The sequence below is a fragment of the Streptomyces sp. NPDC048416 genome (assembly GCF_043200435.1).
Lineage (GTDB): Bacteria > Actinomycetota > Actinomycetes > Streptomycetales > Streptomycetaceae > Streptomyces.
This window is the reverse complement of the sequence record NZ_JBICXU010000004.1, coordinates 115,344-172,301: the sequence shown is the minus strand read 5'-3', so window position 1 is coordinate 172,301 and position 56,958 is coordinate 115,344. Positions and strand designations below refer to the sequence as shown.

Sequence of the window (56,958 nt, the reverse complement as noted above, 5' to 3'; positions counted from 1 at the left end):
CGGTGGTGGGCCCCTCGGTCTCGATGCGGACCCGCTGGCCGGGCCTCAGCAGCCGCAGACCGCCCGCGTCGAAGGCGGGAGCCCCGAATTCCACCGGAGTGCCGTCGTCGAGCAGCACACTGCCGCTGCGGGTCTCGGGGTCGTATGTGTACGCGGTCGCCTGCATACCCGCAGCCTAATGCCCCCGTACGGGGTCCAGGGCGCCCCACAGGGCCGCGGTGGCCGGGCCGACGCCCAGGGCGAGCGCGGCGCGCAGATCCGCTCCCGTATCGACGTCCCTGCGCACCGACTCCACCCCGTCGAGCAGGATTTCGGCGGCCCCCGACGCGCCGTGGGCGGCCCGGGAGGGGCCACCGAATGCCGGGTTCAAATCGAGGGGGGCAACGGCGGAAAGGAAAGTCGTGCCGATTCCCGCGGCGTCCGCGAGAAAAGCACGCGGGAATGCGCCGGCCGCGGCGAGCACCCGGCCCAGTTCGGCGGGGCGCAGCGCCGGCAGGTCCGCGTTCAACGCGGCCACCGCGAGCGCCGCCCCGCGTGAGCGCACCCGGCGGGCCCCGTGCGCGAGCGCGGCGTTGAGGCCGGCGCCGGGGGAGTCGGGCACGATGCGCGCGCCGATCGCGGCCAGCTCCGCGCCGGCCTGCCGATCGTCCGTGACGACTGCCACATCACGTACCCGCGGGCAGGCGAGCGCAGCCGCCACGGTGTCGAGCGCGAACGCCAGGGCGAACCGCGGCCGGTGCGCGTCTCCCACCGCGGCCGTCAACCGGCTCTTGGCCAGCGCCAAGGGCTTCAGCGGGATGACGAGGGACCAGCGGGCGGCTGTGGCGGTGTTCGTGGCGTCCCCTCCGTCCGGGCAGCGCCCCGGCCCGTCCGGGCGGCGGCGGGCTTCATTGTCACCCGCCCGGAGGGTCGCTGTCCGGGCCGGGGCGTACGGTGTTCTCGACAGACCATGGGCCCGGGGCGCCACGTGCCCCCGCCGCCGAGCAGGGTCGGTTCCCCGGGTCCCACAAGGGCCCGGCAGGGCCAACAGAGGAAGGTGTCCGAGTGTCCCGCCGCAGAATCGGCTTCTGGTACCGCCTGGCGGCGGTCATCTCAAAACCGCCGCTGGTCGTTCTGTTCAAGCGGGACTGGCGGGGAATGGAGAACATTCCTTCCGACGGCGGATTCATCACCGCCATCAATCACAACTCGTATCTGGACATGTTCTCGTACGGACATTTCCAATACAACACGAGGCGTGTGCCCCGATTCCTGGCGAAGGCCGCGCTTTTCAAGGCGCCGGTCGTCGGGACCCTGCTGCGTGGCACGGGCCAGATTCCCGTCTACCGCGAGTCCACCACCGCCGTCGGCGCCTTCCGCGCCGCCGTGGATGCGGTGGAGCGCGGTGAATGCGTGGCCTTCTACCCCGAAGGCACCCTGACCCGCGACCCGCACCAGTGGCCGATGACCGCGAAGACCGGCGTCGCGCGGGCCGCCCTGATGACCCGGGCGCCCGTCATCCCGGTCGCCCAGTGGGGCGCCAACTTGGCGATGCCGCCGTACGCCAAGGAGAAGAAGGTCCGCTTCTTCCCGCGCAAGACCCTTCAGGTGAAGGCCGGTCCGCCGGTCGACCTCGACCGGTTCTACGACAAGGAGCCGACACCCGAGGTGCTCAGGGAGGTGACCGAGACCATCATGGCCGCGATCACCTCGATCCTGGAGGAGCTGCGGGGCGAGCAGGCCCCCGCGAAGCCGTACGATCTGCGCGAAGTCCGCGCGCGCCAGCGCCGCGAGGCCGCCCGGGAGGACACCAAGTGACGCACGGCACCACCAAGGCAGCGGTGTTCGGGACCGGTTCGTGGGGCACGGCGTTCGCCATGGTCCTCGCCGACGCGGGCTGCGAGGTGACCCTGTGGGCACGCCGCCCCGACCTCGTCGAAGCGGTCAACTCCACCCGCACCAACCCGGACTACCTGCCCGGCATCGAGCTGCCCGCGTCCGTACGGGCCACCACCGACCCCGCAGAGGCCGCGGCCGGCGCCGACTTCACGGTCCTCGCCGTCCCCTCGCAGACGCTGCGCGACAACCTCGCCGCGTGGGCGCCCCTGCTGGCACCCGACACCGTGCTCGTCTCCCTCATGAAGGGCGTCGAACTCGGCACCGCCAAGCGGATGAGCGAGGTCGTCGCCGAGGTCGCCAAGGTGTCCGACGACCGTGTCGCCGTGGTCACCGGGCCCAACCTGGCCAAGGAGATCGCCAAACGGATGCCGGCCGCGGCCGTCGTCGCCTGCCGCGACGAAGCCGTCGCCCAGCGCCTCCAGGCCGCCTGCCACACCCCGTACTTCCGCCCGTACACCAACACCGACGTCGTCGGCTGCGAACTGGGCGGCGCCGTCAAGAACGTCATCGGTCTCGCGGTCGGCATCGCCGACGGCATGGGCCTCGGCGACAACGCCAAGGGCTCGCTCATCACCCGCGGCCTCGCCGAAACCACCCGGCTGGGCCTCGCGATGGGCGCCGACCCGCTGACGTTCTCCGGGCTCGCCGGCCTCGGCGACCTCGTCGCCACCTGCTCCTCGCCCCTGTCGCGCAACCACACCTTCGGCACCAACCTCGGCAAGGGCATGACGCTCCAGGAGACCATCGCGGTCACCAAGCAGACCGCCGAAGGCGTCAAGTCCTGTGAATCCGTGCTGGATCTGGCCCGCAGGCACGGCGTCGACATGCCCATCACGGAGACCGTCGTCGGCATCGTCCACGAGGGCAAGCCGCCGGTCGTCGCCCTCAAGGAGCTGATGTCACGCAGCGCCAAGGCCGAGCGCCGGTGACGCACCGGGCCCCGTGGCAGTGGCCGCGGGGCTTCGAACGGGTACCCTCAACGCGATATGAGCAGCGAGAACCTCCCCCAGAGCCCTGAGAAGCAGCCCCGCAAGCCGCGGGTGGCCGTGGTGTTCGGCGGCCGCAGTTCGGAACACGGCATCTCGGTCGTGACCGCCGGCGCCGTGCTGCGCGCCATCGACCGTACGAAGTACGACGTGCTGCCCATCGGCATCACGACGGACGGCCGCTGGGCGCTCACCGCCGACGAGCCGGAGCGGATGGCCATCAGCGACCGGCGCACCCCGAGCGTCGAGGAGCTGGCCGAGTCCCCCGAGGGCGGCGTGGTCCTGCCCGTGGACCCGGGCAGCCGTGAAGTCGTCTACACCGAGCCCGGTTCGGTGCCCAAGGCGCTGGGCGAGGTCGACGTCGTCTTCCCCGTGCTGCACGGCCCCTACGGCGAGGACGGCACCCTCCAGGGTCTCCTGGAGCTGTCCGGCATCCCGTACGTCGGCGCGGGTGTCCTCGCCTCGGCCGTCGGCCAGGACAAGGAGTACATGAAGCGCGTCTTCACCTCCTTCGGGCTGCCCGTCGGGCCCTACCTGGTGGTGCGCCCGCGCGAGTGGGAGCAGGACGAGAAGGCCGCCCGCCAGCGCATCGCCGACTTCGCCGGTGAGCACGGCTGGCCGCTGTTCATCAAGCCGTCCCGGGCCGGTTCCTCGTTCGGCATCACCAAGGTCGACTCCTTCGACGGCCTGGACGAGGCCATCGCCGAGGCCCGCCGCCACGACCCCAAGTTCATCGTCGAGTCGCTGCTGCGCGGCCGCGAGATCGAGTGCGGTGTCCTGGAGTTCGAGGACGGGCCGCGGGCGAGCGTGCCCGCCGAGATCCCGCCGGTGACCGCGCACGACTTCTACGACTTCGAGGCCAAGTACATCGACTCGGCGGCCGGCATCGTGCCCGCGCCGATCGGCGACGAGGCCACCGCCGAGGTGCGGCGCCTCGCCGTCGAGGCGTTCGAGGCGGCGTCCTGCGAGGGCCTGGTCCGCGCGGACTTCTTCCTTCAGGACAACGGCGAGTTCGTCATCAACGAGATCAACACGATGCCGGGCTTCACGCCCATCTCGATGTACCCGCGCATGTGGCAGGAGAGCGGCGTCGCGTACGCGGACCTCGTCGACAAGCTCATCCAGGCGGCGCTGCGCCGCCCCACGGGCCTGCGCTGAGCGCTCTGCCGGGAGACGGGAGGGGCGCGGCGAGCGCGGGAGGTCCATGACCGGCCGCCCGCGCGCCGCGGGGCCGCGCTCCACGCGCCGGACGTTCCCGGTCCCGTCAGACGGTCTTCGGGACGGCCTTGGCCATGGGGGCGGCGAAGGCCTGGAGCAGGGACGCGTCGTTGGCGTACCGGGTCCCCGTCAGAAGCTCGACGTAGGGGTCCCGGTACTGGCTGATGAAGCGGGGACCCTGGTCACGCTTCTGCACCGTCCAGTCGATGCCGTCCACACCGATACCGGGAAGCGTCGGATCCGACATCTCGTCGGGGCGCGGGATGCCGCAGCGCAGTACGATCTCCGCGTCCCCGTCTCCCCACCGGGCCGTCAGCGGCGAGTCCGGGGTGGGATCGTGCCGCTTCTGCCCGGCCACGGTGTCGGGCAGCAGCTTGTCGAGGGCCGCGCAGGCGGCCGCCTCCTTGGCGGACGGCGAGGGAACCGCCACCGTCGCGGTGGCGTCGGACGAAGAACAGCCCGCGACCGCCAGGACGGCGACCGCGGGCAGGAAGAGAAGCGGCCGGCGGCGAGAAGAAGTCACCGGCCCAGGGTAAGCGGGGGCTACAGATGGACGACCGGGCAGGTCAGGGTTCGGGTGATGCCGTCCACTTGCTGGACCTTGGCGACCACCATGCGACCGAGTTCATCGACGGTCTCGGCCTGGGCCCGCACGATCACGTCGTACGGCCCGGTGACGTCTTCGGCCTGGATGACTCCCGCGAGCTCTGCGATGGCCTCGGCGACTGTCGACGCCTTGCCCACCTCGGTCTGAATGAGGATGTACGCCTGTACCACGGAACCTCCAGGGCGGCCACGAGGATCATGTGGGGGAGAGAAAGAGACGCCACGGTACCGCGTCGCCCCGCGCGACGGGGAGACCCGCGCGACCGGCCGCCCGCGCCGAGCCGTGAGAACGGCCACGAAGTTGACGTATGTGTTGACGGTACCCACGCCCGAGGCCGCTCGCGACCGCAAGCGCACCGGGCCGATGGGGTACGACGATGAGAGGTGGGACACGGTGAAAGGCACTGTGGGCGAGTTGGGGGAGTTCGGGCTCATCAGGGAGCTGACCTCCCGGCTCACCACCACCCCCGCGGTCAGGCTGGGGCCCGGCGACGACGCCGCGGTCGTGACCGCACCCGACCGCAGGGTGGTCGCCAGCACGGACGTCCTCCTGGAGGGACGGCACTTCCGGCGCGACTGGTCGACGGCGTACGACGTCGGGCGCAAGGCCGCCGCACAGAACTTGGCCGACATCGCCGCGATGGGCGCGGTGCCCACCGCGGTGCTGCTCGGCCTCGTCGTGCCGGCCGAACTCCCGGTCACCTGGCCCACCGAGCTGATGGACGGCATCCGCGACGAGTGCCAGGTGGCGGGCGCGGCCGTGGTCGGCGGTGACGTGGTGCGCGGCGACACCATCACCGTGGCCATCACCGCGCTGGGTGATCTGCGCAACCACGAGCCGGTGACCCGGGCCGGCGCCCAGCCGGGCGACGTCGTCGCCGTGACGGGCTGGCTCGGCTGGTCGGCCGCCGGCTACGCGGTGCTCTCGCGCGGCTTCCGCTCGCCGCGCGCCTTCGTCGAGGCACACCGGCGCCCCGAGCCCCCGTACCACGCGGGCCCCGCGGCGGCCGGGCTCGGCGCCACCGCCATGACCGACGTCAGCGACGGCCTGGTCGCCGACCTCGGGCACATCGCCGAGTCCAGCAAGGTCCGCATCGACCTGCGCTCCGGCCTCATCGACATCCCGACGCAGATGAGCGACATCGGCCAGGCCGTCGGCGTCGACCCGCTGCAATGGGTGCTCACCGGCGGCGAGGACCACGCGATCGTCGCCACGTTCCCGCCGGACGTGAAGCTGCCGGCGCGCTGGAAGGTGATCGGCGAGGTCCTGAACCCGTCCGCGCTGCCCACCGTCACCGTGGACGGCGCGCCCTGGACCAGCAAGGGCGGCTGGGACCACTTCGGGGACGATTCCGCGTGATCCCCCGCGTGATCCCCCGCGTGCTGACCGTCGCCGGATCCGACTCCGGCGGCGGCGCGGGCATCCAGGCCGACCTCAAGACGATGCTGGCGCTCGGCGTGCACGGCATGAGCGTGATCACGGCCGTCACCGCGCAGAACTCGCTGGGCGTCCAGGGCGCCTGGGAGCTGCCGGTGGAGGCGGTACGGGCCCAGTACCGGGCCGTCGTCGACGACATCGGCGTGCAGGCCGTCAAGACCGGGATGCTGTCGTCGGCGCCCCTCGTCGAGGCCGTGGCAGACCTGCTCGCCGCCACCGGGGTGCCGGTCGTCGTGGACCCGGTCGGCGTCTCCAAGCACGGCGACCCGCTGCTCGCCGCCGAAGCCCTCGACTCCGTACGCACCGCGCTGCTGCCCACCGCGACCGTCGCCACGCCCAACCTGGACGAGGTGACGCAGCTCACCGGTGTGCGGGTGGCGGACGAGGACGGGATGCGCCGGGCGGCCGATGCGGTCCTGGCGTTCGGGCCGCGGTGGGCGCTCATCAAGGGCGGACACTTCCCCGGCGACGCGCTCGACCTGCTGAGCGACGGCCACGAGGAACACTGGCTGCGCGCGCCCCGCCTGGACAACCGGCACACCCACGGCACGGGCTGCACGCTCGCGTCCGCCATCGCATCGGGCCTCGCCAGGGGGCGCACCGTCCCGGAGGCGGTGCGCGCGGCCAAGGAGTACGTCACGGGCGCCATCGGCGCGGGGTTCGCGCTCGGCGCCGGCATCGGGCCCGTCGATCACGGCTGGCGCTCGCGGTAACGGGTCCGGCCCCGGGGCACCGCGCCCCGCGGCCCGCGCAGCGCTCCCGGGTACGGCAAAAAGCCGGCCCACCGAGGTGGACCGGCTTTTCAAGGCAACCGCAGGGGCTGCGCTACGACAGACGTCGCAATTAGCGCGAGACCTTGCCGGCCTTGATGCACGAGGTGCAGACGTTGAGCCGCTTCGGCGTCCGACCGACCACGGCACGCACACGCTGGATGTTCGGGTTCCAGCGACGAGACGTACGGCGGTGCGAGTGCGAAATGTTGTTGCCGAAGCCCGGCCCCTTGCCGCAGACGTCGCAGTTGGCAGCCACGGGTCACTCCAAAAGCTTCAGATGCATTAAATGCACTTACAGTGAAAACCGGCGCACCGGAATCAGAGATCTGAAGTGGCTTGCCGGGGGAATCGGCCCGACTCTCGCCGGGCAACCGAAGCAGCATACAACGCCTGCTCCTGAGATACGAAACTACCACGGTCCCGGCCGCCCCCGCCCCGGCCCCCGGCCCGCACCGGGTCTACCCTGCGGGTTCGGCCGCGTCCCGTGCGCCGCCCCGCCACGCAAGGAGGACCACCAGGTGCCGCAGACCCTCGATGCCGTCGCGGTACGCGGCTGGTGCGCGCTGGCACTCGACGCGCTGGGCCGGGACCGCGAGGCGATCGACGCGATCAACGTGTACCCGGTCGCCGACGGGGACACCGGCACCAACCTCTATCTGACGATGGAATCCGCGGCGCAGGCCGTCGAAGCCGTCTTCGCCGCCTACCCCCAGCCCCCCGTGTACGCGGGCGTCCCGCCCACCACCGACGTCGTACGGGCCATGGCGCACGGCGCGCTGATCGGCGCCCGCGGCAACTCCGGCACGATCCTCGCCCAGCTCCTGCGGGGCATGGCCGAGGTCGTCCAGGACGACGGGGACCTGGCCGCGGCGCTGGACAGGGCCGCGGCCGCCGCCTACCTCGCGGTCGCCCACCCCGTCGAAGGCACGGTCTTGACGGTGGCGACGGCGGCCGCCACGGCGGCGCGCACCGCGAACGGCACCCCGGCCGCGGTGGCGCAGGCCGCCTACGCCGGCGCCCGTGACGCCCTGGACGCGACGCCCTCGCAGCTCGCCGCCCTCGGACGCGCGGGCGTGGTGGACGCGGGCGGGCGGGGCCTGGTCACCGTGCTGGGCGCCCTGGTCCAGGCGCTGTCGGGCGAGGCCCCGACGGCGCGCAGGGACGCACCGGTGCCGGTGCCGGTGCTGGACTGTCCGGCCGAGGCCGAGACGGCGGGCCCCGCCTTCGAGGTGATCTACCTCCTGGAGGCCGACGACGCGGCCGTCGACCGGCTGCGGGCCCGGCTCGACCGGCTCGGCGACTCCCTGGTCGTCGTGGGCGGCGACGGGCTCTGGAACGTCCATGTGCACGTCGACGACGCGGGCGCCGCCGTGGAGGCGGGGGTCGAGGCGGGCCGGCCGTACCGGATCCGCATCACGCACTTCGAGCAGCAGGCCGCCGTCGAGCCCCCCAGGGAACAGGCCCAGCGGGCCGTGGTCGCCGTCGTGCCCGGCGAGGGCCTGGCCGGGCTCTGCGCCGATGCCGGGGCCACCACCGTGCTCGCCCGGCCCGGCGAGCCCCCGGCCAGCGGCGAACTCGTCGAGGCGATCCGGCGCGCACACGCCCGCGAGGTCGTGCTGCTGCCGAACGACGCCGAGCTGCGCCACACGGCGGCCGCCGCCGTCGAACAGGCGAGGGCCGAGGGCATCAGGGTCGCGCTCATCCCCACAAGGGCCGCCGTCCAGGGCATCGCGGCGCTCGCCGTGCACGCCCCCGACCGGCGCTTCGACGAGGACGTGGTCGCGATGACCTCCGCGGCCGGCGCCACCCGCCACGCCGAACTGGCCGTCGCCGAACGGCAGTCGTGGACGATGGCCGGGGTCTGCCAGGCCGGGGACGTGCTCGGCCTCATCGACGGCGACGTGGTCGTCATCGGCCAGGATCTGGCGGACACGGCCCGTACCGTCCTCGACCGGATGCTGGCGGCGGGCGGCGAACTCGTCACCCTCGTCCTCGCCGCCGACGCCCCGCCGGAGCTGGCCGCACTGCTCGAATCCCACGTCGGCAAGGCGCACTTGGCGGTGGACACGGTCGTGTACGAGGGGGGCCGCCAAGGGGTCCCGTTGCTGATCGGCGTCGAGTAGCCGCCCGCCCGGCGCGGCCTGGCCGGCCCCGTCGTGCGGATCCCGCGACGCGGGGGTGACCCGCGGTTGTCCACAGGTTTTGGCGCACTGTCAGTGCGGTGGTGTGCAATGGATCGCGTGCCTGCGCTCGAAGAACCACTGAAGAAGCTGCTCGGCGGACCCACCGCGAAGGTGATGGCCGAGCACCTCGACCTGCACACGGTCGGCGACCTCCTGCACCACTACCCGCGGCGCTACGAGGAGCGCGGCCAGCTCACCAAGCTGGCCGAGCTGCCGCTGGACGAGGACGTGACGGTCGTCGCCCAGGTCGCCGACGCCCGGGTGCACACCTTCAACGGAGGGCGCGGCCAGCGCCTGGAGATCACCATCACCGACGGCAGCGGCCGGCTCCAATTGGTGTTCTTCGGACGCGGCATCCACAAGCCGCACAAGGAACTGCTGCCCGGCAGCCGCGCGATGTTCGCCGGCAAGGTGTCGATGTTCAACCGGCGCATGCAGCTCGCCCACCCCACATACGCGAAGCTGGGCGCGGACGCGGCCGAGGCGGACGACACGGTCGACATCGACTCGTGGGCCGGCGCCCTCATCCCGATCTACCCGGCCTGCAAGGGCCTGGAGTCCTGGAAGATCGCCAAGGCGGTCGACGCGGTCCTGCCCAGCGCCCAGGAGGCCGTCGACCCGCTGCCCGAGACCCTGCGCGAGGGGCGCGGCTTCGTCCCCCTGCCCGAAGCGCTGCTCAAGGTCCACCGGCCACATACGAAGGCCGACATCGAGGACGCGCGCCGGCGTCTGAAGTGGGACGAGGCGTTCGTCCTCCAGGTGGCGCTCGCCCGCCGACGGCACGCGGACGGCCAACTCCCCGCCGCAGCAAGGCGACCCGTGCCCGGCGGCCTGCTCGACGCCTTCGACGCCAAGCTGCCCTTCACTCTGACCGAAGGGCAGGAGAAGGTCTCCGAGGAGATCTTCGACGACCTGGCGACCGAGCATCCGATGCACCGCCTGCTCCAGGGCGAGGTCGGCTCCGGAAAGACGATGGTCGCGCTGCGCGCCATGCTCGCCGTGGTCGACGCGGGCGGCCAGGCCGCGATGCTCGCGCCCACCGAGGTCCTGGCCCAGCAGCACCACCGCTCGATCACCGAGATGATGGGGGAGCTCGCCGAGGGCGGCCTGCTCGGCGGCGCCGAGCTCGGCACCAAGGTCGTGCTGCTCACCGGGTCCATGGGGATGCCCGCCCGGCGCCAGGCCCTGCTCGACCTGGTCACCGGCGAGGCGGGCCTGGTCATCGGCACGCACGCCCTGATCGAGGACAAGGTGCAGTTCCACGACCTGGGCCTGGTGGTCGTCGACGAGCAGCACCGCTTCGGCGTCGAGCAGCGCGACGCCCTGCGCGGCAAGGGCAAACAGCCCCCGCACCTGCTCGTCATGACGGCAACACCGATCCCGCGCACGGTCGCCATGACGGTCTTCGGCGACCTGGAGACCTCCGTACTCGACCAGCTGCCCGCCGGGCGCTCGCCCATCGCCAGCCATGTCGTGCCCGCCCAGGACAAGCCGCACTTTTTGGCCCGCGCCTGGGAGCGGGTGCGCGAGGAGGTCGACAAGGGGCATCAGGCGTACGTGGTGTGCCCGCGCATCGGGGACGATGAGGAGGAGGCCAAGACCGCCAAGGGCAAGAAGAAGGCGGAGGAGGCGGAGACCGCCGACAAGCGGCCGCCGCTCGCCGTGACCGAGATCGCCGAGCAGCTGAAGAAGGGTCCGCTCCAGGGGCTGCGCACCGAGATCCTGCACGGCAGGATGCAGCCCGACGACAAGGACGACGTGATGCGCCGCTTCGGCGCCGGCGAGGTCGACGTCCTGGTCGCCACGACCGTCATCGAGGTCGGTGTGAACGTGCCGAACGCCACCGCGATGGTGATCATGGACGCGGACCGGTTCGGCGTCTCCCAGCTCCACCAGCTGCGCGGCCGCGTCGGCCGTGGCTCCGCGCCCGGCCTGTGCCTGCTCGTCACCGACATGCCTGAGGCAAGCCCGGCCAGGGCCCGCCTCAACGCCGTCGCGTCCACGCTCGACGGCTTCGAGCTCTCCCGCATCGACCTCGAACAGCGCCGCGAGGGCGATGTGCTGGGCCAGGCCCAGTCCGGAGTGCGCTCCTCACTGCGGATGCTCACCGTCATCGAGGACGAGGACGTCATCGCCGCCGCCCGCGAGGAAGCCGTCACGGTCGTCGCCGCCGACCCGGAGCTGGCGGGCCATCCCGCGCTGCGCACCGCCCTGGACGCCCTGCTCGACAAGGACCGCGAGCAGTACCTCGACAAGGGCTGAGAGACTGGGGGAGCACATCCGACGCATGAACCTCATACATTTCATGAACCTCATGAACCCCCTGGCCATGGACAAGGACTGAGATGACCCGCGTGATCGCCGGCCGGGCCGGTGGCCGCCGCCTCGCCGTACCGCCGGGCACCGGCACCCGCCCCACGTCCGACCGGGCGCGCGAGGGGCTTTTCTCCACCTGGGAGTCGCTGCTCGGCTCGCTCGACGGCATCCGGATCGCCGATCTGTACGCGGGCTCAGGAGCCGTGGGCCTGGAAGCGCTCTCCCGGGGCGCCGCCCACGCCCTGCTCGTCGAGGCCGACGCCCGCGCCGCGCGCACCGTCCGCGACAACGTGGCCGCATTGAAGCTCCCCGGCGCCGAGGTGCGTACCGGCAAAGCGGAACAGATCGTCACAGGCCCGGCGCCCGCCGACCCCTACGACGTGGTGTTCCTCGACCCTCCCTACGCCGTGACCGATGACGATCTCCGCGAGATCCTGCTCACACTCCGCCGCGGGGGCTGGCTCGAAGCGGACTGCCTCGTCACCGTGGAGCGCAGCACACGAGGCGGGGAATTCGGCTGGCCCGAAGGATTCGAAGCACTGCGGGCCCGTCGTTACGGCGAAGGAACGCTTTGGTACGGTCGCGCCGCCTCCACGTGCGAAGACGCACCGCGAGACACCCCATGACCGGACCGGAGAGCGAGGGACATCAGATGCGCCGCGCCGTCTGTCCGGGGTCCTTTGACCCCATCACCAACGGACACCTCGACATCATCGCCCGCGCCTCCCGTCTGTACGACGTCGTACATGTCGCGGTGATGATCAATCAGTCGAAGAAGGGCCTGTTCACCGTCGAGGAGCGGATCGACATGATCCGCGAGGTGACGGCCGACTTCGGCAACGTGGAGGTCGAGTCCTTCCACGGCCTGCTCGTCGACTTCTGCAAACAGCGGGACATCCCCGCGATCGTCAAGGGCCTCCGGGCCGTCAGCGACTTCGACTACGAGTTGCAGATGGCCCAGATGAACAACGGCCTCTCCGGCGTGGAGACCCTGTTCGTGCCCACCAACCCGACGTACAGCTTCCTGTCGTCCTCGCTGGTCAAGGAGGTCGCGACCTGGGGCGGAGACGTCTCTCATCTGCTACCGGCCACCGTCCACGAGGCCCTGGTCGCCCGGCTCGCCCGGACGTGAGCATCTGACAGGCCGTCACCCGGTGTCGGGCGGGCGCCGACTGGCCTTACAGTCGTCCCGTCCGTCTCCAATCCGTTAGAAGAGTGGCGATCACCGGTGGACGTGCAGAAGAAGCTCGACGAGATCGTCGAGGCGGTCGGCAGCGCCCGGTCCATGCCCATGTCGGCCTCGTGCGTGATCAACCGCGCGGAGCTCCTGGCGATGCTGGAAGAGGTGCGCCAGGCCCTGCCCGACTCGCTAGCCCAGGCCCAGGAGCTGATCGGCGGCCGCGAGCAGATGGTCGAGCAGGCCCGCCAGGAGGCCGAGCGGATCATCGAGTCCGCGCACGCCCAGCGCGGCACGCTGATCTCCGACACCGCCGTCGCCCGCCAGTCCCAGGACGAGGCGGACCGGATCCTGGACGAGGCCCGCAGGGACGCCGAGGAGATCCGCGCCGAGGCCGACGACTACGTCGACTCCAAGCTGGCGAACTTCGAGGTCGTCCTCACGAAGACCATCGGCTCGGTCGACCGGGGCCGCGAGAAGCTGCTCGGCCGCGGCCCGGGCCTGGACGAGCAGGGCCGCGCCGACGAGGACGCCCCCGAGTACAGCGCGGACCCGCAGACGCTGATCCACCGCGCGGACGAGTACGTCGACGCCAAGCTGGGCGCCTTCGAGGCGGTGCTCGCCAAGACGCTCGACGCGGTCGGCCGCGGCCGCCAGAAGCTGCACGGCCGCATCGCCACCGACGACCTCGGCGCCCACATGGCCGCGCAGGACGCCGCCGGGGATCTGCACCAGCACACCAGCGACGCGGACTACCTGGCCGGTCTCGCCGGCCCGGCCGAGCCCGCGCCCGCCGAGCCCGCACCGGTCGCCGCGCACGCCGTCGAGGCGCACATCCCGGCCCAGCAGCAGCCCCCGCTGTACGACCCCTACGGCTACCAGCAGCCGCAGCAGGACCCGTACGGCTACCCGTCGCAGGCCCAGCAGCAGGAGCAGTACGCGCAGTACGGGTACGCCCAACAGGATCCGTACGCCTACGACCAGAGCCAGCAGCACTACTCCGGCGCGGGCACCGGCTCCACCGGGGCGGCCGACGCCGGGCACTACGGCGCGCAGCCCCAGCACCAGCCTTCGCACCAGCCGCAGCAGGCCGCGCTCGACGAGACCAGCCTCTTCGACACCAGCATGATCGACCTGGACCAGCTGCGTGCCTACGAACAGGGCCACGGGCACAACCGGCCCTGACGCTCAGCGGCCCCGGGCGCCCCGCGAGCGGCGGGGCCGAGGGGCGAAGAGGGCCGGATTGGGTCTATGGCGGCCGGTCCAGTATCCTGGCTCTTCGGTCGCGCGTACGTCCGCGATCCAAGCTGCCCGATTCGCTCAGCGAAGCCGGTGGCAGCCACCCCACGATCTCGAAAGCAGGAAGAGCCCTGAGCACGCGCCTCGACCACCGCAATCCCCTCGTGTTCGACACACACGAGCTGGGACGGCGTCCCGGTGCGCTCCAGCGGCTCTCCCGCACCGTGGAGGCCCCGAAGGAACTCGGGATCCCCGAGGTCATCCACGTGCCCGAGGGCAGGCCCGTGGACATCGAGCTCCGCCTGGAGTCGGTCATGGAAGGGGTGCTTGTCACAGGCACCGCCCGTGCATCGGCCGACGGGGAGTGCGTAAGGTGTCTGGAGCCGCTTCAGCAGGATGTTGAAGTGGACTTCCAGGAAATGTTCTCGTACCCCGACACCGACGACCGGGGCCGCCACAAGGCAGCCGCGGACGACGATGCCGAGGACGACGAGGACATGATTCCGCTTGAGGACGGCATGTTCGACCTTGAGCCTTTGCTGCGTGACGCGGTGGTGCTCGCACTGCCGATGCAGCCGGTGTGCCGGGAGGACTGCCCGGGGCTGTGTTCCGAATGCGGAGCGCGCCTGGCGGACGACCCGGAACACCACCATGACGCCGTCGACATTCGTTGGGCGGCATTGCAGGGACTCGCCGGGACCATCCAGGACGGCGAGAAGGACAACATGAGCGGCACTGCGTCTGACGTGCAGGATGCCGCCGAGAAGCAGGAGAAGTAGCCGTGGCTGTTCCGAAGCGGAAGATGTCGCGCAGCAACACGCGCCACCGCCGGTCGCAGTGGAAGGCTGCGGTCCCCACCCTGGTTGCGTGCGAGCGCTGCCATGAGCCGAAGCTCCAGCACATCGCGTGCCCGAGCTGCGGCACCTACAACAAGCGCCAGGTCCTCGAGGTCTGAGCGGCTGGTGAGAGGCCCGATGTCTGAGTCCAACGCCAAAAAGGCGGACAACAACACGGCCTCGTCCCACACGCTTCTGGAAGGGCGGCTCGGGTATCAACTTGAGTCCGCCCTTCTGGTGCGTGCGCTCACCCACCGTTCGTACGCGTACGAGAACGGCGGTCTGCCGACCAATGAGCGGCTGGAGTTCCTCGGGGACTCGGTGCTCGGTCTGGTCGTCACCGACACGCTGTACCGCACCCACCCCGACCTCCCGGAAGGCCAGCTGGCCAAGCTCCGGGCCGCGGTGGTCAACTCTCGTGCGCTCGCGGAGGTGGGCCGAGGGCTCGAACTCGGCTCCTTCATCCGGCTCGGCCGGGGCGAAGAGGGCACGGGCGGCCGGGACAAGGCATCCATCCTCGCCGACACCCTTGAAGCGGTGATCGGCGCGGTCTATCTCGACCAGGGTCTTGAGGCGGCGTCCGCGCTCGTCCACAAGCTGTTCGACCCCCTGATCGAGAAGTCCTCGAACCTCGGGGCCGGCCTGGACTGGAAGACCAGTCTCCAGGAGCTCACGGCGGCCGAAGGGCTCGGCGTTCCCGAGTACCTGGTCTCCGAAACCGGTCCTGACCACGAGAAGACCTTCACTGCTGCCGCCCGCGTCGGTGGTGTCTCGTACGGCACCGGCACCGGCCGCAGCAAGAAGGAAGCGGAGCAGCAGGCCGCGGAGTCGGCATGGCGGTCCATCCGGGCCGACGCCGACGAGCGGGCCAAGGCGGTGGCCGAGGCCCCCGTCGCCGTGACCGACGGCGGGTCGCCGACCCCCGCCGCCGGTGATTCGGCGGCCTGAGCCCTTTCCTTCGAACCCCCGCCCGGCGCACTTCGGTGCCCGGGCGGGGGCTTTTCCGCGTTCTGCGTCGGCGCGTGCCGGCGCGTGTCGGCCCAGGTCCGCCTGTGGCGGCCCATGCCGGCCCGCCCGGGGTCCGGCGCGGGCGCCCATCGGCTGCGGGGTAATCTGCGCGCATGCCTGAGCTGCCCGAAGTCGAAGTCGTCCGGCGCGGTCTTGAACGCTGGGTGGCCGGGCGCACCGTCGCGGACGTCGAGGTGCTGCATCCCCGCGCCGTACGCCGCCACCTCGCCGGGGGCGACGATTTCGCGGCGCGGCTCAAGGGGCACCGGTTCGGCGTCGCGCAGCGGCGCGGCAAGTACCTGTGGCTGCCGCTGGCCGACACCGACGCGTCCGTACTGGGGCACCTCGGGATGAGCGGTCAGCTCCTCGTGCAGCCCGAGAGCGCTCCGGACGAGAAGCACCTGCGGATCCGGGTGAGGTTCCAGGACGACCTCGGCACCGAACTGCGCTTCGTCGACCAGCGCACCTTCGGCGGGCTCTCGCTGCACGACACCGCCGCCGGCGGCACGGACGGTCTTCCGGACGTCATCGCGCACATCGCCCGTGACCCGCTGGACCCCGCCTTCGACGACGAGGCCTTCTTCGTGGCGCTGCGACTGCGGCGCACCACGGTCAAGCGGGCACTGCTCGACCAATCGCTCATCAGCGGGGTCGGCAACATCTACGCCGACGAGGCCCTGTGGCGCGCGCGGCTGCACTACGACCGGCCGACCGCGACCCTGAACCGCCCCAAGGCGGCCGAACTCCTGGGCCACGCACGGGACGTGATGAACGCGGCGCTCGCCGTCGGCGGCACCAGCTTCGACAGCCTCTACGTCAACGTGAACGGCGAGTCCGGCTACTTCGAGCGCTCCCTCGACGCGTACGGCCGCGAGGGCGAGCCGTGCAGGCGCTGCGGGACGGCGATGCGCAGGCGGGCCTGGATGAACAGGTCGAGCTACTTCTGCCCGAAGTGTCAGAGGGCTCCGCGCGTCACGTCGTAGCGCTGCTGCGCCGCGAGCACCGCGGGCATCTCGCCCTCCACGAAGTGGATGAGCGACAGCAGCCGCTCGGCCACCTCGCGGCCCAGCGGGGTCAGCTCGTAGTCGACCCGCGGCGGGTTGGTGGGCTGTGCCTCGCGCAGCACGAGGCCGTCGCGCTCCAGTGAGTGCAGCGTCTGGGAGAGCATCTTCTCGCTGACCCCGTCGACCCTGCGGCGCAGTTCGTTGAAGCGGAAGCTCCCCTCGTACAGGGCGCCCAGGGTGAGGCTGCCCCAGCGGCCGGTGACGTCTTCCAGCGTGCGCCGCGAGGGGCAGGACTTGGCGAACACGTTGAACGCCAGGTCCGCACCGGGGGTGCCTTCGGCGCACGGTCCGGCCACGCGCTCCGCGACGACAGAGGTCTCATCCATGCAGCCAGCATACTCGCCCGCAGCGCCCCATTCAGGGTTGCGCTAACCAAAAGTTAGTGCTTACCTAGGTGCAGCGCCGCAGCGGGCAGCCGCCGCGGAACCGGCCCCCGGCCTCGCGTCCGTCCCGCCGCTTCTCCTCACCCTCAAGGGGATTTCCGCCGTGATCACTCCCGTCGTCTCGATCGCCCACCACTCCGGATACGGCCACACCGCCGTCCTGGCCGAAGCCGTCCGCGCGGGCGCCGCCGAGTCCGGAGCCACCGTCCACGTCATCACGGTCGACACCATGGCCGAGGCCGAGTGGGCGCTGCTCGACGCGTCCGACGCCATCGTCTTCGGCTCGCCCACCTACATGGGCACCGCTTCGGGCGCCTTCCACCAGTTCGCCGAGGCCACGTCCAAGCGCTGGTTCACAGACGCCTGGCAGGACAAGCTCGCGGCGGGCTTCACCAACTCCGGCTCCAAGAGCGGCGACAAGGGCCACACCCTCCAGTTCTTCCAGACCCTCGCCGCCCAGCACGGCATGCACTGGGTGAATCTCGGCCTCAAGCCGGGCTGGAACACCAGCACGGCCTCCGAGTACGACCTCAACCGGCTCGGCTTCTTCGGGGGCGTCGGCGCCCAGAGCAACACCGACCAGGGCCCCGAGGGTGTCCACAAGGCGGATGTGGCTACCGCCGAGCACCTGGGGCGCCGCATCGCCGAGACCGCCCGGATCTTCGCCGCCGGCCGCGCCGCCGCGAACGCCTGACCCGCAGGCCGCTCGTCGCGCTCCTGGTGACGCAGCCGAAAGAGCCCCCGCCTTCTGTCAGGCAGGGGCTCTTCCGTGCGCTCACTTCGCGCCCGCTCACTTCGCGCGCTCACGACACGAGCGGAACGCGTCCGCACGACACCGCGCGGACCACTGATCAGTAACCGAAGTCCTGTGTCCACCAGGGGCCACCGGGGCCGAAGTGCACTCCGACGCCCAGGGATTTGTACGAGCAGTTGAGGATGTTCGCACGGTGGCCGGGGCTGCTCATCCAGGCGTCCATCACGGCCTTGGCGTCGGCCTGGCCGCGGGCGATGTTCTCGCCGCCCAGACCCTGGACGCCGGCCCTGCCGGCCCGGTCCCACGGCGACCGGCCGTCCGGGTCGGTGTGGTCGAAGAACCCGCGGGCCGCCATGTCGTCGCTGAAGGCGGTCGCCAGCGAGCCGAGCGACGGGTCCGCCGTCACGGCGCTGCAACCCACCTGCGCGCGCTGCTGGTTGACCAGGGACATCACGGTCGCGGCGGCCGACACCTCGGCGCTCGGCACCTGGGCGCTCGGCGCCTGGGCGCTCGGCGCCTGGACGCGCTGCGAGGGGAGGATGCTCTGCGGAGCGCTCGGCGGCGCCGCCGGCGCGGAGGCCGGCTTCGAGGGGACGACGGCCGGGGCCGGGGCCTGCGCCTTCTTCCGCGGGGCCGAAGCGGACGGCGGGGCCGAGGGCGGGGTCGACGGAGTGGCCGAAGTGCTGGGGGAGGGGGCGGTCGACGGCGCGTGCGCGGCCTTGGCCGAATCCGAGGGCGTGGGCGCCGCACCGGTGGGCTTCTCCGACTCGCCGCCCTGCGGCCGCACATTGGGCGTGATGCTCGCCCGGGCCTGACCGCCCGCCGAGATGTCGCCGCCCACCTTGTACGTGCCGCCGCCCGGCAGCAGACCCGAGCTGACGGCCACCGCGCCCACGGCCACCGCGGCGGAGACGCCGAGCAGTCCGGTGCGCACCGGCACGATCAGCCGCTTCTTCCGGCGTGCTCCACCCCGGGACCTGCCGTCCGTACCCGCCGTGAAATCTGCGGGCGCGGGTTCGGCGGCGGAGCGACGATGGCGTCCCATCTGCTGTGCCTTCCTCAATGCCAATGAACAGGCCGTGGACAATGCCCTGGCCGCATTGCCCAAGGGCCTTGACCGGCCTCGAAATGATCAAATGGGCACTAACCCATACGGGTGAGGCTCATTTCGTCGCGACTGTACGCCATGACGCATGGGGGCGAAGTGCCGCGTGAGCAATTGGCCCGTTAGCGTGCACGTATGAACGAAGATGCGCACGACGCTGTCCGCGTCACGGCCTGGGTGCGCGGGCAAGTGCAACAAGTCGGCTTCCGCTGGTTCACCAGGGCACATGCTCTGGAGATCGGCGGCATCAGTGGGTTCGCCCTCAATCTGGACGACGGGCGCGTCCAGATCGTCGCCGAGGGGCCGCGTGAGAATTGCCACCGTCTGCTCGACTGGCTCCGCTCCGCCGACACACCGGGCCGCGTCGACGGGGTGACCGAGATCTGGGACACAGTGCGCGGCGGCTACGACGGCTTCGCCATCCGCTGACCCCGCGGCGCGTCCGCGCGGGGGCCGGCCGCGGTGACCCCCCGCGTCCGGCCCGGCACCCGGCGCTGACCTCGGACGATCTGCCTGTTGCCAACGCGCGCCCGGCGTGGAAGGCTGCGGAAGTAAGGATGATCTCCACGCCCCCAGGGCTCCGTGAAGAGGCAGCGACGCCGCGTTCAGCGGCCGCGCGCCCCCGGATTGCCCATGGATACGGGGCGTGATCGTGTTGACCGTCAAACTTTTTGGTGAGACTCTGGAAGCCCCGCGCACCTTAGCTGTTTGGCACGAAGAACCACAGTCAAGTCCAAGCACCGCGGGTGCGATTCCCTCACGACCCACACCGCTTCGGTCGGTCACTCAGTGTGGAGGACCATCCATCATGGCAAAGGCGCTTCTCGGTTACGTCGGCGGTTCCGACCCGCGACTCCTCGCCGAGATGCGACGGCTCCAGCAGCGCGTCCAGGACCTTGAGTCCGAGCTCAACCGGATTCAGTCCGAGAACGACGTGCTGTCCGCTGCCGCCGCTTCGCACCGCGGAGATTCGCTGCTCGAAGGCATCGACATCGACGTCCCGCAGGCGGAGCCCGCACTCACCTGATCCTGAGGTGAGAGAGGCTTCCGTCACTCTCGTCGAGATCGAGAGATCCGCAAGACCTGCAATGTATTGCAAGGGACGCTTCGGCGTCCCTTCTTTCTTTCCCCCGGTATCCCCCGGTGTCCCCGGCGTCACTGAGTTCTTCGCCTCCGGTGGCCTCCGGGCCGGCCGCCTTTCTCTCACGGTCTGATCTGCCCTGCACCTTCCTGGGCGAAACCGACAGCGAAAGGTAGAGTCCGGCGGCGTGCACCTCAAGGCCCTCACCCTGCGCGGATTCAAATCCTTCGCATCCGCGACCACCCTCAAGTTCGAACCGGGCATCACCTGCGTGGTGGGCCCCAACGGATCCGGCAAGTCCAATGTCGTGGACGCGCTGAGCTGGGTGATGGGTGAGCAGGGCGCCAAGTCGCTGCGCGGCGGAAAGATGGAGGACGTCATCTTCGCCGGAACGACCGGCCGCCCGCCGCTCGGCCGCGCCGAAGTCTCCCTCACCATCGACAATTCCGACGGCGCCCTGCCCATCGAATACGCCGAAGTCACCATCACGCGGATCATGTTCCGCAACGGCGGCAGCGAATACCAGATCAACGGCGACACCTGCCGGCTCCTCGACATCCAGGAACTGCTCTCCGACTCCGGCATCGGCCGCGAGATGCACGTGATCGTCGGCCAGGGCCGGCTCGACTCCGTCCTGCACGCCGACCCGATGGGGCGGCGCGCCTTCATCGAGGAGGCCGCGGGCGTCCTCAAGCACCGCAAGCGCAAGGAGAAGGCGCTGCGCAAGCTGGACGCGATGAAGGCCAACCTCGCCCGCGTCCAGGACCTCACCGACGAACTGCGCCGCCAGCTCAAACCACTGGGCCGCCAGGCCGCCGTCGCCCGTCGCGCCGCCGTCATCCAGGCCGACCTGCGCGATGCCCGGCTGCGACTGCTCGCCGACGACCTCGTACGGATGCGGGAGACGCTGAGCGCCGAGATCGCCGACGAGGCCGAGCTGCTGCGCCGCAAGGAGAGCGCGGATGCGGACCTCAAGGCGGCGCTCGCCCGCGAGGCCCACCTCGAAGAATCGGTGCGGCAGTTGGCGCCGCGGCTCCAGCGCGCCCAGCAGACCTGGTACGAACTGTCCCAGCTCGCCGAGCGGGTGCGTGGCACTGTCTCGCTCGCCGACGCCCGGGTCACCAGCGCGAGCGCCCAGCCCCCAGAGGAGCGGCGCGGACGCGAGCCGGAGGACATGGAGCGGGAGGCCGCCCGGATCCGCGAACAGGAGGCGGAGCTCGAAGCCGCCCTGGAAGCCGCCGAACACGCCCTTGAGGACACCAGCGCCCACCGCGCCGACCTCGAACGGGAACTCGCCGCCGAAGAACGGCGTTTGAAGGATGTCGCCCGCGCCGTCGCCGACCGGCGCGAGGGCCTGGCGCGGCTGCACGGCCAGGTCAACGCGGCGCGGAGCAGGGCGGGTTCCGCGCAGGCCGAGATCGACCGCCTCGCCGCGGCGCGCGACGAAGCGGGAGAGCGGGCGGCCCTCGCCCAGGCGGAGTACGAACAGCTCAAGGCCGAAGTCGACGGCCTCGAAGCCGACGACAGCGAGCTCGCCGACGCCCACGACGCCGCCAAGCGCGAGCTCGCCGGCGCCGAAGCCGCGCTCGGCGCCGCCCGCGAGGAGGCCACCGCCGCCGAACGCGAACGCGCCGCCGTCGCCGCCCGGCACGACGCCCTCGCCCTCGGCCTGCGCCGCAAGGACGGCACCGGCGCACTGCTCGGCGCCCGCGACGCGCTGACCGGGCTGCTGGGCCCCGCCGCCGAACTGCTCACCGTGACCCAGGGCCATGAGGTGCCGGTGGCCGCCGCCCTCGGGGCCGCCGCCGACGCCCTCGCGGTCAGCGGGCCCTCCGCGGCCGCCGAGGCCATCCGGATGCTGCGCAAACAGGACGCGGGTCGCGCCACGCTGCTGGTGAGCGGCGCCCCCGAGGACCACAACGCGCCGCCCGCGCGCGGCGACGGACCGCAGCGCGCCGCCGACCTGGTGCGCGGCCCCGCCGAACTGATGCCCGCCGTACGCAGGATGCTGCGCGACGTGGTGGTGGTCGCCACCCTGGAGGACGCCGAGGACCTGGTCTACGCGCGGCCCACGCTGACCGCCGTCACCGCCGAGGGCGATGTGCTCGGCGCCCACTTCGCGCACGGCGGCTCGGCGGGCGCGCCCAGCCTCCTTGAGGTACAGGCCGCCGTCGACGAGGCCGCCGCCGAGCTCGCCGACCTGGCCGTACGGTGTGAGGAGCTGGCCGGGGCGCAGCAGACCGCGGCGGAGCGGCGCGGTCAACTGGCCGCCGCTGTCGAGGAGTTGGCGGAGCGCAGGCGGGACGCCGAGAAGGCGCGGTCATCCGTCGCCCAGCAGCTCGGGCGCCTCGCAGGCCAGGCCCGCGGCGCGGCCGGTGAGGCCGAGCGGACCGCGGCGGCCGCCGCCCGTGCCCAGGACGCCCTGGAGAAGGCCACCGAAGAGGCCGAGGAGCTGGCGGAACGGCTCCTCGTCGCCGAGGAGACACCCGTCGAGGAGGAGCCCGACACCTCGGTACGGGACCGGCTCGCCGCCGACGGCGCCAACGCCCGCCAGACCGAAATGGAGGCCCGCCTCCAGGCCCGTACGCACGAGGAGCGCGTCAAGGCGCTCGCCGGGCGGGCCGAAGCCCTGGACCGCGGGGCCCGCGCCGAACGCGAGGCGCGGGCCAGGGCCGAGCAGCGGCGCGCCCGGCTGCGGCACGAGGCGGCCGTCGCCGAAGCCGTCGCGTCGGGCGCCCGCACCCTGCTCGCCCACGTCGAGGTCTCGCTGGTGCGGGCCGAGCGGGAGCGGGCCGACGCCGAGTCCGCGAAGGCCGCGCGCGAGCAGGAGCTGACCGCGGCCCGCGGCGCCGGCCGGGACCTGAAGGCGGAGCTCGACAAACTCACTGATTCAGTTCACCGCGGCGAGGTACTAGGAGCAGAGAAGCGGCTGCGCATCGAGCAGCTGGAGACCAGGGCGCTGGAGGAGCTGGGGGTCGAGCCGGCCGGGCTCGTGGCCGAGTACGGGCCCGGTCGGCCGGTGGCCCCCTCCCCGCCCGCCGAGGGAGAGGAACTGCCGGATGACCCGACGCACCCGCGCAACCAGCCGGTCCCGTACGTGCGTGCCGAGCAGGAGAAGCGGCTCAAGGCAGCCGAACGGGCGTACCAGCAGCTCGGAAAGGTCAACCCGCTCGCCCTTGAGGAGTTCGCGGCCCTGGAGGAGCGCCACCAGTTCCTTTCCGAGCAGCTGGCAGACCTCAAGAAGACCCGGACCGACCTCCTTCAAGTCGTGAAGGAGGTCGACGAGCGGGTGGAGCAGGTCTTCACCGAGGCCTACCGCGACACGGCGAAGGAGTTCGAGGGTGTCTTCTCGCGGCTCTTCCCGGGCGGCGAGGGCCGGCTGATCCTGACCGATCCCGGCAACATGCTCACCACCGGGATCGACGTCGAGGCACGTCCGCCGGGCAAGAAGGTCAAGCGGCTGTCGCTGCTCTCGGGCGGCGAGCGATCGCTGACCGCGGTGGCGCTGCTGGTCGCCATCTTCAAGGCCAGGCCCAGCCCGTTCTATGTGATGGACGAGGTCGAGGCCGCCCTCGACGACACCAACCTCCAGCGGCTGATCCGGATCATGCAGGAGCTCCAGGAGTCCTCGCAGCTGATCGTGATCACGCACCAGAAACGGACCATGGAGGTGGCCGACGCGCTGTACGGCGTCTCCATGCAGGGCGACGGCGTCTCCAAGGTCATCAGCCAGCGGCTCCGCTGAACCGGGCCTGTCCCAGCGATCGTCGACCACAAGCCACCTGTTCAAGTCTTGAACGTGACCCGGCGAGTCATGCCTGCAAATTCACAACCGAACAGGTATTGACTTCGAAACTTGAAGGCATAGTCTCTGCAACGTTGCTTTTACCTTCAAGTGGTGGGTGACGGGAAGTTGTGCACCACTTGGAAGAGTCCCCTCACCCCCGGCGACGCTGCCGGGCGGCCCCAGGAGTACACGTGACCAGTACCGCGCAGGCGAAGGCGTCCGGAGGCGGCCACACCGCCCCGGACCACCTCGGCCATGTCATCTTCATCACGGCGGCGGCCGCGATGGGCGGCTTCCTCTTCGGCTACGACAGTTCCGTGATCAACGGCGCCGTAGAGGCGATCCGCGACCGGTACTCCATCGGGTCGGGGACGCTCGCCCAGGTCATCGCCATCGCCCTGATCGGCTGTGCGATCGGCGCCGCGACCGCGGGCCGCATCGCCGACCGCATCGGCCGCATCCGCTGCATGCAGATCGCGGCGACCCTGTTCACCATCAGCGCCATCGGTTCGGCCCTGCCGTTCGCGCTGTGGGACCTCGCCTTCTGGCGGATCATCGGCGGCTTCGCCATCGGCATGGCCTCGGTCATCGGCCCGGCCTACATCGCCGAGGTCGCCCCGCCCGCCTACCGCGGCCGGCTCGGCTCCTTCCAGCAGGCCGCCATCGTCATCGGCATCGCCATCTCCCAGCTCGTCAACTGGGGCATCCTGAACGCCGCGGGCGGCGACCAGCGCGGCAAGATCATCGGGCTTGAGGCCTGGCAGGTCATGCTCGGCGTCATGGTCGTCCCGGCCGTCCTGTACGGGCTGCTGTCCTTCGCCATCCCCGAGTCGCCCCGCTTCCTCATCTCGGTCGGCCGCGACGTGGACGCCAAGCGGGTGCTCGCCGACGTCGAGGGCAAGGACGTCGACCTGGACGCCCGCGTCGCCGAGATCGAGCACGCCATGCGCTCCGAGCACAAGTCGTCCTTCAAGGACCTGCTCGGCTCCAAGTGGGGCTTCCTGCCCATCGTCTGGGTCGGCATCGGCCTCTCGGTCTTCCAGCAGCTGGTCGGCATCAACGTCGCGTTCTACTACTCCTCGACGCTGTGGCAGTCCGTCGGCATCGACCCGTCCGGCTCGTTCTTCTACTCGTTCACCACGTCGATCATCAACATCATCGGCACCGTGGTCGCGATGGTCCTGGTCGACCGGGTCGGCCGCAAGCCGCTCGCGCTCGTCGGCTCCATCGGCATGACGGTGGCGCTCGCCGTCGAGGCGTGGGCCTTCTCGGCCGACCTGGTCGACGGCAAGCTCCCCAACACCCAGGGTGTCGTGGCCCTGATCGCCGCGCACGTCTTCGTTCTCTTCTTCGCCCTGTCCTGGGGCGTGGTGGTCTGGGTGTTCCTCGGCGAGATGTTCCCGAACCGGATCCGCGCGGCCGCCCTCGGCGTCGCCGCCGCCGCCCAGTGGATCGCCAACTGGGCCATCACCGCCAGCTTCCCGAGCCTTTCGGACTGGAACCTGTCCGGCACCTACATCATCTACGCGATCTTCGCCCTGCTCTCGATCCCCTTCGTGCTCAAGTACGTCAAGGAGACCAAGGGCAAGGCGTTGGAGGAGATGGGCTAATCCCCGCTGCCCCTCTCCTCTCACCCAACCGCCCCGGCTCGCCGATCGAGCCGGGGCGGTTGGGTTACGCCCGCCGCTCCGCCCGGGACCCCGTTCGGGCCTGGACGGCCCTCGTCCTCACTCGCCGGACGGGCTGAGACGGGTTGCAGTGGGCGCCCTGCCGGGGCCGGACCGCTGGGGGCGCGGGGACTTGCGGGGTTGAGGGTGTGCGTGCCGCCCGGCGTCGAGTGGTTCAGGGGCGCGGGCACGGTTCGCAGTTGAAGGCGGGGTGGCTGGGGGCGCGCCCGGGGGAGGTCAGGCCTGGGCCTGCTCGCAGAACAGCCGCAGGCTGCGCCACCCCTCCTCCACCGGCATCCCCCCGCACAGCGGGTGCAGCACCAGGCTGTCGCCCTCAAGGGCCGCACACTCCTGCGGGGTCACCACGCGGTACACCCCCTCCGCGCGCAGTTCCGCCACCGACGCGGCCGCGGACTTCACCGCCGAGCGGATGTCCTTGGACTGCCAGGACGCATACATCCGCGCCTCATGAAGGAAGTGCTCGCCGTACTCGGCCCAGGTGCGGTCGGGGTCCTCGCTGAGGTGCAGCAGGGGCGTCCTCGCCGCCGGCATCATGCAGAAGCCCTCGGTGCCGTACTCGGCGAGCCTGTCGTTGTAGTACGCCTCCAGCTCGGGCAGATGCGCGCTCGGGAAGAACGGCAGGCCGAGCCGGGCCGCGCGATTGGCGGCCGCCCGCGAGGAGCCGCCGACCAGCAGCATCGGATGCGGCTCGGTGAACGGACGCGGCGTGACCCGGACCCGGCGCCCGCGATAGGTGAACTCCTCGCCGCTCCACGCCTTCAGGAGGGTTTCCAGGAGCTCGTCCTGAAGCCTGCCGCGCCGGCCCCACTCGACACCCTGCTGCTCGTACTCGGCCGGCCGGTATCCGATTCCCGCGACCGTCACGAGGCGGCCCCCGCTCATCAGGTCGAGCACCGCGATGTCCTCCGCCAGGCGCAGCGGGTCGTACAGCGGCCCGATGATCGCCGAGACCGTCACCGCGATGCGCCCGCCCGATGCCCGGCCGGCGCCCCTCATGGAGGCGCTGCGCGCCGCTGAATCTCCCTGTGTCGCGCCGAAGACCGCGCCCGCGAAGGCGAAGGGCGAGGGCAGCCAGTTGTTGTCCGTGCCGTGGTGCTCCTCGGTCTGGATGGTGTCGATGCCGTGGTCGTCGGCGTACGCGGCCATCTCCAGGGCGGCTTGGTAGCGGGCGGAGAGCGACTGGGCGGTGGCGTCCGGGTCCACCAGATTCATGCGTACGACCGTGAACGGCATGGAAAATCCCCCTCCACCGAGCGGGTTCCGTGGGGGAACCCGGGCGAAGGGGGACGGTAGCTGACGAGGCGTCAGACAGCCAGGGTCTCGGCCGACTCGGCGTCCTCGAACGATCCGGCGGGCACCACGGCGGGCTTGGGCAGGGCGAGGTAGAGGAGCCCGGAGATCACGACGGTGGCGACCCAGCCGAGGCCGTACTCGCCGACCGGGTTGTTCGCGGACAGCGGGCCGGTGAACCAGTCGGACTTGGTGAACATCAGGCCGCCGACCAGGCCGGCCGCCCACGCGGCGACCGCGGCGGGGGAGAAGCCGCCCTTGTACCAGTAGGCGCTGGTGCGGGTGGTGTCGAGCAGTGCCTTCGCGTCGTACTCGGTGCGCCGCAGCATGTCCGCGCCGAACACACCGACCCAGGCCGAGAACGCGACGGCCAGCAGCGAGAGGAAGGCGATGAACGAGCCCATGAAGCTGGTGGCGACCAGCATCAGGATGCCGCCGAAGACCAGCGAGATGACCGCGTTGACGGAGACCGCCCAGTGCCGCGGGATCTTGAAGCCGAGGGTCTGCGCGGTGAAGCCCGCCGAGTACATCGACATCGAGTTGATCAGGAGCATGCCGACCAGCGCGATCAGCAGGTAGGGCACCGCGATCCACATCGGCAGGATCTCACCGAGGAAGGACACCGGGTCGGCCGCCGATGCCAGGTCCGGGGTGGAGACGGCCATGACCGCGCCCATCAGGACCATCGGCAGCACGACGATGCCGGCGCCGCCGATGGAGTTGCCGACGATCGCCTTGGCTGAGGCGGTGCGCGGCAGGTAGCGGGCGAAGTCGGGGGCGGACGGGATCCAGCTGACGCCGCCCGCGGCGATCATGCCGGTGCCCGCGACCATCAGGGAGGTCTTGCCGGCCGGCTGGTGGAAGACGGCGGACCAGTCGGTGTTCATGACCAGGTAGACGAGCACCAGGATCGAGAAGGCGCCGAACAGGAACGTCGCGTACTTGTTGCACTTCTGCACGACGTGGATGCCCAGGCCCGAGATCGCGAACGTGATGACCACGAAGACGGCGAGCGTGACGATGATCAGGAACGTGTTGCTCTTGATCCCGAAGAGGATGTCCAGCACGGTCAGCACCGCATAGGCGCCGGTCACCGCGTTGATGGTCTCCCAGCCCCAGCGGGCCACCCAGATCAGCGAACCCGGCAGCAGATTGCCGCGCTGGCCGAACACCGCGCGGGACAGCGCCATGCCGGGGGCGCCGCCGCGCTTGCCCGCGATCCCGATGAGCCCGACCAGGCCGTACGAGACAATGGGCGCGGCCACGGCGACCACGATCGCCTGCCAGAAGTTGAGCTTGTACGCGACGACGAGGCTGGCGCCCATGGTGAGCAGCAGCACGCTGATGTTCGCGGCTACCCACGTGGGGAAGAGCTCGCGGGTTTTCGCGGTGCGCTCCGCGTCCGGCACGGGCTCAAGGCCGCGTGTTTCCAGGGCGCTCTGCGGTTCGTCGGTGGTGCCAGTGTTCATGGGGGAGGAGTTCCGTGCCTCTCGCTCGGCTCGACGCTGAGCCGGTGGGGGTGGTCGAAGGGGACTCTACGCGCGTTGATGCGCCCACCTCTATCGTACTTTAATCTGACACCTGCCCCATAATTCCGTTCCGTACTCGGAGGAACGCACAAACTGGGTCCTGGCGGCACCCATACCCGATACTGGGACGGTTATGGAATTCGTCATCCTTGCTGTAGTCATCGCCCTGGTCGCGGTCGGCGCGATCAGCGGGCTGGTGGTCAGCAGCCGCAAGAAGAAGCAGCTGCCGCCCACCGCGCCGCCGAGCACGCCGACCATCACAGCCCCGCCCGCCGAGCCTCAGGTCGGTGAGGACGCCGCGGAGACGGCGCAGGAACCGCGCCGCACCATCGAGGAGGTCGGCCTTCCCGAGGCGCCCGCCACCCCGGTCGTCGTCGAGGAGCCGGTCGCCGAGGCGCCGGCGCTCGACGTCCCCGAACCGACGGCCGGCCGGCTCGTCCGGCTGCGGGCCCGCCTCGCCCGTTCGCAGAACTCGCTCGGCAAGGGGCTGCTCACCCTGCTCTCCCGCGAGCACCTCGACGACGACACCTGGGAGGAGATCGAGGACACCCTGCTGACCGCCGACGTCGGCGTCGCGCCCACCCAGGAGCTGGTCGACCGGCTCCGCGAGCGCGTCAAGGTGCTCGGCACCCGCACCCCCGACGAGCTGCGCACCCTGTTGCGCGAAGAACTCCTGACCCTGCTCGGCACCGACTTCGACCGCGAGGTCAAGACCGAGGGCGGCGAGAGGGTCCCCGGCGTCGTGATGGTCGTCGGCGTCAACGGCACCGGCAAGACCACCACCACCGGCAAGCTCGCCCGCGTCCTGGTCGCCGATGGCAAGTCCGTCGTCCTCGGCGCGGCCGACACCTTCCGCGCCGCCGCCGCCGACCAGCTCCAGACCTGGGGCGAGCGCGTGGGCGCCCGCACCGTGCGCGGCCCCGAGGGCGGCGACCCCGCCTCCATCGCGTTCGACGCCGTCAAGGAAGGCATCGCCGAGGGCGCGGACGTCGTGCTCATCGACACGGCGGGCCGGCTGCACACCAAGACCGGCCTCATGGACGAGCTCGGCAAGGTCAAGCGCGTCGTCGAGAAGCACGGCCCGCTCGACGAGATCCTGCTCGTCCTCGACGCCACGACCGGCCAGAACGGCCTGGTCCAGGCCCGGGTGTTCGCCGAGGTCGTCGACATCACCGGCATCGTCCTGACCAAGCTGGACGGCACCGCCAAGGGCGGCATCGTCATCGCCGTCCAGCGCGAACTGGGCGTCCCCGTCAAGCTCGTCGGGCTCGGCGAGGGCGCGGACGACCTGGCACCGTTCGAACCCGAGGCGTTCGTGGACGCGCTCATCGGCGACTGAGTCCATCCCCGGGGGTGTCCGGCGGACCGGGGCCGGGTCGCGGATCCACCGGACACCCCCCGGCGCACCGACGCCCCGCCGCACCGAAAGGTGCGGCGGGGCGTTTTCGTGCGCGGCGTACGGGCGCCGGAAGGTGCGAGGGAACCGCGCGACCGGCCACGGGCGGCCGACGGGCTACAAGCGGCGGGCCCGCGGAGCGGTTACGCCGCCGAGCGGTGGCAGATGTACGCCAGCGTGCCCAGCAGCAGACGGGCCTCGGGCGGCCGGGTCGCCGTGTCGAGGGACGGCGGGCGCAGCCAGTCCACATCGCCCGACGGCGGCGCCGGCACATGAGCGCCGCGGGGCGGGCAGCGCAGGTCCAGAACCGCGTCGTCCCAGCCCATCCGGTAGAGCAGCCCAGGGAGTTCGGCCGCGGCGCCCGGGGCCACGTAGAAGTGCGTGCGGCCGACCGGTGTCGTGGAGACCGGGCCCAGCGGAAGCCCCATCCGCTCCAGCCGCACCAGCGCCCGCCGCCCGGCCGCAGCCGCCACGTCCAGGACGTCGAAGGTGCGCCCCACCGGCAGCAGCACCGCCGCGCCGGGGCACCGCGACCACGCCTCGCTCACCTCGCCGAGCGTGGCGCCCGCCGGGACCTCCGGCGCGAAGGCCAGCGGATGCGCGCCGGGCGCCGCGCACGACGGACTGCCGCAGGAGCACTGGCCGTTCAGGGCGCGGGCGCCCGGAGCGACGTCCCAGCCCCACAGGCCGGTGTACTCGGCCACCGCGGTGACCTCGCTCGTACGAGTGGTCCGTGCGGAGCGGCCGCGGCGCCAAGAGCCGGGCCCGGTCTCCCTGATGCCCCGGCTGCCGCCGATCGTGAAGCCCATGCCCCCTCCAACGGGTCTGCCGCGTCCGTGGTTACGACGCCAGTGACATAGTCGTGACGATCCGGAGTTTTCCTGTCACTTTCCGTTTCCGCCAGGTCGGACACAGTCGTGAAAAGGGTCGTGCGATGTGCGCCGTGCGCCCCGGCTCACTCCGCTCCACCCGATGCTGATCGCCAGGTGTCAAGTGAATCGTGCCTGGCGGCAGGGGAGTTCATTCGAAGGGGTGGCGAATGGTGGCGTTTCCGCAAGCGCCATGGCCGGACGCGTGATCGTAGGATTACCGTCGGTACACGGACCTCGGGGGTATACGCGCCCGCGGGTATGCCGGAGGCAAGCAGGTTTCCCGTCCCAGCGGGTGCAACCGCGGGACAGGAGGCCCAACTGGCGGCATCCTGATGGAGGTTAGCGCAATCGACGCACAACCGACGCACATGAGGCTTCAGCGGATGGGGGGAGTTCCAGTGGGCGGCAGTGGGGCCAGTGGTGAGAGCGCCGGCAAGCGCCCCAACGAGCAGCTGAGTTCGTGGTTCGTACGCAGCGGCTGGTCGAAGGGCGAGCTGGCGCGCCAGGTGAACCGCCGGGCGCGCCAGATGGGCGCGCACCACATCAGCACCGACACGTCCAGGGTGCGGCGCTGGCTCGACGGCGAAATGCCGCGCGAGCCGATTCCGCGGATCCTCTCGGAGCTGTTCTCCGAGCGCTTCGGGAGCGTCGTCGCCATCGAGGACCTCGGCCTGCGCCAGGCCCACCAGTCACCCTCGGTGTCGGGTGTCGACCTGCCCTGGGCCGGGCCCCAAACGGTCTCGCTGCTCAGCGAGTTCTCCCGCAGCGACCTGATGCTCGCCCGGCGCGGCTTCCTCGGCACCTCGCTGATGCTGGCCGCAGGGCCCTCCCTGATCGAGCCCATGCAGCGCTGGCTCGTGCCCTCGCTGTCCAGCGAACCGGGCCCTCCCGAGACCGCCGCCAGCGCCCGGCGCCCCTCCCGGCTCTCCAAGCCCGAGCTGGAACTCCTGGAATCCACCACCGCGATGTTCCGCCAGTGGGACGCCCAGTGCGGCGGCGGCCTGCGCCGCAAGGCCGTCGTCGGCCAGCTCCACGAGGTCACCGACCTCCTCCAGGAACCCCAGCCCGCCGCCACCGCCCAACGCCTCTTCCAGTGCGCGGCCGAACTCGCCGAGCTGGCCGGCTGGATGAGCTACGACGTCGGCCTCCAGCCCACCGCCCAGAAGTACTTCGTGCTGGCCCTGCACGCCGCCAAGGAGGCGGGCGACAAGCCGCTCGGCTCGTACATCCTGTCGTCCATGAGCCGCCAGATGATCCACCTGGGCCGGCCCGACGACGCGCTCGAACTCATCCACCTCGCCCAGTACGGCAGCCGCGACTGCGCGACCGCCCGCACCCAGGCCATGCTGTACGCGATGGAGGCCCGCGCGTACGCCAACATGGGCCAGCCGAGCAAGACCAAGCGGGCCGTCAGGATGGCCGAGGACACCTTCGGCGACGCCGGGCTCGACGGCGAGCCCGAGCCCGACTGGATCCGCTTCTTCTCCGAGGCCGAGCTCAACGGCGAGAACGCCCACTCCTACCGCGACCTGGCCTACGTGGCCGGCCGCAGCCCCACCTACGCCTCGCTCGCCGAGCCCGTGATGGAGCAGGCCGTCGCCCTGTTCGGCAAGGACGAGGAACACCAGCGCAGTTACGCCCTGAACCTCATCGGCATGGCCACCGTGCACCTGCTCAAGCGGGAGCCCGAACAGTCGACCGTCCTGGCCGAGCAGGCCCTCAGGGTCGCCAAGCGGGTCCGCTCGGAGCGGGTCAACACCCGGCTGCGCAAGACCGTCGACACCGCCGCCCGCGACTTCTCGGACGTCGCGGAGGTGGTCCGGATGACGGACCTGCTCACCAGGGAACTGCCCGAGACGGCCGAGGCCGTCTGAGGCACCCGCCCGCCGCCGCACCCCCGGCGGCGCGGCACACGAACGCCCGTCGCCGCTCCGGACGCCGGGTCACCCCCTCGCCGTTCCGGACGCCGTACCCCCTCGCCGCCCGGACGCCGTACCCCCTCGCCGCCCGGGCGCCGTACAGAACCCGCCACCGCCGGCCCGGACCCCGGCCCTGGAGAACCCGGTGCCGCCTGCCGCCGCCGACGTGGCGGCGGCACCCAAGACCCCGGCCACGGCCTTCACCCCGTTCTGCCCGACTCGGCTCCCCCACGTCAGGTCGAACGGGTGAGACCGTGGCCGGTTCCACGGCCATCGGATGCCGCGGACGGCGGCCACGGGCGCCCTTGCGATCCGGCAGTTCACTGGCGTGTAACACGCCCGCCCCCTTCGTCACCCCGGCGAAACATCGTGCGGCATCGACGGAAACCGCGCTGGGTCAACCTCATGGCGCATAACCGGCCACCCGCCAGTTCCCGCCCGAGTAACGCCCCCGCACGGGCCGTACCGACGACGAGGAGACGCCGATGCCCCCAGGCATCACGCTCGCAGCTGCCGCCCCGCAGCTGTCCAGCGCCAACACCGGCTTCATGCTGATCTGCTCAGCGCTGGTGATGATCATGACGCCCGGGCTGGCCTTCTTCTACGGAGGCATGGTCCGCGTCAAGAGCACCCTGAACATGCTGATGATGAGCTTCATCAGCCTGGGCATCGTCACCATCCTGTGGGTGCTCTACGGCTTCAGCCTGGCCTTCGGCGAGAGCAACGGCTTCATCGGCTGGTCCAAGGACTACTTCGGGCTCAGCGGCATCGGCCTGGTCCAGCTGTGGCCCGGATACAGCATCCCGGTGTACGTCTTCGCCGTCTTCCAGCTGATGTTCGCGGTCATCACACCCGCGCTCATCAGCGGAGCGCTCGCCGACCGCGTCAAGTTCAGCGCCTGGGCCCTGTTCACCGCCCTGTGGGTCACCGTCGTCTACTTCCCCGTCGCGCACTGGGTGTGGGCCTCGGACGGCTGGCTCTTCAAGAAGGGCGTCATCGACTTCGCCGGCGGCACCGCCGTGCACATCAACGCGGGTGCGGCCGCCCTCGGCGTGATCCTGGTCATCGGCAAGCGCGTCGGCTTCAAGAAGGACCCGATGCGGCCGCACAGCCTGCCGCTGGTCATGCTCGGCGCGGGCCTGCTGTGGTTCGGCTGGTTCGGCTTCAACGCGGGGTCCTGGCTCGGCAACGACGACGGCGTGGGCGCCGTGATGTTCATCAACACCCAGGTCGCCACCGCCGCCGCCATGCTCGCCTGGCTGCTCTACGAGAAGCTGCGCCACGGCTCCTTCACCACCCTTGGCGCCGCCTCGGGCGCGGTCGCGGGCCTCGTCGCCATCACCCCTTCCGGCGGCTGCGTCAGCCCGCTCGGCGCGATCGCGATCGGGGTCATTGCGGGCGTGCTGTGCGCCATGGCGATCAACCTCAAGTACCGCTTCGGATTCGACGACTCGCTCGACGTCGTCGGCGTCCACATGGTCGGCGGCATCACCGGCTCGCTGCTCGTCGGCCTCTTCGCGACCGGCGGCGTACAGTCCACCGCCAAGGGCCTCTTCTACGGAGGCGGCCTCGACCAGCTCGGCAAGCAGGCCCTGGGCGTCGGCGCCGTCCTCGGCTACTCCCTGGTGGTCTCCGCGGTCCTCGCCCTCGCCCTCGACAAGACGATCGGGATGCGGGTCGCCGAGGACGACGAGATCTCCGGCATCGACCAGGTCGAGCACGCCGAGACGGCGTACGACTTCAGCGGCGCGGGCGGCGGCACCGCACCCCGCAGGGCCGTGGCGGCCCCGGGAGCCATGGCAGCGAACAAGAAGGTGGACGCATGAAGCTCATCACCGCGGTCGTCAAGCCGCACCGGCTCGACGAGATCAAGCAGGCCCTCCAGGCCTTCGGCGTCCAGGGCCTGACCGTCACCGAGGCCAGCGGATACGGGCGCCAGCGCGGCCACACCGAGGTCTACCGCGGCGCTGAGTACACCGTCGACCTCGTACCCAAGATCCGCATCGAGGTCCTGGTCGAGGACGACGACGCCGAGGAACTGATCGAGGTCGTGGTCAAGGCCGCCCGCACCGGGAAGATCGGCGACGGCAAGGTGTGGAGCATGCCCGTCGAGACGGCGGTACGGGTCCGCACGGGCGAGCGCGGACCCGACGCACTGTAGACACGGCGAGGAGCTGCTGGGTGACGAGCGTGGACGTGAGTACCGCATCCGACGACGAGGACCGCGAGCCCGGCGGCCACGCGGCGGCCCGGCTGCGCCTTCTCGCCGAGAAGGGGCGGTCCGGGCCGCCGCGCCGCGCGGCCCTCGCCGAACTGACCGACGGCTGGCTGGCCACGCTGTTCGCGGCCGCCACCGAGGAGACCGGGGTCGGCGGCGCGTCCCTGATCGCGGTCGGCGGTTACGGGCGCGGCGAACTCTCCCCGCGCAGCGACCTCGACCTGCTGCTCCTGCACGACGGGCGGGCCGACGCCAAGGATCTCGCCCTGCTCGCCGACCGGCTCTGGTACCCGGTGTGGGACACCGGCCTCGCCCTCGACCACTCGGTGCGCACCCCCGCACAGGCCAGGGCCACGGCGCGCGATGACCTCAAGGTGCAGCTCGGACTCCTGGACGCCCGCCACATCGCGGGCGACGCCGCCCCGACCCTGGCCCTGCGCACCACCGTCCTCGCCGACTGGCGCAACCTCGCGCCGCAACGGCTGCCCGAGCTCGACGAGATGTGCCGCGAACGGGCCCAGCGCCAGGGCGAGTTGCAGTACCTCCTCGAAGGCGACCTCAAGGAGGCCAGGGGCGGACTGCGGGACGCGACCGCCCTGCGCGCGGTCGCCGCGTCCTGGCTCGCGGACGCCCCAAGAGAAGGGCTCGCCGATGCCAGGCGGCGTCTCCTCGACGTGCGGGACGCGCTGCACCTGTGCACCGGCCGTGCCACCGACCGCCTCGCCCTTCAGGAACAGGACGCTGTCGCGGCCGAACTGGGCCTCCTCGACGCCGATGTGATGCTCCGTCAGGTCTCGGAGTCGGCCCGCGTCATCTCCTACGCGGGCGACGTCACCTGGCGCGAGGTCGGCCGGGTGCTGCGCGCCCGCTCCGGACGGCCGCGCCTGCGCCGGCTGTTCGGCGGCGCCCGCACCGGCGCCCCCGAGCGCACCCCGCTCGCCGAGGGCGTCGTCGAGCAGGAGGGTGAGGTCGTGCTCGCCCTGACCGCCCGCCCCGAGAAGGACCCCGTGCTGGTGCTGCGCGCCGCCGCCGCGGCCGCCCAGTGCGGGCTGCCCATCTCCCTGCACGCCGTACGCCGCCTCGCGGCCACGGCCCGCCCGCTGCCGACGCCCTGGCCCGCCGAGGCCCGCGACCAGCTCGTCACGCTGCTCGGGGCCGGTGACTCCACCGTAAGCGTCTGGGAAGCGCTCGAAGCCGAAGGGCTCATCACCCGGCTGCTGCCCGACTGGGAACGCGTGCGCTGCCGGCCCCAGCGCAACGCCGTGCACACCTGGACCGTCGACCGCCATCTCGTCGAGACCGCCGTCCGCGCCGCTCACCTCACCCGCCGGGTGCACCGCCCCGACCTGCTCCTGGTCGCCGCCCTCCTGCACGACATCGGCAAAGGGTGGCCCGGCGACCACTCGGTGGCCGGCGAGACCATCGCCCGCGACGCGGCCGCCCGGATCGGCTTCGACGCCGCCGACGTGGCCGTCGTCGCCACCCTCGTACGCCATCACCTGCTGCTCATCGAGACCGCGACCCGGCGCGACCTCGACGACCCGGCCACCGTGCGCTCGGTCGCCGAAGCGGCCGGCTCGGCCACCACCCTGGAACTGCTGCACGCCCTCACCGAGGCGGACGCGCTGGCCACCGGCCCCGCCGCCTGGTCCTCCTGGCGCGGCGCCCTCGTCGCCGACCTGGTCAAGAGGGCGACGGCGGTCCTCGCCGGCGAGCCCGCCGACCCCGAGCCCGCCGCGATCACCGCCGAACAGGAACGCCTCGCCGTGGAGGCCCACCGCACCGGCGGCCCCGTCCTCGCCCTGCGGGCCCGCGCGGACGGGTCCGACGAACAGGAACCCGTCGGAGTGGAACTCCTGGTCGCCGTCCCCGACCAGCCGGGCGTCCTGCCCGTCACGGCCGGCGTCCTCGCCCTGCACCGCCTGACCGTACGCGCCGCCGAACTGCGCACCGTCGACCTTCCCGACCCGGTCGGCGGCCCGGTGCTGCTCCTGGACTGGCGGGTGGCCGCCGAGTACGGCTCCCTGCCCCAGGCCGCCCGGCTGCGCGCCGATCTGGTGCGGGCGCTCGACGGTTCCCTCGACATCGAGGCCCGCCTCGCCGAGCGCGAGGCCGCCTACCCCCGCCGCCGCGGCGGGCACGCGCCTCCGCCCCGCGTCACCGTCGCCCCCTCGGCCTCCCGGCACGCCACGGTCATCGAGGTGCGCGCCCAGGACGTCCCCGGCCTCCTGCACCGCATCGGCCACGCCCTGGAGGCGGCCCGCCTGCGGGTGCGCTCCGCACATGTGTCGACGCTCGGCTCCAACGCCGTGGACGCCTTCTATGTGACGGACGGGAAGGGAGTGCCGCTCGCGCCGGGAGAGGCGGCGAAAGTAGCAAGGGAACTGGAGTCGGCCCTGAGCGACGCGGCCGGGCCGGTGTAAAGGGGCACCCCGCGGGGGATGCGGGCCACAGGCACCCCCGCGCACCCCCACCTCCCGGGATACCCTGGGGACCGTTCGAAGCCCGTGTCCGCATCCCGGCCGGGCGCACGGCGTCTGGCACGCACGCTCGCCGCGTTGCCGAAAGGCCCTGGTAGCTCCGGCTACAAGAGCCTTCCGGCGCCTTGCGATCGCACGCACCGGAGTCCGCGCGCCGATCCGGCCGGAATGCAGACACAGACTCCCACCCGACCGCCCCACGAGCCGAGGACCCGCAACCACCGTGTTCGATACCCTTTCCGACCGCCTGAGTGCGACGTTCAAGAACCTCCGGGGCAAAGGACGCTTGAGCGAGGCGGACATCGACGCCACGGCGCGCGAGATCCGCATCGCGCTCCTTGAGGCCGATGTCGCGCTGCCCGTCGTCCGCGCCTTCATCAAGCAGGTCAAGGAGCGCGCGTCCGGCCTCGTGGCCTCGCAGGCCCTCAACCCGGCCCAGCAGGTCATCAAGATCGTCAATGAGGAGCTTGTCGGCATCCTCGGCGGCGAGACCCGGCGCCTCAGGTTCGCCAAGACCGCGCCCACCGTGATCATGCTCGCGGGTCTTCAGGGCGCCGGTAAGACGACCCTCGCCGGAAAGCTCGGCAAGTGGCTGAAGGGGCAGGGCCACTCCCCGCTCCTGGTCGCCTGTGACCTCCAGCGCCCCAACGCCGTCAACCAGCTGAGCGTCGTCGCCGAGCGCGCGGGCGTCGCGGTCTACGCGCCGGAGCCGGGCAACGGCGTGGGCGACCCGGTCAAGGTGGCGCAGGACTCGATCGAGTACGCCCGCTCCAAGCAGTACGACGTCGTCGTGGTCGACACCGCCGGCCGCCTCGGCATCGACCAGGAGCTGATGCAGCAGGCCGCGGACATCCGCGACGCCGTCAGCCCCGACGAGGTCCTGTTCGTCGTCGACGCGATGATCGGCCAGGACGCGGTCAACACCGCCGAGGCCTTCCGCGACGGCGTCGGCTTCGACGGTGTGGTGCTCTCCAAGCTCGACGGCGACGCCCGCGGTGGCGCGGCGCTCTCCATCGCCCACGTCACGGGCAAGCAGATCATGTTCGCCTCCAACGGCGAGAAGCTCGAAGACTTCGACGCGTTCCACCCGGACCGCATGGCGTCCCGCATCCTCGACATGGGTGACCTGCTCACCCTGATCGAGCAGGCGGAGAAGACGTTCAGCCAGGAAGAGGCCGAGAAAATGGCCTCCAAGCTGGCGTCGAGCAAGGGCAAGGACTTCACGCTCGACGACTTCCTGGCCCAGATGGAGCAGGTCCGCAAGATGGGCTCCATCTCCAAGCTGCTCGGCATGCTGCCCGGCATGGGGCAGATCAAGGACCAGATCAACAACATCGACGAGCGCGACGTGGACCGCACCGCGGCCATCATCAAGTCGATGACCCCGGGTGAGCGCCACGACCCGACCATCATCAACGGCTCGCGCCGCTCGCGTATCGCCAAGGGTTCCGGCGTCGAGGTCAGCGCGGTGAAGAACCTGGTCGAGCGGTTCTTCGACGCCCGCAAGATGATGTCCCGGATGGCCCAGGGCGGCGGGATGCCCGGCATGCCGGGGATCCCGGGCATGGGCGGCGGCCCCGGCCGCCAGAAGAAGCAGATCAAGCAGGGCAAGGGCAAGCGCAAGAGCGGCAACCCGATGAAGCGCAAGGCCGAAGAGGCCGCGGCCGCCGAGCGCAAGGCGCAGGGCGGCGCGCTCGGCCTGCCGAGCGCCGAGGAGCAGAAGAACTTCGAGCTGCCCGACGAGTTCAAGAAGTTCATGGGCTGAGTGCCCGCGGTCGTACGTGTGGGGCGCCTCCCGGCGGTTCGGGGAGGCGCCCCACACGCATGCGGACCTCCTCCCGGCGGTTAGGGGGTGTCTGGTGGATCATGGCCGGGGGTGCGGCGCCTGGCACGGCACCTCGCGGTGTTGCCGAAACGCCCCGATAGCTCCGCTATCACGACGTTCCGGCGCCTTGCGATGCACCGCACCAGGCGCCGCACCCTGACCGACCCTGATCCACCAGACACCCCCTAGGGGAGGCACCCCACACGCATGAGGGCGTCGGCGGGCCCTCGGGGGGACCGCCCAAAATGCCCTCTTTGTACCGGTCTCCAATAATGGCGCGTACCGGCCCTGAGGAGAGCACGTGCCCACATCCGTACCGCCGCGCGACCGCCCCGACCAGCCGTGGCGCTCGGAAGGGGCGCCGCCGCCGCCCGCCCCGAGGAAGAAGATGCCCGGCGGCTGGGGCCGGCTGATCCTCACCGCCCTGATCGTCTACCTCATCACCAACCTGATCCTGTCGTTCTTCAACGACGGCGACGAGACGACCGTCTCGTACACCGAATTCAGCAAACAGGTCGCGGCCGGCAACGTCTCGAAGATCTACGCCAAGGGCGACGCCATCCAGGGCAAGCTCAAGAACAAGGCGCCCGTCCCCTCCGGCGACGGCAGCGGCGACTACACGGAATTCACCACCCAGCGCCCCACCTTCGCCGACGACGACCTGTGGTCCCAGCTCACCAAGCAGAACGTCACCGTCACCGCCGAGCCGGTCGTCGAACACCGCAGCTTCCTCGCCAACCTGCTCATCTCGCTCGCCCCGATGCTGCTCCTCGTCGTCCTGTGGCTGTTCATCGCCCGGCGCATGCGCGCGGGCCTCGGCGGCGGCGCGAGCGGGATGCTCGGCCGCAAGGCGCCGCCCAAACCGGTCGAGATGGCCGACGGCAAACGCACCACCTTCGAGGACGTCGCCGGCATCGACGAGGTCGAGGGTGAACTCAACGACGTCGTCGACTTCCTCAAGAACCCGGGCGCCTACCACGAGATGGGCGCGCGCATGCCCGGCGGCGTGCTGCTCGCGGGCCCGCCCGGAACCGGCAAGACCCTGCTCGCACGGGCCGTCGCGGGGGAGGCCGGGGTGCCGTTCTTCTCCGCGTCCGCCTCCGAGTTCATCGAGATGATCGTGGGTGTGGGCGCCTCGCGGGTACGCGAACTCTTCGCCGAGGCCCGCAAGGTCGCGCCCGCGATCGTCTTCATCGACGAGATCGACACCATCGGCCGGGCCCGCGGCGGCGGCTCCGGCATGGGCGGCCACGACGAGCGGGAACAGACCCTGAACCAGATCCTCACCGAGATGGACGGCTTCTCCGGCTCCGAGGGCGTCATCGTGCTCGCCGCCACCAACCGGTCCGACGTCCTGGACCCCGCGCTCACCCGCCCCGGCCGCTTCGACCGCGTCGTGCACGTCAGCCCGCCCGACCGCGACGGCCGCGCCGCCATCCTGAGGATCCACACCCGCGAGATCCCGATGGCCAACGACGTCGACCTGGAACAGGTCGCCCGCACCACCCCGGGCATGACCGGCGCCGACCTCGCCAACCTCGCCAACGAGGCGGCCCTGCTCGCCGTCAAACGCCAACAGCGCCAGGTCAGCAGGGCCGACCTCTCCGATGCCCTGGAAAAGGTCCAACTCGGCGCCGAGCGGCCCCTGGTGATGCCGTACGAGGAGCGCCGCCGCACCGCCTACCACGAGAGCGGGCACGCGCTGCTCGGCATGCTCCAGCCCGGCGCCGACCCCGTCCGCAAGGTCACCATCGTGCCGCGCGGCCGGGCGCTGGGCGTCACCCTGTCCACTCCGGACGCCGACAAGTACGCGTACACCGAGGAGTACCTGCGCGGCCGGATCATCGGCGCGCTGGGCGGCATGGCCGCCGAGCGGATCGTCTTCGACGTCATCACCACCGGCGCCGAGAACGACCTCGAACAAGTCACCAACCTGGTCCGCGGCATGGTCGCCCGCTGGGGCATGAGCGAGCGGATCGGCCCCCTTGCCGCGCTGCCGAGCGACGCCCAGCAGGCGTACGGGCTCTCCGCGGCGCCCGGCACCCTGGACACCATCGCCGCCGAGATGCGCCGCATCGTCGACGAGTGCTACGAGCAGGCATGCCGGCTCCTGCGCGACAACCGCGACAAGCTGGACGCGCTCGCGGCGGCGCTGCTCGCCAACGAGACCCTGGAGGAGGCCGCCGCCTACCGCGCGGCCGGCATCCCCCGCCTGGCGAAGGCGGAGGCGCGGACCGAGACGGAGACCGAGGCGGAGGCGTAGACCGAGGCGGAGGCGCAGGCGCAGACGCAGGCAGGCGCAGGTGCAGGCCGAAGCGTCGGCGTAGACCGAGACCGAGACCGAGACCGAGACGGAGGCGTAGGCCGGTGGCCGGAGGGTGCGCCGGGCCTCAACCGCCGTGATCCGCCGGGCAGTTGGGCCCTTCAGGGCGTGCGCGCGATCGCCGCGGCCCTCAGGGCGTGCGGGCGATCAGATAGCGGAACACATTGGGCATCCACACCGTGCCGTCGCGCCGCACGTGCCCGTGGAGCGCTTCGACGAGTTCCTTCTCCACCTGGGCCTGATCGGTGACGCGGGCCGCCGCGTCGAACGCGCCCGTCGAGAGCAGCCCCCGTATCGCGCTGTCCAGGTCCGCGTAGCCGAAGGGGCACGCCACCCGGCCCGAGCCGTCCGGCTTGAGGCCCGCGCGGGCCGCCACGTCCTCCAGGTCGTCGCGCAGGCTCGGCCGCCAGCGCGGGGCGTCGTTCAGGCGCGCGGTCAGCCGCGTGGCGACCCGCAGCACCGCCGATGTGGCACACCGCTCCGGTGGCCCCCAGCCGGCCAGCACCACCGCGCTGCCGCGCTCCGCGAGCCCCACGGCCGACGCCAGCGCGGGGACCAGGTCCTCGGTGTCACCGGCCGTGCAGCCGATGGGCTCGAAGGCGGTGATCACGTCGTACGGGGAACGACCGGGACCGGAGGTGCCGGCGGGGCCGCCCGTCACCAGACGGGACGCCCCCATTCCCGCGGCGCCGTCCCGGCCGGGCCCGGGCGTCAGCCGCTCACGGGCCAGCGCCAGCCGCGCGGCGTGCTCGGGACGGTCCACACCGGTCACCTCGGCGCCCCGCGACGCGGCGATCAACAGCGCGAGCCCCGAACCGCAGCCGAGCCCGAGCAGCCGGGTGGCCGGGCCCACGTCGAGCCGTTCGTACGCCGCTTCGAAGAGAGGGACCAGCATGCGTTCCTGGATCTCCGCCCAGTCCCGCGCGCGCTCGGACGAGCCCGCCGCGGGGGCGGAGGCCGTGCGGGACTGATGCCGGACGAGCGTTGGTGTCATGGAAAGCGCCCCAATCCGCCGAGAGGTCAGCTGTGCCCTGAAGAACAACCCCCCCGTGAATGTCCGTACGCACTTCCCCCGTATGCCAGGGAACTCCGCATCCCGCCCCGCGTCCAGAGGGCGGGGGCATCCGACGCGTACAGCGCGGGCAAGGAGGGCCGGTAGGCGATTCACGCTCCGCCACCCTTGCGCCGTACCATGCGCGCCATGGCAAAGGCACCCGTTCTCACGCCCCAGGCGGAAGACTTCCCGCGCTGGTACCAGGATCTGATCAACAAGGCCGAGCTCGCGGACAACGGTCCCGTGCGCGGCACCATGGTGATCCGACCGTACGGCTACGGCCTGTGGGAGCGGATGCAGCAGGAGATGGACGCACGCATCAAGGAAGCGGGCGCCCAGAACGCCTACTTCCCGCTCTTCATCCCCCAGTCTTACCTGACTCGCGAGGCTGAGCACGTCGAGGGCTTCGCGCCCGAGCTCGCGGTGGTCACACACGGTGGCGGAAAGGAGCTCGAAGAGCCCCTCGTCGTGCGCCCCACCTCCGAGACGATCATCAACGAATACTTCTCCAAGTGGGTCCAGAGCTATCGCGACCTGCCGCTGCTCATCAACCAGTGGGCCAACGTGGTCCGTTGGGAGATGCGTCCGCGCGTCTTCCTCCGTACGAGCGAATTCCTCTGGCAGGAGGGCCACACCGCCCACGCCACCTACGAGGACGCCCGCGCCTACGCCGCGCGCATCCACAAGGACGTCTACGCCGACTTCATGATCAACGTCCTCGGCATCGACGTCGTCCTCGGCCGCAAGACCGCCAGGGAGCGCTTCGCCGGAGCCGTCAACACCCTCACCCTGGAAGGGATGATGGGCGACGGCAAGGCCCTCCAGCTGGGCACGAGCCACGAGCTTGGCACCAACTTCGCCAAGGCGTTCAACACCCAGTACCTGTCCAAGGACGGCCGGCAGGAGCTCGTCTGGCAGACGTCCTGGGGCGTCTCCACCCGCATGGTCGGCGGCCTGATCATGTCGCACGGCGACGACAACGGCCTGCGGGTGCCGCCGAGGCTCGCCGCCGTGCAGGTCGTCGTCGTGGCGATCAAGGGCGACGAGGCCGTCGCCAAGGTCCGCGAGCTCGGGGACCGCCTCAAGGCGGCCGGCCTGCGCGTCCAGGTCGACGACCGCATCGACACCCCCTTCGGCCGGCGCGCCGTGGACTGGGAGCTCAAGGGCGTCCCCGTACGCATCGAGATCGGCCCGCGCGACCTGGAGGCCGGCACCGCGATGCTGGCCCGCCGCATCCCCGGCGGCAAGGAACCCGTGTCCAGCGACGCGGCCTCGCTCGCCGCACTGCTGCCCGCCGTCCTCGAAGAGGACCAGGCGCTGCTCCTGAAGCAGTCCCGCGAGCGGCGCGAGTCCCGTACGCATGACGTCGCCACCCTCGCCGAGGCGGCCGAGGCCGCGGTCGCCGGCGGCTGGGCCCGCATCCCGTGGGCCGACCTCGGGCCCGAGGGTGAGGCCGAGCTCGCCGAACAGGCCGTGTCCGTACGGTGCCTGGTCGCCGAGGACGGGTCGGTGCCCGAGAGCGAGGACGCGCCCGGTACGGTCGCGATCGTGGCCCGCGCCTACTGAGGAGCACCGGGTCCGGCGCATGTGGCGCACAAGCCACCCGGGCCCGGCCGAAAACCCTCTTGCGCCCCGTCCGGCAACCAACGTCCCGGCGTGCGTACTTCATCTACACGCCGGGGCGTACACGCCGCTACGTCATACCTTGGTGTGAGCTGTGAGCCTTCTCCGCAGATCAGCGCACCCGCCCTCGTCCGCACGCATCAATGCCAACTGACGGGTACGAGCAAATTATTTGGGATGCCCCGGAATAGGAACACAGCGGCCCTGCGGCTCGTTGTCACGACGTGAGCACGACACCACCTGTTCTCGCCGCAGAGCTGGCACAGGCGTGGGCCGACATTCAGCGGTACCACTCCGAGCTGCCGGACCTAGCCGCGCCCGAGTCCCTGATCGGAGAGTCGTCGTCAGCCTGTGGCGCCGAGCTCTCCTTCGAGCGACTGCTCCATGAGGCAGTCCACGGCATTGCCGCCGCCCGCGGTGTCCGCGACACCTCCCGCGCCGGCCGCTACCACAACCGGAGGTTCCTGGCGATCGCCGAAGAGCTCGGCCTCGACCACCCGGAGGAACCGCACCCCAGCAGCGGCTTCTCCCTGGTCACGCTGAACGCCGAGGCCAGGCGCCGCTACCGGCCCACCATCGAACGGCTGCAACGCGCCCTGAAGGCGCACACCGTCGCCACGGCCGCCGACACCAAGCGCTCCTTCCGCGGGCCTGCCGCCCGGCACGGCTCCTCCGGAGGCGGCGTGCGGGTCAAGGCGGTCTGCGACTGCGGGCGCAACGTACGCGTCGTCCCCTCCGTGCTGGCCCAGGCGCCCATCGTCTGCGGCGGCTGCGGCAAGCCGTTCCGCATCCCGGAGGGGGCCGAGGTGGTCGCCGCCGTCGTCTGACCCCGGGCCCGGCCGCCGGCAGGGGCGGCGAAGTCCGGGGGAGCGGGCCCACCGGGGGTGCCCCACGGACCCCCGGCGTGCGCACCGCGGGCATGTGGCACAATGGCTAGCTGTACTCGACAGCCGCACAGGAACCCTCTCGCCTCCGGCTGACGCGTCCATCGGGCACCCGAGTACCGCAACCCCACGTGGCATCTCATGTGCCCAACCACGTCAAGACCAGGAGACACCACTCCAGTGGCAGTCAAGATCAAGCTCAAGCGCCTCGGCAAGATTCGCCAGCCGCACTACCGCATCGTCGTCGCCGACGCCCGCACTCGCCGTGACGGTCGCGCGATCGAGGAAATCGGTCTGTACCACCCGACGTACAACCCGTCGCGCATCGAGGTCAACGCCGAGCGTGCGCAGTACTGGCTGTCTGTCGGCGCCCAGCCGACCGAGGCCGTTCTCGCCATCCTGAAGCTCACCGGTGACTGGCAGGCGCACAAGGGCCTCCCGGCCCCCGCGCCGCTGCTCCAGCCGGAGACGAAGGACGACAAGCGCGCGTCCTTCGAGGCCTTCGCCAAGACCCTTGAGGGCGACGAGGCCAAGGGTGAGGCCATCACCCAGAAGGCCAAGAAGACCGAGAAGAAGGCGGACGAGGCCGAGGCCTCCGCCGAGTCGACCGAGGCCTGAGCATGCTCGAGGAGGCTCTTGAGCACCTCGTGAAGGGCATCGTCGACAACCCCGACGACGTGCAGGTCGCCTCGCGCAACCTGCGCCGGGGGCGCGTGCTGGAGGTCCGGGTCCACCCCGACGACCTCGGCAAGGTGATCGGCCGCAACGGCCGTACCGCCCGCGCCCTGCGCACCGTCGTGGGCGCAATCGGCGGCCGTGGCATCCGGGTCGACCTCGTCGACGTGGACCAGGTCCGCTGACCAGTTGGGTCGCTTTACCTAGATACGCCGGCTCGGGCCGGGGAGGGCTTCGGCCCTTCCCGGCCCGCAGTCGTATTCCGGGCCATAGTGGCAACAGCAGAACGAAGGCCGCGGCCACCACGGGGCCGCACCTGTCCGAAGGAGAAGCAAGCGTGCAGTTGGTAGTCGCGCGGATCGGCCGCGCCCACGGCATCAAGGGCGAGGTCACCGTCGAGGTGCGCACCGACGAGCCGGAGCTGAGGCTCGGCCCCGGCGCCGTACTCACCACCGACCCCGCCTCGGCGGGCCCGCTCACCATCGAGACCGGCCGGGTGCACAGCGGCCGGCTGCTGCTGCGCTTCGAGGGCGTGCGCGACCGCACCGCCGCCGAGGCCCTGCGCAACACCCTGCTCATCGCCGACGTGAACCCGGCGGCGATGCCGGAAGAGCCCGACGCGTACTACGACCACCAGCTCATGGACCTCGACGTGGTGCTCGCCGACGGCACCGAGGTCGGCCGCATCACCGAGATCACCCACCTGCCCTCGCAGGACCTCTTCATCGTGGAGCGCCCCGACGGGAGCGAGGTCATGATCCCGTTCGTCGAGCAGATCGTCATCGAGATCGACCTGGACGAGCAGCGCGCGGTCATCGACCCGCCGCCCGGCCTGATCGACGACCGCGCCGAAATCGCCTCCGCGCGGGACGAGGAGACGGCGGAGCCTGCTGATCCCGAGGGCTCGAAGGGCTCGAAGGCCTCCGAGGGTTCCACGGGCGCCGAGAACACCGGGGACGCCGAGAACGCCGGGAACGCCGGGGACGTCGCCTGATGCGGCTCGACGTCGTCACGATCTTCCCCGAATACCTGGAACCGTTGAACGTCTCCCTGGTCGGCAAGGCCCGGGCCCGCGGACAGCTCGACGTCCACGTCCACGACCTGCGGGACTGGACGTACGACCGGCACAACACGGTCGACGACACCCCCTACGGCGGCGGACCCGGCATGGTCATGAAGACCGGGCCCTGGGGCGACTGCCTCGACGACGCCCTCGCCGACGGATACGAGTCGGGGGCGCACGGCCCGGTCCTGGTCGTGCCCACACCCAGCGGGCGCCCCTTCACGCAGGAACTCGCCGTCGAACTCTCCGAACGGCCCTGGCTGATCTTCACGCCGGCCCGTTACGAGGGCATCGACCGCCGCGTCATGGACGAGTACGCCACCCGGCTGCCCGTGTACGAGGTGTCCATCGGCGACTACGTCCTGGCCGGAGGCGAAGCCGCCGTCCTCGTGATCACCGAGGCCGTGGCCCGGCTCCTGCCCGGCGTCCTCGGCAACGCCGAGTCCCACCGCGACGACTCCTTCGCACCCGGCGCCATGGCCAACCTGCTCGAAGGCCCCGTCTACACCAAGCCCCCCGAGTGGCGCGGCCACGGCATCCCGGACGTCCTGCTCAGCGGCCACCACGGAAAGATCGCCCGCTGGCGGCGGGACGAGGCATTCCGGCGCACCGCCCTCAACAGGCCGGACCTGATCGAGCGTTGTGACGCCTCGGCCTTCGACAAGAAGGACCGCGAAACCCTGTCCATCCTCGGCTGGGCCCCCGAGCCCGACGGCCGATTTTGGCGCAGGCCGAGCGACGTGGAAGAATAGGCCGCTGCTGTACGCACGGCCGGCGCCCCTGCCACAGGGGGAACGACGCCCGCCTCCCTCGCACAGCACCCCATTCATCTCGAATTCCGCTGATGACCTGTGGCATCAGTGAGGAAGTAGTCCTTCATGGCAAGTCTGCTCGACTCCGTCAACGCCGCCACGCTGCGCAGCGACGTCCCGGCCTTCCGCCCGGGTGACACCGTCAACGTCCACGTCCGCGTCATCGAGGGCAACCGCTCCCGTATCCAGCAGTTCAAGGGCGTTGTCATCCGCCGCCAGGGCGCCGGTGTCTCCGAGACCTTCACGGTCCGCAAGGTCTCCTTCTCCGTCGGCGTCGAGCGCACCTTCCCGGTGAACTCCCCGATCTTCGAGAAGATCGAGGTCGTGACCCGCGGTGACGTCCGTCGCGCCAAGCTCTACTACCTCCGTGAGCTGCGCGGCAAGGCCGCGAAGATCAAGGAGAAGCGCGACCGCTGAGCCCCGGCTCACACCCGCGTACGGGTCCGACGGCGGCCGGATAAGCTCTGGCCCCGATGGACACCGAAGCACAGCACACGGAGCGCGACCCCTCCGCCGACCCCGATCAGGGGCCCGCGCAGAGGTCGCGCTCCGCGCGTTTTCCCGCCCTCGCGGGCCACCTGGAAGGCCCCTGGCGCAAGGCCGGGGCCCTGCTCGCGCTCTGCGTCGTCTTCCTCCTGCTGCTCAGCCACTTCGTGGTCCAGCCCTTCCTCATCCCCAGCGGCTCCATGGAACCGACCCTCAACGTCGGCGACCGCGTCCTGGTCGACAAGCTCGCCTACCGCTTCGGCGACGCCCCCCGGCGCGGCGACGTCGTCGTCTTCGACGGCCGGGGCTCCTTCGTGCAGGAAACGGACCAGGGGAACCCGCTGGGGCGCGCCGTACGTTCAGTGGGAGCGGCACTCGGACTGACCGAGCCCGCCGAGACCGACTTCGTCAAGCGCGTCATCGGCACCGGCGGAGACCATGTGGTCTGCTGCGACCGGAGGGGGAGGATCCAGGTGAACGGCACGGCCGTCGACGAGCCCTATCTGCACCCCGGCGACAGCCCCTCCCAGGTGCCCTTCGACATCGTCGTGCCCGACGGCACCCTGTGGGTGCTCGGCGACCACCGCTCCCGCTCCAGCGACGCCCGCGACCACCTCGGCGACCCCGGCGGCGGCATGGTGCCCGTGAGCCGCGTGATCGGGCGGGCCGACCTGGTCGGCTGGCCGCTGGGACGCTGGAGATCGGTCGCAGGTTCCGGCGCCTTCGCCGGCGTACGCGATCCCGGCGGGGGACATGGGTAGCCGCGGGCGCCCGCGCGCCGACGCCCGGGACCAGCCCCTGCCGACCGGAACCCGCCCCACCACCGCCCCGCCGCCGGGCCGGCGCGGCCAGAGCGGACGCGCCGAACGACGCCGCCTCGCCCGCCGGGTGAAACAGCGCAGACGCAGATCGGCGGTGCGTGAGATACCGCTCCTGATCACCGTGGCGCTGCTCATCGCCCTCGTACTGAAGACGTTCCTCGTGCAGGCCTTCGTGATCCCCTCCGGCTCCATGCAGCAGACGATCACCATCGGCGACCGCGTCCTCGTCGACAAACTCACCCCCTGGTTCGGCTCACAGCCGGAGCGGGGCGACGTCGTGGTGTTCAAGGACCCCGGCGGCTGGCTCAAGAGCGAACAGAAGACGTCACCGGGCGAGGACCCCATCGTCGTCAAACAGATCAAACAGGGCCTCACCTTCATCGGCCTGCTGCCGTCCGACGACGAGCAGGACCTGATCAAGCGCGTCATCGGCGTCGGCGGAGACACCGTGAAGTGCTGCGGCACGGACGGCAGGATCACCGTCAACGGCGTACCGCTCGACGAGCCGTATGTCTTCACACCGTCCACCGATCGGCCCTCCGACATCCAATTCGAGGTAAAAGTTCCCGCAGGCCGGATCTTCGTCATGGGCGACCACCGGTCCAACTCCGCCGACTCCCGCTACCACCTCGACGACGGCCACCACGGCACGGTCCCGGTGACCGGGGTGGTGGGCCGCGCGGTGGTCGTGGCCTGGCCTTTCTCACACTGGCGCAGGCTTGAGGTGCCGCCCACGTTCGCCTCGGTGCCCGCCGCGTCCCGCGCCTCGGCAGCGTCCGTGTCGCATAGGGTGTCGTCCCGGGATCCGGCGGCGGACCCCGAGCAGGCGACCCAGCCCCCGACCCCTGCGGAACTCCCGCTCGTTATGGGAGTGGTGGGCCTGAGCCTCGTACGGGCCAGGCGGTGGCAACGAGTGAGGAGTGGATGTGGGGGATTTGGCGGTCGGCGCACGATCCGGACGCGAAGAGCCGGAGGAGCGGCCGGAGAACGAGTTCGCCGATTCCTCCCCGGGATCCGCAGCGAAGCACCCCTCCGCGGTCCCGGCGAACGGTTCCGCGCCCGAGCACCTGGTGCCGGCGCAGGACGGCGGCCGGGGCGACGGCGGGCCCGGCGGCGAAGAACCCGGTGACGGCGAGGGCCGCGCGCCCAAGAAGCCGCGTTCCTTCTGGAAGGAGCTGCCGCTCCTCATCGGTATCGCACTGGTCCTGGCCCTGCTGATCAAGACGTTCCTCGTGCAGGCGTTCTCGATCCCGTCCGACTCGATGCAGGACACCCTGCAACGCGGTGACCGGGTGCTCGTCGACAAGCTCACCCCGTGGTTCGGCGCCGAACCGCAGCGCGGTGAGGTCGTCGTCTTCCACGACCCGGGCGGCTGGCTCGACGGCGAGCCCACCCCGAGCCAGAACGCCGCGCAGAAGTTCCTCAGCTTCATCGGCCTCATGCCGTCCGCCGAGGAGAAGGACCTGATCAAGCGGGTCATCGCGGTGGGTGGCGACACCGTCGAGTGCAAGAAGGGCGGCCCGGTCACGGTCAACGGCAAGACTCTGAAGGAGCCGTACATCTACCCGGGCGACAGTGCCTGCGACGACAAGCCGTTCGGGCCGATCAAGGTTCCCGACGGCCGGATCTGGGTGATGGGCGACCATCGCCAGGACTCCCTGGACTCCCGCTACCACCAGGAGCTGACGGGCGGCGGCACGGTCTCCACCGACGAGGTCGTCGGCCGCGCCTTCACCATCGCCTGGCCGCTGAACCGCCTCGACTGGCTCGGCGTCCCCGACACGTTCGACCAGCCCGGTCTGAACGCGATGGGCACGGCGGCGCCCGCCGCCGTCGGCCTCGCGGGCGCGGTGCCGATGGTGCTGTGGCGGCGCCGCAAGTTCCTTCAAGCGCAGGTCAAGGCGGAAAGCCCGGTGGCCAAGGGCTGACCGGCGGGCATACCGCCGGGTAGGGTGCGGTCCCGGATACAGATCTCCGGGGCCCCGGGCGTCACACGCGTCACGGGGTGCTGCCGGAAAGGGAGCGCTGCGATGAGCGGTAACGGACTGGACCACGACGGCCGCGGCCGGAGTCTTGGCACTGTGCTGTCGGGCCTCGCCGTGGCCGTCGGCTGTGTCCTCTTCCTCGGCGGGTTCGCCTGGGGCGCCGTCCAGTACAAGCCCTACACCGTGCCCACCCAGTCCATGTCGCCGACCGTCAAGGCCGGCGACCGGGTGCTCGCCCAGCGCATATCCGGCAACGACGTGCGGCGCGGTGACGTGGTGGTCTTCCAGGACAAGGACTGGGCCAACGTGCCCATGGTCAAGCGGGTCGTCGGCATCGGCGGGGACACCGTCAAGTGCTGCGCCAAGGACGGCCGGCTCACCGTCAACGGCACCCCGGTCGACGAACCGTATCTGCACGGCAAGACCCCCGCCTCGGGAACACCCTTCGAGGCCAAGGTCCCCCAAGGGCAGGTCTTCCTGCTCGGCGACGACCGCTTCGTCTCGCTCGACTCCCGCGTCCACCTGGACGACGCCGCCAACGGCTCCGTCCCGCTGGCCACGGTGTCGGCCCGCGTGGACGCCGTGGCCTGGCCCCTGGGCGGCATGCTGGAGCGCCCATCGGGCTTCACGACACTGCCGGGTGGCATCTCGCGGCCAGGACCGCTGAAACTGATCCTGGGCGCCGTCGTGACGGGCGCGGTGCTGATCGTGCTGGGCGGCGTGTACGGGCCGATCGCCGGCCTCGCGCGACGCCGCAGGACCCGCACCGCGGGCACCCGCACCGCCGCATCCGCGGGGAGGTGAAGCCGTGACAGAACCCCGCAAGGTGGCGCGGGTCGTCCTGCTCGACCCCCAGGACCGCATCCTGCTCATGCACGGCTTCGAGCCCGACGACCCCGCCGACACGTGGTGGTTCACCCCCGGCGGCGGCCTGGAGGGCGACGAGAGCCGGGCCGAGGCAGCCCTGCGCGAACTCGCGGAGGAGACCGGAATCACAGACGTCGAACTCGGCCCGGTGCTGTGGCAACGGACCTGCTCGTTCCCCTTCGACGGGCGCCGCTGGGACCAGGACGAGTGGTACTACCTGGCCCGCACCACCCGGACCGAGGTGGCCCCCACCGCCCTCACGGACCTTGAGCGACGCAGTACCGCGGGCCTGAGATGGTGGACCTCCGCCGAACTCCTCGCGGCGCGTGAGACGGTGTACCCGACCAGGCTCGCCGAGCTGCTGCGCACGCTGCTCGACGAGGGTCCTCCGCACGCGCCGGTCGTCCTGGCCCCCGAAATCGTCTAGGGGCCCGGGGGGCTGACGCACAATAGGGGGACGCACGGCTGAAGGGGAACATGCCATGAGCGCCGAGGACCTCGAAAAGTACGAGACCGAGATGGAGCTGAAGCTCTACCGGGAGTACCGCGACGTCGTCGGTCTGTTCAAATACGTGATTGAGACCGAGCGGCGTTTCTACCTCACCAATGACTACGAGATGCAGGTGCACTCGGTCCAGGGCGAGGTGTTCTTCGAGGTGTCGATGGCGGACGCCTGGGTCTGGGACATGTACCGGCCGGCCAGATTCGTCAAGCAGGTCCGCGTCCTGACCTTCAAGGACGTGAACATCGAGGAACTCAACAAGAGCGACCTCGAACTGCCCGGCGGCTGAACCGAGGACCGCTGAGGCGACGCCGGGCGTCGCGTCGCGGAGCGCACCCTTCGGGTGGCGGGGTTTTCCACAATGGCGGACTTGTCCACCAAGATCCACTCGTTGACGCGGGATGCGTGACAGTCGGTGCCGGAGGTGGTGCCGGATGAACGCTCGCGGAGCACTCGGAAAATACGGCGAAGACCTGGCGGTACGGCTGCTCGAAGCGGCCGGAATGACAGTCCTGGAACGCAACTGGCGGTGCGGCAGGACCGGCGAGATCGACATCGTCGCCCACGACGACACATCCCCCGGCGGGCCCACGCTCGTCATCTGTGAAGTCAAGACCCGCAGGACCGGCACCTACGAACACCCCATGGCCGCGGTCACCCCCGCCAAGGCCGACCGCCTCAAACGCCTCGCCGGCCACTGGCTCGCCGACCACGGCGGACCCCCGCCCGGCGGCGTACGCATCGACCTCGTCGGCGTCGTCCTGCCGCGCAAGGGCGCCCCCCGGGCCGAGCATGTGCGGGGGGTGGCCTGACATGGGTTTCGCACGCACCTGCTCCGTCGCCCTCGTCGGCGTCGAAGGAGTCGTCGTGGAGGTCCAGGCCGACCTCGAACCTGGCGTCGCCGCCTTCACCCTCGTCGGCCTCCCCGACAAAAGCCTCGCGGAGAGCCGCGACCGCGTACGGGCCGCCATCGCCAATTCCGGCGACACGTGGCCGCAGAAGAAACTCACCGTCGGCCTCAGCCCCGCATCCGTCCCCAAGAGCGGCGCCGGCTTCGACCTCGCCATCGCCTGCGCGATCCTCGGCGCCGCCGAACGCATCGACCCCCGCGAACTCACCGACCTCGTCATGATCGGCGAGCTCGGCCTGGACGGACGCGTACGGCCCGTGCGCGGCATCCTGCCCGCCGTGCTCGCCGCCGCCGAAGCCGGCTACGAACAAGTCGTCGTCCCCGAACAGACCGCAGCCGAAGCGAGCCTCGTCCCCGGCATCTCCGTCCTCGGCGTGCGCAGCCTGCGCCAGCTCGTCGCCGTCCTCACCGACGAACCCGTACCGCAGGAAGAACCCGCCGACACGAGCCGCCCCGACGCCATGCTCGCCGGGCTCGTCGTCCCCGGCGCCGGAGCCGGCACCGGCCTCGCCGCAGGCCCACGCAACACCGACCTCGACCTCATCGACGTCGCGGGCCAGCACGCAGCCCGCGCCGCCCTCGAAATCGCCGCGGCAGGCGGCCACCACCTCCTGCTCTCCGGGCCACCCGGAGCCGGCAAAACGATGCTCGCCGAACGGCTCCCCGGCATCCTGCCGCACCTCACCCGCCAGGAATCCCTGGAAGTGACCGCCGTCCACTCCGTCGCCGGAATCCTCCCGCCCGGCGAACCGCTCGTACGCCGCGCCCCCTACTGCGCCCCGCACCACTCCGCCACCATGCAATCCCTCGTCGGCGGCGGCAACGGCCTGCCACGCCCCGGCGCCGTCTCCGTCGCCCACAGAGGAGTGCTCTTCCTGGACGAAGCACCCGAATTCGCCGGAAAAGCACTCGACGCCCTGCGCCAGCCACTCGAATCGGGACACGTCGTCATCGCCCGCAGCGCCGGAGTGATCCGGCTCCCCGCCCGCTTCCAGATGATCCTCGCCGCCAACCCCTGCCCCTGCGGACGGCACACCCTGCACGGCGCGGGCTGCGAATGCCCCGCCTCCGTGATCCGCCGCTACCAGGCCAGGCTCTCCGGCCCCCTCCTCGACCGCGTCGACCTGCGCGTCGAAGTCGAACCCGTACGCCGCGAAGACCTCCTCGGCGGAGGCGGCCGCGGCGAACCCAGCACCATCGTGGCCGACCGCGTCCGCGCCGCCCGCGAACGCACCGCCGCCCGCCTGGCCGACACCCCCTGGAACAACAACAGCGAAGTCCCCGGACACGAACTGCGCACCCGCTGGCTCACCGCACCCGGCGCCCTCACCGGAGCCGAACGCGACATGGAGCGCGGCCTGCTCACCGCCCGCGGACTCGACCGCGTCCTGCGAGTCGCCTGGACCGCCGCCGACCTCGCCGGAGACGACCGCCCCGACGCCGGACACGTCGCCCTCGCCCTGGAACTGCGCACCGGCATCTCCCGAGGCGCCCCCATGCCGGCCGCGAGCATGCCGTGAACGCCGCGGAAGGAACCCGGGCCGGCGCCGAACGAATCGCCAGAGCCGCCCTGACCCGCGTCATCGAACCCGGCGACGAACGCGGCGGCCGCTGGCTGCGCACCTACGGTGCCGTCGGCCTGCTCCGCCGCCTCACCACCCCCCGGGGCCCCGAGGACGACCTACCCGGGGCCAGCCCCGCACGGCTCGAAGGCCACCGCCGCCGAGCCGCCCTGGCCGACCCCGAACGGGACCTGGAGACCGCGGCGGCCGCAGGCGGCAGGTTCCTCGTCCCCGGCGACCCGGAATGGCCGCGCCAACTCGACGACCTCGCCGACGCCCGGCCCGTCGGCCTCTGGGTGCGGGGCCACCCCGACCTGCGGATATGGGCCCTGCGCTCCGTCGCCGTCGTCGGCGCGCGCGCCTGCACCCCCTACGGAGCGCACATGGGCGCAGTCCTCGGCTCCGGCCTCGCCGAGAAGGGATGGGTCGTCGTGTCCGGCGCGGCCGCCGGCATCGACGGAGCGGTCCACCGCGGCGCCCTCGCCGCCGGCGGAGCCACCATCGCCGTCCTCGCCTGCGGAGTCGACGTCGTCTACCCGCGCGGCCACGCCGAGTTGATCGGACGCATCGCCGAACAGGGCCTCCTCGTGGGCGAATTGCCGCCCGGTGATCACCCGACGCCCAGCAGATTCATCGTGCGCAACCGGGTCATCGCCGCCCTCACCCGGGGAACCGTCGTCGTCGAAGCCGAGTACCGCAGCGGCTCACTCGTCACGGCCCGCGCCGCGCAGAAGCTCGGACGCTTCACCATGGGCGTGCCGGGACCCGCCACCAGCGGACTCTCGGCAGGCGTCCACGAACTCCTGCGCGGCGAAGGAGTCCTGGTCACCGACGCCGCGGAAGTCGTCGAACTCGTCGGAGACATGGGAGAACTCGCACCCGTCCGGCGCGGGCCCGTGCTGCCCCGCGACCTCCTCGCCCCCGCCGCCGCCCGCGTACTGGAAGCCCTGCCCTCGCGCGGCACGGCCGCCGTACGCGATCTCGCAAGAGAAGCGGGCACCAGCGCCGACGAAGCCCTCGGCCGGCTTTATGAACTGCACTCCCTCGGCTTCGTCGAACGGGTCGGCGACGGCTGGAAGTTGACGTACGGCGCGCTCCGTCCCGCGGGCATGGAGCGAGATGCGGCGAGCATGGAGCGAGATGCGGCGGCCAGCGGGCTCGACCCGGCGGGCACGCGGCGAGGCGGTGCTTGACCTGGGGCATTCGGGTGACAAGGTGAGGAGCGATGTCCACCACGGGCCGCACGACAGCGCTTTCGGGGCCGACGCTCGGCGCGACGGCCCTCACCAGCACATGCGCCCCGGCCCCGGGTGCGGGCCGCGCCCGGTCACCGGCTCTTCGCTCACCGCGACCACACAGTCACGCTACGCTCACGGGGTTCCCCGACCGAAAACAGCCCCCGCCAACGACACAGCAGAACGGCTCAAGGCAACGCATGCCCCAGCACACCTCCGGGTCTGACCGCACGGCAGCGCCCCCCGCTGCCCGCGGCAGCGGCACCGTGCGACCACCGGCCCCCTCGTCCGTCGACGAGCTGTGGCGGTCGTACAAGGCCACCGGCGACGAGCGGCTGCGCGAGCAGTTGATCCTGCACTACTCGCCCCTGGTGAAGTACGTCGCGGGACGCGTCAGCGTGGGACTGCCGCCCAACGTCGAGCAGGCCGACTTCGTCTCCTCCGGCGTCTTCGGCCTCATCGACGCCATCGAGAAGTTCGACGTCGAGCGGGCCATCAAGTTCGAGACGTACGCCATCACCCGGATCCGCGGGGCGATGATCGACGAACTCCGCGCCCTCGACTGGATCCCACGCTCGGTGCGCCAGAAGGCCCGCGCCGTGGAACGCGCCTACGCCACCCTCGAAGCACAGCTCAGACGCACCCCGTCGGAGGCGGAGGTGGCCACCGAGATGGGCATCGCCGTCGAGGAACTGCACGCCGTCTTCAGCCAGTTGTCGCTCGCCAACGTCGTGGCCCTCGAAGAGCTGCTGCACGTCGGCGGGGAGAGCGGCGACCGGCTCAGCCTCATGGACACCCTGGAGGACACCTCCGCGGACGACCCGGTGGAAGTCGCCGAGGACCGCGAACTGCGCCGCCTCCTCGCCCGCGCCATCAACACGCTGCCCGAGCGCGAGAAGACCGTCGTCACGCTCTACTACTACGAAGGCCTCACGCTCGCCGAGATCGGCAACGTCCTGGGCGTCACCGAGAGCCGGGTCAGTCAGATCCACACCAAGTCGGTGCTCCAGCTGAGGGCCAAACTGGCCGACGTCGGGCGATGAGGGACACCGGCGGATCGTCCCTGCCGACCACCCCCGCGGCCCGGCCGTAAAGTGGAACAGTGCC

At 71.3% G+C, this 56,958-nt stretch carries 53 protein-coding genes and 1 pseudogene (1 of these 54 cut by a window edge); 43 read left to right on the top strand and 11 right to left on the bottom strand.

The features are described from left to right. Together ACGFW5_RS07375 and cofC are read right to left on the bottom strand one after the other, a co-directional pair. Positions 1-166, bottom strand: partial view of a hypothetical protein gene (locus tag ACGFW5_RS07375; RefSeq protein WP_393833214.1) — the 5' portion only. It extends 38 nt beyond the left edge of the window; 166 of the gene's 204 nt are visible here — the first part of the coding sequence; it begins with the start codon at positions 164-166; the stop codon falls past the left edge of the window. A gap of 9 nt (positions 167-175) precedes the next feature. Next, positions 176-799, bottom strand: a complete 624-nt coding sequence (gene cofC / locus ACGFW5_RS07370; RefSeq protein ID WP_393833396.1) for a 2-phospho-L-lactate guanylyltransferase — start codon at positions 797-799, stop codon at positions 176-178. A gap of 245 nt (positions 800-1,044) precedes the next feature. Here cofC and ACGFW5_RS07365 point away from each other — a divergent pair, with 245 nt between their 5' ends. From ACGFW5_RS07365 to ACGFW5_RS07355, 3 genes are read left to right on the top strand one after another with little or no spacing between them, the layout of a single operon-like run. Further along, on the top strand, positions 1,045-1,797 hold the full coding sequence (locus tag ACGFW5_RS07365; RefSeq protein WP_393833213.1) for a lysophospholipid acyltransferase family protein: 753 nt from the start codon (positions 1,045-1,047) through the stop codon (positions 1,795-1,797). Then, positions 1,794-2,807, top strand: coding sequence for an NAD(P)H-dependent glycerol-3-phosphate dehydrogenase (locus tag ACGFW5_RS07360; RefSeq protein ID WP_393833212.1), 1,014 nt, complete (start codon positions 1,794-1,796; stop codon positions 2,805-2,807). The genes ACGFW5_RS07365 and ACGFW5_RS07360 overlap by 4 nt, the downstream gene beginning before the upstream one ends. A gap of 57 nt (positions 2,808-2,864) precedes the next feature. Beyond that, positions 2,865-4,022 carry a D-alanine--D-alanine ligase family protein gene (locus ACGFW5_RS07355; RefSeq protein ID WP_393833211.1) on the top strand — a complete coding sequence of 386 codons (1,158 nt, stop codon included), beginning with the start codon at positions 2,865-2,867 and terminating at the stop codon, positions 4,020-4,022. Positions 4,023-4,128: 106 nt separating this feature from the next. Here the strand turns inward: ACGFW5_RS07355 and ACGFW5_RS07350 are convergent, their stop codons facing one another. Further along, on the bottom strand, positions 4,129-4,605 hold the full coding sequence (locus ACGFW5_RS07350) for a DUF3515 domain-containing protein (protein WP_393833210.1): 477 nt from the start codon (positions 4,603-4,605) through the stop codon (positions 4,129-4,131). Positions 4,606-4,625: 20 nt separating this feature from the next. Continuing rightward, positions 4,626-4,859, bottom strand: a complete 234-nt coding sequence (locus ACGFW5_RS07345; RefSeq protein ID WP_120721180.1) for an Lrp/AsnC family transcriptional regulator — start codon at positions 4,857-4,859, stop codon at positions 4,626-4,628. 223 nt (positions 4,860-5,082) lie between these two features. On the opposite strand from ACGFW5_RS07345, the gene ACGFW5_RS07340 reads away from it, so the two are divergent. Continuing rightward, positions 5,083-6,048 carry a thiamine-phosphate kinase gene (locus ACGFW5_RS07340; protein WP_393833209.1) on the top strand — a complete coding sequence of 322 codons (966 nt, stop codon included), beginning with the start codon at positions 5,083-5,085 and terminating at the stop codon, positions 6,046-6,048. A gap of 8 nt (positions 6,049-6,056) precedes the next feature. Next, on the top strand, positions 6,057-6,839 hold the full coding sequence (thiD, locus tag ACGFW5_RS07335) for a bifunctional hydroxymethylpyrimidine kinase/phosphomethylpyrimidine kinase (RefSeq protein ID WP_393833208.1): 783 nt from the start codon (positions 6,057-6,059) through the stop codon (positions 6,837-6,839). Positions 6,840-6,969: 130 nt separating this feature from the next. Here the strand turns inward: thiD and rpmB are convergent, their stop codons facing one another. After that, positions 6,970-7,155, bottom strand: coding sequence for a 50S ribosomal protein L28 (gene rpmB, locus ACGFW5_RS07330; protein WP_003957616.1), 186 nt, complete (start codon positions 7,153-7,155; stop codon positions 6,970-6,972). Between the two features lie 262 nt (positions 7,156-7,417). On the opposite strand from rpmB, the gene ACGFW5_RS07325 reads away from it, so the two are divergent. The 9 genes from ACGFW5_RS07325 to mutM all read left to right on the top strand — a co-directional run bounded on the left by ACGFW5_RS07325 (position 7,418) and on the right by mutM (position 16,641). Next, positions 7,418-9,022: a DAK2 domain-containing protein gene (locus tag ACGFW5_RS07325; protein ID WP_393833207.1), complete on the top strand. Its 1,605-nt coding sequence runs from the start codon at positions 7,418-7,420 to the stop codon at positions 9,020-9,022. Between the two features lie 108 nt (positions 9,023-9,130). Next, complete coding sequence (recG, locus tag ACGFW5_RS07320) at positions 9,131-11,344, top strand: ATP-dependent DNA helicase RecG (protein WP_393833206.1); 2,214 nt, start codon at positions 9,131-9,133, stop codon at positions 11,342-11,344. A gap of 83 nt (positions 11,345-11,427) precedes the next feature. After that, on the top strand, positions 11,428-12,024 hold the full coding sequence (gene rsmD, locus ACGFW5_RS07315; RefSeq protein WP_393833205.1) for a 16S rRNA (guanine(966)-N(2))-methyltransferase RsmD: 597 nt from the start codon (positions 11,428-11,430) through the stop codon (positions 12,022-12,024). Positions 12,025-12,050: 26 nt separating this feature from the next. Continuing rightward, positions 12,051-12,530, top strand: a complete 480-nt coding sequence (gene coaD, locus ACGFW5_RS07310; RefSeq protein ID WP_393833395.1) for a pantetheine-phosphate adenylyltransferase — start codon at positions 12,051-12,053, stop codon at positions 12,528-12,530. 96 nt (positions 12,531-12,626) lie between these two features. Continuing rightward, positions 12,627-13,760 (top strand): ATP synthase F0 subunit B, encoded by a 1,134-nt coding sequence (locus ACGFW5_RS07305; RefSeq protein ID WP_393833204.1) that lies wholly within the window; start codon positions 12,627-12,629, stop codon positions 13,758-13,760. 185 nt (positions 13,761-13,945) lie between these two features. Next, on the top strand, positions 13,946-14,593 hold the full coding sequence (locus ACGFW5_RS07300; protein ID WP_393833394.1) for a YceD family protein: 648 nt from the start codon (positions 13,946-13,948) through the stop codon (positions 14,591-14,593). Positions 14,594-14,595: 2 nt separating this feature from the next. Continuing rightward, the gene (gene rpmF / locus ACGFW5_RS07295; RefSeq protein ID WP_007493396.1) at positions 14,596-14,769 is read left to right on the top strand and encodes a 50S ribosomal protein L32; all 174 of its coding nucleotides are present in this window, start codon (positions 14,596-14,598) and stop codon (positions 14,767-14,769) included. A 19-nt stretch (positions 14,770-14,788) separates the two neighbouring features. Then, on the top strand, positions 14,789-15,598 hold the full coding sequence (gene rnc / locus ACGFW5_RS07290) for a ribonuclease III (RefSeq protein WP_393833203.1): 810 nt from the start codon (positions 14,789-14,791) through the stop codon (positions 15,596-15,598). A gap of 173 nt (positions 15,599-15,771) precedes the next feature. After that, a complete protein-coding gene (mutM, locus tag ACGFW5_RS07285; RefSeq protein ID WP_393833202.1) occupies positions 15,772-16,641 on the top strand; it encodes a bifunctional DNA-formamidopyrimidine glycosylase/DNA-(apurinic or apyrimidinic site) lyase in 870 nt (289 codons plus the stop codon). Here mutM and ACGFW5_RS07280 read toward each other — a convergent pair. Continuing rightward, positions 16,614-17,048, bottom strand: a complete 435-nt coding sequence (locus tag ACGFW5_RS07280; protein WP_393833201.1) for a winged helix-turn-helix transcriptional regulator — start codon at positions 17,046-17,048, stop codon at positions 16,614-16,616. The two genes, mutM and ACGFW5_RS07280, sit on opposite strands and share 28 nt — an antisense overlap. 160 nt (positions 17,049-17,208) lie before the next feature. Between ACGFW5_RS07280 and ACGFW5_RS07275 the strand changes: the two genes are divergently transcribed. Then, entirely contained in the window at positions 17,209-17,799 is a 591-nt protein-coding gene (locus ACGFW5_RS07275) for a flavodoxin family protein (protein ID WP_393833200.1), read from the top strand. 157 nt (positions 17,800-17,956) lie between these two features. On the opposite strand, the gene ACGFW5_RS07270 is transcribed toward ACGFW5_RS07275, so the two are convergent. After that, a complete protein-coding gene (locus tag ACGFW5_RS07270) occupies positions 17,957-18,904 on the bottom strand; it encodes a CAP domain-containing protein (protein WP_393833199.1) in 948 nt (315 codons plus the stop codon). A gap of 195 nt (positions 18,905-19,099) precedes the next feature. Here ACGFW5_RS07270 and ACGFW5_RS07265 point away from each other — a divergent pair, with 195 nt between their 5' ends. From ACGFW5_RS07265 to ACGFW5_RS07250, 4 genes are all read left to right on the top strand, one after another. Continuing rightward, a complete protein-coding gene (locus tag ACGFW5_RS07265; RefSeq protein WP_393833198.1) occupies positions 19,100-19,393 on the top strand; it encodes an acylphosphatase in 294 nt (97 codons plus the stop codon). 379 nt (positions 19,394-19,772) lie between these two features. Continuing rightward, entirely contained in the window at positions 19,773-19,991 is a 219-nt protein-coding gene (locus ACGFW5_RS07260; RefSeq protein WP_053727915.1) for a hypothetical protein, read from the top strand. Positions 19,992-20,232: 241 nt separating this feature from the next. Then, positions 20,233-23,790 carry a chromosome segregation protein SMC gene (smc, locus tag ACGFW5_RS07255; RefSeq protein WP_393833197.1) on the top strand — a complete coding sequence of 1,186 codons (3,558 nt, stop codon included), beginning with the start codon at positions 20,233-20,235 and terminating at the stop codon, positions 23,788-23,790. Between the two features lie 233 nt (positions 23,791-24,023). Next, positions 24,024-25,442: a sugar porter family MFS transporter gene (locus ACGFW5_RS07250; protein ID WP_393833196.1), complete on the top strand. Its 1,419-nt coding sequence runs from the start codon at positions 24,024-24,026 to the stop codon at positions 25,440-25,442. Between the two features lie 294 nt (positions 25,443-25,736). On the opposite strand, the gene ACGFW5_RS07245 is transcribed toward ACGFW5_RS07250, so the two are convergent. After that, complete coding sequence (locus tag ACGFW5_RS07245; RefSeq protein WP_393833195.1) at positions 25,737-26,753, bottom strand: LLM class flavin-dependent oxidoreductase; 1,017 nt, start codon at positions 26,751-26,753, stop codon at positions 25,737-25,739. Positions 26,754-26,824: 71 nt separating this feature from the next. After that, entirely contained in the window at positions 26,825-28,279 is a 1,455-nt protein-coding gene (locus ACGFW5_RS07240; RefSeq protein WP_393833194.1) for a cytosine permease, read from the bottom strand. A gap of 193 nt (positions 28,280-28,472) precedes the next feature. Here ACGFW5_RS07240 and ftsY point away from each other — a divergent pair, with 193 nt between their 5' ends. Next, positions 28,473-29,678, top strand: coding sequence for a signal recognition particle-docking protein FtsY (gene ftsY, locus ACGFW5_RS07235; protein ID WP_393833193.1), 1,206 nt, complete (start codon positions 28,473-28,475; stop codon positions 29,676-29,678). A 200-nt stretch (positions 29,679-29,878) separates the two neighbouring features. On the opposite strand, the gene ACGFW5_RS07230 is transcribed toward ftsY, so the two are convergent. After that, a complete protein-coding gene (locus ACGFW5_RS07230) occupies positions 29,879-30,544 on the bottom strand; it encodes a bifunctional DNA primase/polymerase (protein WP_393833192.1) in 666 nt (221 codons plus the stop codon). Between the two features lie 461 nt (positions 30,545-31,005). Between ACGFW5_RS07230 and ACGFW5_RS07225 the strand changes: the two genes are divergently transcribed. The 6 genes from ACGFW5_RS07225 to ftsH all read left to right on the top strand — a co-directional run bounded on the left by ACGFW5_RS07225 (position 31,006) and on the right by ftsH (position 41,312). Beyond that, the gene (locus ACGFW5_RS07225) at positions 31,006-32,481 is read left to right on the top strand and encodes a hypothetical protein (protein ID WP_393833393.1); all 1,476 of its coding nucleotides are present in this window, start codon (positions 31,006-31,008) and stop codon (positions 32,479-32,481) included. 530 nt (positions 32,482-33,011) lie between these two features. After that, a complete protein-coding gene (locus ACGFW5_RS07220; RefSeq protein ID WP_393833191.1) occupies positions 33,012-34,352 on the top strand; it encodes an ammonium transporter in 1,341 nt (446 codons plus the stop codon). After that, positions 34,349-34,687 carry a P-II family nitrogen regulator gene (locus tag ACGFW5_RS07215; RefSeq protein ID WP_393833190.1) on the top strand — a complete coding sequence of 113 codons (339 nt, stop codon included), beginning with the start codon at positions 34,349-34,351 and terminating at the stop codon, positions 34,685-34,687. The genes ACGFW5_RS07220 and ACGFW5_RS07215 overlap by 4 nt, the downstream gene beginning before the upstream one ends. 20 nt (positions 34,688-34,707) lie before the next feature. Next, on the top strand, positions 34,708-37,167 hold the full coding sequence (locus tag ACGFW5_RS07210) for a [protein-PII] uridylyltransferase (protein WP_393833189.1): 2,460 nt from the start codon (positions 34,708-34,710) through the stop codon (positions 37,165-37,167). 280 nt (positions 37,168-37,447) lie between these two features. After that, a complete protein-coding gene (gene ffh / locus ACGFW5_RS07205; RefSeq protein ID WP_393833188.1) occupies positions 37,448-38,989 on the top strand; it encodes a signal recognition particle protein in 1,542 nt (513 codons plus the stop codon). A 361-nt stretch (positions 38,990-39,350) separates the two neighbouring features. Further along, on the top strand, positions 39,351-41,312 hold the full coding sequence (ftsH, locus tag ACGFW5_RS07200; protein WP_393833187.1) for an ATP-dependent zinc metalloprotease FtsH: 1,962 nt from the start codon (positions 39,351-39,353) through the stop codon (positions 41,310-41,312). 190 nt (positions 41,313-41,502) lie between these two features. On the opposite strand, the gene ACGFW5_RS07195 is transcribed toward ftsH, so the two are convergent. Then, on the bottom strand, positions 41,503-42,366 hold the full coding sequence (locus ACGFW5_RS07195; RefSeq protein ID WP_393833186.1) for an SAM-dependent methyltransferase: 864 nt from the start codon (positions 42,364-42,366) through the stop codon (positions 41,503-41,505). Between the two features lie 207 nt (positions 42,367-42,573). Between ACGFW5_RS07195 and proS the strand changes: the two genes are divergently transcribed. From proS to whiG, 17 genes and pseudogenes are all read left to right on the top strand, one after another. Next, positions 42,574-43,992 carry a proline--tRNA ligase gene (gene proS, locus ACGFW5_RS07190; RefSeq protein ID WP_393833185.1) on the top strand — a complete coding sequence of 473 codons (1,419 nt, stop codon included), beginning with the start codon at positions 42,574-42,576 and terminating at the stop codon, positions 43,990-43,992. 281 nt (positions 43,993-44,273) lie between these two features. Continuing rightward, entirely contained in the window at positions 44,274-44,876 is a 603-nt protein-coding gene (locus ACGFW5_RS07185; RefSeq protein WP_393833184.1) for a hypothetical protein, read from the top strand. Positions 44,877-45,113: 237 nt separating this feature from the next. Beyond that, positions 45,114-45,551 (top strand): 30S ribosomal protein S16, encoded by a 438-nt coding sequence (gene rpsP, locus ACGFW5_RS07180; RefSeq protein ID WP_393833183.1) that lies wholly within the window; start codon positions 45,114-45,116, stop codon positions 45,549-45,551. Between the two features lie 2 nt (positions 45,552-45,553). Further along, positions 45,554-45,793 carry an RNA-binding protein gene (locus ACGFW5_RS07175; protein ID WP_005311361.1) on the top strand — a complete coding sequence of 80 codons (240 nt, stop codon included), beginning with the start codon at positions 45,554-45,556 and terminating at the stop codon, positions 45,791-45,793. A gap of 152 nt (positions 45,794-45,945) precedes the next feature. After that, positions 45,946-46,602, top strand: a complete 657-nt coding sequence (rimM, locus tag ACGFW5_RS07170; RefSeq protein ID WP_393833182.1) for a ribosome maturation factor RimM — start codon at positions 45,946-45,948, stop codon at positions 46,600-46,602. Beyond that, on the top strand, positions 46,602-47,423 hold the full coding sequence (gene trmD / locus ACGFW5_RS07165; RefSeq protein ID WP_393833181.1) for a tRNA (guanosine(37)-N1)-methyltransferase TrmD: 822 nt from the start codon (positions 46,602-46,604) through the stop codon (positions 47,421-47,423). Before rimM ends, trmD begins: the two co-directional genes overlap by 1 nt. A 126-nt stretch (positions 47,424-47,549) precedes the next feature. After that, positions 47,550-47,900, top strand: a complete 351-nt coding sequence (rplS, locus tag ACGFW5_RS07160) for a 50S ribosomal protein L19 (protein ID WP_350232925.1) — start codon at positions 47,550-47,552, stop codon at positions 47,898-47,900. Between the two features lie 56 nt (positions 47,901-47,956). After that, a complete protein-coding gene (gene lepB / locus ACGFW5_RS07155; protein ID WP_393833180.1) occupies positions 47,957-48,730 on the top strand; it encodes a signal peptidase I in 774 nt (257 codons plus the stop codon). Next, positions 48,723-49,772 (top strand): annotated as a pseudogene (gene lepB, locus ACGFW5_RS07150) (signal peptidase I); the annotation flags it as partial. The gene lepB (ACGFW5_RS07155) and the pseudogene lepB (ACGFW5_RS07150), both read left to right, overlap by 8 nt. Continuing rightward, the gene (lepB, locus tag ACGFW5_RS07145) at positions 49,726-50,718 is read left to right on the top strand and encodes a signal peptidase I (RefSeq protein ID WP_393833392.1); all 993 of its coding nucleotides are present in this window, start codon (positions 49,726-49,728) and stop codon (positions 50,716-50,718) included. The pseudogene lepB (ACGFW5_RS07150) and the gene lepB (ACGFW5_RS07145), both read left to right, overlap by 47 nt. A gap of 102 nt (positions 50,719-50,820) precedes the next feature. Next, positions 50,821-51,579, top strand: a complete 759-nt coding sequence (gene lepB / locus ACGFW5_RS07140) for a signal peptidase I (RefSeq protein ID WP_393833179.1) — start codon at positions 50,821-50,823, stop codon at positions 51,577-51,579. Between the two features lie 4 nt (positions 51,580-51,583). Further along, complete coding sequence (locus ACGFW5_RS07135; protein WP_393833178.1) at positions 51,584-52,069, top strand: NUDIX hydrolase; 486 nt, start codon at positions 51,584-51,586, stop codon at positions 52,067-52,069. Positions 52,070-52,124: 55 nt separating this feature from the next. After that, positions 52,125-52,433, top strand: a complete 309-nt coding sequence (locus ACGFW5_RS07130; protein WP_003965949.1) for a DUF2469 domain-containing protein — start codon at positions 52,125-52,127, stop codon at positions 52,431-52,433. Between the two features lie 145 nt (positions 52,434-52,578). Then, entirely contained in the window at positions 52,579-52,956 is a 378-nt protein-coding gene (locus ACGFW5_RS07125) for a YraN family protein (protein ID WP_393833177.1), read from the top strand. Between the two features lies 1 nt (position 52,957). Continuing rightward, on the top strand, positions 52,958-54,574 hold the full coding sequence (locus tag ACGFW5_RS07120; protein ID WP_393833176.1) for a YifB family Mg chelatase-like AAA ATPase: 1,617 nt from the start codon (positions 52,958-52,960) through the stop codon (positions 54,572-54,574). After that, positions 54,571-55,809, top strand: coding sequence for a DNA-processing protein DprA (dprA, locus tag ACGFW5_RS07115; RefSeq protein WP_393833175.1), 1,239 nt, complete (start codon positions 54,571-54,573; stop codon positions 55,807-55,809). The genes ACGFW5_RS07120 and dprA overlap by 4 nt, the downstream gene beginning before the upstream one ends. A gap of 242 nt (positions 55,810-56,051) precedes the next feature. Continuing rightward, complete coding sequence (gene whiG / locus ACGFW5_RS07110; protein WP_393833174.1) at positions 56,052-56,894, top strand: RNA polymerase sigma factor WhiG; 843 nt, start codon at positions 56,052-56,054, stop codon at positions 56,892-56,894. Positions 56,895-56,958: the final 64 nt, after the last annotated feature.

Excerpts from the sequence above, each read along its gene's own strand:
- ACGFW5_RS07280 (WP_393833201.1), bottom strand. The coding sequence starts at position 17,048 with ATGGATGAGACCTCTGTCGTCGCGGAGCGCGTGGCCGGACCGTGCGCC.
- ACGFW5_RS07355 (WP_393833211.1), top strand. The coding sequence starts at position 2,865 with ATGAGCAGCGAGAACCTCCCCCAGAGCCCTGAGAAGCAGCCCCGCAAG.
- ACGFW5_RS07215 (WP_393833190.1), top strand. The coding sequence starts at position 34,349 with ATGAAGCTCATCACCGCGGTCGTCAAGCCGCACCGGCTCGACGAGATC.
- ACGFW5_RS07245 (WP_393833195.1), bottom strand. The coding sequence starts at position 26,753 with ATGCCGTTCACGGTCGTACGCATGAATCTGGTGGACCCGGACGCCACC.
- ACGFW5_RS07240 (WP_393833194.1), bottom strand. The coding sequence starts at position 28,279 with ATGAACACTGGCACCACCGACGAACCGCAGAGCGCCCTGGAAACACGC.
- rsmD (WP_393833205.1), top strand. The coding sequence starts at position 11,428 with ATGACCCGCGTGATCGCCGGCCGGGCCGGTGGCCGCCGCCTCGCCGTA.
- coaD (WP_393833395.1), top strand. The coding sequence starts at position 12,051 with ATGCGCCGCGCCGTCTGTCCGGGGTCCTTTGACCCCATCACCAACGGA.
- mutM (WP_393833202.1), top strand. The coding sequence starts at position 15,772 with ATGCCTGAGCTGCCCGAAGTCGAAGTCGTCCGGCGCGGTCTTGAACGC.
- trmD (WP_393833181.1), top strand. The coding sequence starts at position 46,602 with ATGCGGCTCGACGTCGTCACGATCTTCCCCGAATACCTGGAACCGTTG.
- ACGFW5_RS07270 (WP_393833199.1), bottom strand. The coding sequence starts at position 18,904 with ATGGGACGCCATCGTCGCTCCGCCGCCGAACCCGCGCCCGCAGATTTC.
- ftsY (WP_393833193.1), top strand. The coding sequence starts at position 28,473 with ATGGAATTCGTCATCCTTGCTGTAGTCATCGCCCTGGTCGCGGTCGGC.
- ACGFW5_RS07130 (WP_003965949.1), top strand. The coding sequence starts at position 52,125 with ATGAGCGCCGAGGACCTCGAAAAGTACGAGACCGAGATGGAGCTGAAG.
- rnc (WP_393833203.1), top strand. The coding sequence starts at position 14,789 with ATGTCTGAGTCCAACGCCAAAAAGGCGGACAACAACACGGCCTCGTCC.
- ACGFW5_RS07120 (WP_393833176.1), top strand. The coding sequence starts at position 52,958 with ATGGGTTTCGCACGCACCTGCTCCGTCGCCCTCGTCGGCGTCGAAGGA.
- ACGFW5_RS07175 (WP_005311361.1), top strand. The coding sequence starts at position 45,554 with ATGCTCGAGGAGGCTCTTGAGCACCTCGTGAAGGGCATCGTCGACAAC.
- ACGFW5_RS07260 (WP_053727915.1), top strand. The coding sequence starts at position 19,773 with ATGGCAAAGGCGCTTCTCGGTTACGTCGGCGGTTCCGACCCGCGACTC.
- ACGFW5_RS07265 (WP_393833198.1), top strand. The coding sequence starts at position 19,100 with ATGAACGAAGATGCGCACGACGCTGTCCGCGTCACGGCCTGGGTGCGC.
- proS (WP_393833185.1), top strand. The coding sequence starts at position 42,574 with ATGGCAAAGGCACCCGTTCTCACGCCCCAGGCGGAAGACTTCCCGCGC.
- ACGFW5_RS07230 (WP_393833192.1), bottom strand. The coding sequence starts at position 30,544 with ATGGGCTTCACGATCGGCGGCAGCCGGGGCATCAGGGAGACCGGGCCC.
- rplS (WP_350232925.1), top strand. The coding sequence starts at position 47,550 with ATGGCAAGTCTGCTCGACTCCGTCAACGCCGCCACGCTGCGCAGCGAC.
- ACGFW5_RS07195 (WP_393833186.1), bottom strand. The coding sequence starts at position 42,366 with ATGACACCAACGCTCGTCCGGCATCAGTCCCGCACGGCCTCCGCCCCC.
- whiG (WP_393833174.1), top strand. The coding sequence starts at position 56,052 with ATGCCCCAGCACACCTCCGGGTCTGACCGCACGGCAGCGCCCCCCGCT.
- ACGFW5_RS07220 (WP_393833191.1), top strand. The coding sequence starts at position 33,012 with ATGCCCCCAGGCATCACGCTCGCAGCTGCCGCCCCGCAGCTGTCCAGC.
- recG (WP_393833206.1), top strand. The coding sequence starts at position 9,131 with ATGGATCGCGTGCCTGCGCTCGAAGAACCACTGAAGAAGCTGCTCGGC.
- lepB (WP_393833179.1), top strand. The coding sequence starts at position 50,821 with ATGAGCGGTAACGGACTGGACCACGACGGCCGCGGCCGGAGTCTTGGC.
- lepB (WP_393833180.1), top strand. The coding sequence starts at position 47,957 with ATGGACACCGAAGCACAGCACACGGAGCGCGACCCCTCCGCCGACCCC.
- ACGFW5_RS07125 (WP_393833177.1), top strand. The coding sequence starts at position 52,579 with ATGAACGCTCGCGGAGCACTCGGAAAATACGGCGAAGACCTGGCGGTA.